The sequence below is a fragment of the Variovorax sp. Root473 genome (genome assembly GCF_001426505.1).
Lineage (GTDB): Bacteria > Pseudomonadota > Gammaproteobacteria > Burkholderiales > Burkholderiaceae_C > Variovorax.
The window spans coordinates 651,208-707,717 of record NZ_LMEV01000017.1; the positions used below are offsets into that span (position 1 = coordinate 651,208).

Annotated in this window: 50 protein-coding genes, 1 tRNA gene and 1 pseudogene (1 of these 52 running past the window's edge); 38 read left to right on the forward strand and 14 right to left on the reverse strand. The window is 67.1% G+C overall.

All coding sequences use genetic code 11. The annotated features are described in order from the left end of the window. The 5 genes and pseudogenes from cobA to nirB form a co-directional block, all read right to left on the reverse strand. A pseudogene (gene cobA, locus ASD34_RS16370) lies at positions 1–516 on the reverse strand (uroporphyrinogen-III C-methyltransferase); the annotation flags it as partial. Beyond that, positions 513–1,418 carry a DNA-binding protein YbiB gene (gene ybiB, locus ASD34_RS16375; protein ID WP_056579534.1) on the reverse strand — a complete coding sequence of 302 codons (906 nt, stop codon included), beginning with the start codon at positions 1,416–1,418 and terminating at the stop codon, positions 513–515. The pseudogene cobA and the gene ybiB, both read right to left, overlap by 4 nt. Before the next feature lie 47 nt (positions 1,419–1,465). Next, positions 1,466–4,267 (reverse strand): nitrate reductase, encoded by a 2,802-nt coding sequence (locus ASD34_RS16380; protein WP_056579536.1) that lies wholly within the window; start codon positions 4,265–4,267, stop codon positions 1,466–1,468. Positions 4,268–4,274: 7 nt separating this feature from the next. Further along, complete coding sequence (gene nirD, locus ASD34_RS16385) at positions 4,275–4,679, reverse strand: nitrite reductase small subunit NirD (protein ID WP_056579538.1); 405 nt, start codon at positions 4,677–4,679, stop codon at positions 4,275–4,277. A gap of 32 nt (positions 4,680–4,711) precedes the next feature. Continuing rightward, positions 4,712–7,144 carry a nitrite reductase large subunit NirB gene (gene nirB, locus ASD34_RS16390; RefSeq protein WP_056579540.1) on the reverse strand — a complete coding sequence of 811 codons (2,433 nt, stop codon included), beginning with the start codon at positions 7,142–7,144 and terminating at the stop codon, positions 4,712–4,714. A 64-nt stretch (positions 7,145–7,208) separates the two neighbouring features. Here nirB and ASD34_RS16395 point away from each other — a divergent pair, with 64 nt between their 5' ends. Beyond that, positions 7,209–8,927 carry a bifunctional protein-serine/threonine kinase/phosphatase gene (locus ASD34_RS16395; protein WP_056579542.1) on the forward strand — a complete coding sequence of 573 codons (1,719 nt, stop codon included), beginning with the start codon at positions 7,209–7,211 and terminating at the stop codon, positions 8,925–8,927. Between the two features lie 20 nt (positions 8,928–8,947). Here the strand turns inward: ASD34_RS16395 and ASD34_RS16400 are convergent, their stop codons facing one another. Beyond that, positions 8,948–10,213 (reverse strand): MFS transporter, encoded by a 1,266-nt coding sequence (locus tag ASD34_RS16400; protein ID WP_056582417.1) that lies wholly within the window; start codon positions 10,211–10,213, stop codon positions 8,948–8,950. A gap of 261 nt (positions 10,214–10,474) precedes the next feature. Here ASD34_RS16400 and ASD34_RS16405 point away from each other — a divergent pair, with 261 nt between their 5' ends. Further along, positions 10,475–11,758: a type IV pili methyl-accepting chemotaxis transducer N-terminal domain-containing protein gene (locus tag ASD34_RS16405; RefSeq protein ID WP_235510094.1), complete on the forward strand. Its 1,284-nt coding sequence runs from the start codon at positions 10,475–10,477 to the stop codon at positions 11,756–11,758. Positions 11,759–11,783: 25 nt separating this feature from the next. Here the strand turns inward: ASD34_RS16405 and ASD34_RS16410 are convergent, their stop codons facing one another. From ASD34_RS16410 to ASD34_RS16425, 4 genes are all read right to left on the reverse strand, one after another. Beyond that, entirely contained in the window at positions 11,784–12,593 is an 810-nt protein-coding gene (locus ASD34_RS16410; RefSeq protein ID WP_056579546.1) for an ABC transporter ATP-binding protein, read from the reverse strand. Then, positions 12,590–13,513 (reverse strand): nitrate ABC transporter permease, encoded by a 924-nt coding sequence (gene ntrB, locus ASD34_RS16415; RefSeq protein WP_056582419.1) that lies wholly within the window; start codon positions 13,511–13,513, stop codon positions 12,590–12,592. Before ntrB ends, ASD34_RS16410 begins: the two co-directional genes overlap by 4 nt. A 20-nt stretch (positions 13,514–13,533) precedes the next feature. Then, positions 13,534–14,778 (reverse strand): CmpA/NrtA family ABC transporter substrate-binding protein, encoded by a 1,245-nt coding sequence (locus tag ASD34_RS16420; RefSeq protein ID WP_056579549.1) that lies wholly within the window; start codon positions 14,776–14,778, stop codon positions 13,534–13,536. A 329-nt stretch (positions 14,779–15,107) separates the two neighbouring features. Continuing rightward, positions 15,108–16,373, reverse strand: coding sequence for a nitrate regulatory protein (locus ASD34_RS16425; protein ID WP_056579551.1), 1,266 nt, complete (start codon positions 16,371–16,373; stop codon positions 15,108–15,110). Between the two features lie 100 nt (positions 16,374–16,473). Here ASD34_RS16425 and tsaD point away from each other — a divergent pair, with 100 nt between their 5' ends. Next, positions 16,474–17,526: a tRNA (adenosine(37)-N6)-threonylcarbamoyltransferase complex transferase subunit TsaD gene (gene tsaD / locus ASD34_RS16430; protein WP_056579553.1), complete on the forward strand. Its 1,053-nt coding sequence runs from the start codon at positions 16,474–16,476 to the stop codon at positions 17,524–17,526. Here the strand turns inward: tsaD and ASD34_RS16435 are convergent. Then, positions 17,471–18,220, reverse strand: coding sequence for an alpha/beta hydrolase (locus ASD34_RS16435; protein WP_056579555.1), 750 nt, complete (start codon positions 18,218–18,220; stop codon positions 17,471–17,473). The two genes, tsaD and ASD34_RS16435, sit on opposite strands and share 56 nt — an antisense overlap. Positions 18,221–18,410: 190 nt before the next feature. Continuing rightward, positions 18,411–18,782: an Hsp20/alpha crystallin family protein gene (locus tag ASD34_RS16440; RefSeq protein WP_056579556.1), complete on the reverse strand. Its 372-nt coding sequence runs from the start codon at positions 18,780–18,782 to the stop codon at positions 18,411–18,413. Between the two features lie 127 nt (positions 18,783–18,909). Between ASD34_RS16440 and ASD34_RS16445 the strand changes: the two genes are divergently transcribed. From ASD34_RS16445 to ASD34_RS16575, 27 genes are all read left to right on the forward strand, one after another. Beyond that, entirely contained in the window at positions 18,910–20,193 is a 1,284-nt protein-coding gene (locus ASD34_RS16445) for a branched-chain amino acid ABC transporter substrate-binding protein (protein ID WP_056579558.1), read from the forward strand. A 35-nt stretch (positions 20,194–20,228) separates the two neighbouring features. Beyond that, positions 20,229–21,464 (forward strand): pyridoxal phosphate-dependent aminotransferase, encoded by a 1,236-nt coding sequence (locus ASD34_RS16450; protein WP_056579560.1) that lies wholly within the window; start codon positions 20,229–20,231, stop codon positions 21,462–21,464. An 11-nt stretch (positions 21,465–21,475) separates the two neighbouring features. Further along, positions 21,476–22,276, forward strand: coding sequence for an AraC family transcriptional regulator (locus tag ASD34_RS16455; RefSeq protein ID WP_056579562.1), 801 nt, complete (start codon positions 21,476–21,478; stop codon positions 22,274–22,276). Between the two features lie 108 nt (positions 22,277–22,384). Further along, entirely contained in the window at positions 22,385–23,395 is a 1,011-nt protein-coding gene (locus ASD34_RS16460) for a DMT family transporter (RefSeq protein WP_082548748.1), read from the forward strand. After that, a complete protein-coding gene (gene rpsO, locus ASD34_RS16465) occupies positions 23,392–23,658 on the forward strand; it encodes a 30S ribosomal protein S15 (protein WP_056579564.1) in 267 nt (88 codons plus the stop codon). The genes ASD34_RS16460 and rpsO overlap by 4 nt, the downstream gene beginning before the upstream one ends. 204 nt (positions 23,659–23,862) lie before the next feature. Next, positions 23,863–26,187, forward strand: coding sequence for a polyribonucleotide nucleotidyltransferase (gene pnp / locus ASD34_RS16470; protein ID WP_056579566.1), 2,325 nt, complete (start codon positions 23,863–23,865; stop codon positions 26,185–26,187). A gap of 90 nt (positions 26,188–26,277) precedes the next feature. Then, a complete protein-coding gene (locus tag ASD34_RS16475) occupies positions 26,278–27,276 on the forward strand; it encodes an NAD(P)H-quinone oxidoreductase (RefSeq protein ID WP_056579568.1) in 999 nt (332 codons plus the stop codon). A gap of 13 nt (positions 27,277–27,289) precedes the next feature. After that, positions 27,290–28,054 carry a triose-phosphate isomerase gene (gene tpiA / locus ASD34_RS16480; protein WP_056579570.1) on the forward strand — a complete coding sequence of 255 codons (765 nt, stop codon included), beginning with the start codon at positions 27,290–27,292 and terminating at the stop codon, positions 28,052–28,054. A 38-nt stretch (positions 28,055–28,092) separates the two neighbouring features. Next, positions 28,093–28,503 (forward strand): preprotein translocase subunit SecG, encoded by a 411-nt coding sequence (gene secG, locus ASD34_RS16485; protein ID WP_056579571.1) that lies wholly within the window; start codon positions 28,093–28,095, stop codon positions 28,501–28,503. 119 nt (positions 28,504–28,622) lie between these two features. Then, positions 28,623–28,707: transfer RNA gene (locus ASD34_RS16490), tRNA-Leu, on the forward strand. A 67-nt stretch (positions 28,708–28,774) separates the two neighbouring features. Further along, positions 28,775–29,134, forward strand: coding sequence for an NADH-quinone oxidoreductase subunit A (locus ASD34_RS16495; RefSeq protein WP_055805154.1), 360 nt, complete (start codon positions 28,775–28,777; stop codon positions 29,132–29,134). 15 nt (positions 29,135–29,149) lie between these two features. After that, positions 29,150–29,629 (forward strand): NuoB/complex I 20 kDa subunit family protein, encoded by a 480-nt coding sequence (locus ASD34_RS16500; protein WP_007837763.1) that lies wholly within the window; start codon positions 29,150–29,152, stop codon positions 29,627–29,629. A 13-nt stretch (positions 29,630–29,642) separates the two neighbouring features. Then, positions 29,643–30,254 (forward strand): NADH-quinone oxidoreductase subunit C, encoded by a 612-nt coding sequence (locus ASD34_RS16505; protein ID WP_056579573.1) that lies wholly within the window; start codon positions 29,643–29,645, stop codon positions 30,252–30,254. A gap of 5 nt (positions 30,255–30,259) precedes the next feature. Continuing rightward, positions 30,260–31,513: an NADH-quinone oxidoreductase subunit D gene (locus tag ASD34_RS16510; protein WP_056579575.1), complete on the forward strand. Its 1,254-nt coding sequence runs from the start codon at positions 30,260–30,262 to the stop codon at positions 31,511–31,513. 10 nt (positions 31,514–31,523) lie between these two features. Further along, complete coding sequence (gene nuoE, locus ASD34_RS16515) at positions 31,524–32,066, forward strand: NADH-quinone oxidoreductase subunit NuoE (RefSeq protein WP_056579577.1); 543 nt, start codon at positions 31,524–31,526, stop codon at positions 32,064–32,066. After that, positions 32,066–33,406 (forward strand): NADH-quinone oxidoreductase subunit NuoF, encoded by a 1,341-nt coding sequence (gene nuoF, locus ASD34_RS16520; protein WP_056579579.1) that lies wholly within the window; start codon positions 32,066–32,068, stop codon positions 33,404–33,406. Before nuoE ends, nuoF begins: the two co-directional genes overlap by 1 nt. A gap of 76 nt (positions 33,407–33,482) precedes the next feature. Then, a complete protein-coding gene (gene nuoG / locus ASD34_RS16525) occupies positions 33,483–35,654 on the forward strand; it encodes an NADH-quinone oxidoreductase subunit NuoG (protein WP_056579582.1) in 2,172 nt (723 codons plus the stop codon). Continuing rightward, on the forward strand, positions 35,651–36,727 hold the full coding sequence (gene nuoH / locus ASD34_RS16530; RefSeq protein ID WP_056579584.1) for an NADH-quinone oxidoreductase subunit NuoH: 1,077 nt from the start codon (positions 35,651–35,653) through the stop codon (positions 36,725–36,727). Before nuoG ends, nuoH begins: the two co-directional genes overlap by 4 nt. Positions 36,728–36,745: 18 nt before the next feature. Then, positions 36,746–37,291 (forward strand): NADH-quinone oxidoreductase subunit NuoI, encoded by a 546-nt coding sequence (nuoI, locus tag ASD34_RS16535; RefSeq protein ID WP_056579586.1) that lies wholly within the window; start codon positions 36,746–36,748, stop codon positions 37,289–37,291. Between the two features lie 37 nt (positions 37,292–37,328). Beyond that, on the forward strand, positions 37,329–37,985 hold the full coding sequence (locus tag ASD34_RS16540) for an NADH-quinone oxidoreductase subunit J (protein ID WP_056579588.1): 657 nt from the start codon (positions 37,329–37,331) through the stop codon (positions 37,983–37,985). Then, positions 37,982–38,290 (forward strand): NADH-quinone oxidoreductase subunit NuoK, encoded by a 309-nt coding sequence (gene nuoK, locus ASD34_RS16545; protein ID WP_056579591.1) that lies wholly within the window; start codon positions 37,982–37,984, stop codon positions 38,288–38,290. Before ASD34_RS16540 ends, nuoK begins: the two co-directional genes overlap by 4 nt. Before the next feature lie 7 nt (positions 38,291–38,297). Continuing rightward, positions 38,298–40,343 (forward strand): NADH-quinone oxidoreductase subunit L, encoded by a 2,046-nt coding sequence (gene nuoL / locus ASD34_RS16550; RefSeq protein ID WP_056579593.1) that lies wholly within the window; start codon positions 38,298–38,300, stop codon positions 40,341–40,343. A gap of 25 nt (positions 40,344–40,368) precedes the next feature. Further along, positions 40,369–41,847, forward strand: a complete 1,479-nt coding sequence (locus ASD34_RS16555) for an NADH-quinone oxidoreductase subunit M (protein ID WP_056579595.1) — start codon at positions 40,369–40,371, stop codon at positions 41,845–41,847. Positions 41,848–41,871: 24 nt separating this feature from the next. After that, positions 41,872–43,359 (forward strand): NADH-quinone oxidoreductase subunit NuoN, encoded by a 1,488-nt coding sequence (gene nuoN, locus ASD34_RS16560; protein WP_056579597.1) that lies wholly within the window; start codon positions 41,872–41,874, stop codon positions 43,357–43,359. A gap of 16 nt (positions 43,360–43,375) precedes the next feature. Continuing rightward, positions 43,376–43,681 (forward strand): DUF2818 family protein, encoded by a 306-nt coding sequence (locus ASD34_RS16565; RefSeq protein ID WP_056579599.1) that lies wholly within the window; start codon positions 43,376–43,378, stop codon positions 43,679–43,681. A gap of 1 nt (position 43,682) precedes the next feature. Further along, positions 43,683–44,288 (forward strand): NUDIX domain-containing protein, encoded by a 606-nt coding sequence (locus ASD34_RS16570; protein WP_056579600.1) that lies wholly within the window; start codon positions 43,683–43,685, stop codon positions 44,286–44,288. Positions 44,289–44,295: 7 nt separating this feature from the next. Beyond that, entirely contained in the window at positions 44,296–44,781 is a 486-nt protein-coding gene (locus tag ASD34_RS16575; protein WP_056579602.1) for a DUF1178 family protein, read from the forward strand. Positions 44,782–44,815: 34 nt separating this feature from the next. On the opposite strand, the gene ASD34_RS16580 is transcribed toward ASD34_RS16575, so the two are convergent. Beyond that, entirely contained in the window at positions 44,816–46,603 is a 1,788-nt protein-coding gene (locus tag ASD34_RS16580; RefSeq protein ID WP_056579604.1) for an ABC transporter transmembrane domain-containing protein, read from the reverse strand. A 78-nt stretch (positions 46,604–46,681) separates the two neighbouring features. Between ASD34_RS16580 and ASD34_RS16585 the strand changes: the two genes are divergently transcribed. The 4 genes from ASD34_RS16585 to ASD34_RS16600 are packed head-to-tail and all read left to right on the forward strand — an operon-like array spanning position 46,682 to position 51,654. After that, positions 46,682–47,218 carry a MarR family winged helix-turn-helix transcriptional regulator gene (locus ASD34_RS16585; protein ID WP_056579606.1) on the forward strand — a complete coding sequence of 179 codons (537 nt, stop codon included), beginning with the start codon at positions 46,682–46,684 and terminating at the stop codon, positions 47,216–47,218. Next, on the forward strand, positions 47,211–48,689 hold the full coding sequence (locus ASD34_RS16590) for an efflux transporter outer membrane subunit (RefSeq protein ID WP_056579608.1): 1,479 nt from the start codon (positions 47,211–47,213) through the stop codon (positions 48,687–48,689). The genes ASD34_RS16585 and ASD34_RS16590 overlap by 8 nt, the downstream gene beginning before the upstream one ends. A gap of 35 nt (positions 48,690–48,724) precedes the next feature. Further along, the gene (locus tag ASD34_RS16595; protein ID WP_056579610.1) at positions 48,725–50,053 is read left to right on the forward strand and encodes an efflux RND transporter periplasmic adaptor subunit; all 1,329 of its coding nucleotides are present in this window, start codon (positions 48,725–48,727) and stop codon (positions 50,051–50,053) included. A 38-nt stretch (positions 50,054–50,091) separates the two neighbouring features. Beyond that, positions 50,092–51,654 carry a DHA2 family efflux MFS transporter permease subunit gene (locus ASD34_RS16600; RefSeq protein WP_056579612.1) on the forward strand — a complete coding sequence of 521 codons (1,563 nt, stop codon included), beginning with the start codon at positions 50,092–50,094 and terminating at the stop codon, positions 51,652–51,654. 51 nt (positions 51,655–51,705) lie between these two features. Here the strand turns inward: ASD34_RS16600 and ASD34_RS16605 are convergent, their stop codons facing one another. Next, complete coding sequence (locus tag ASD34_RS16605; protein ID WP_056579614.1) at positions 51,706–52,905, reverse strand: AGE family epimerase/isomerase; 1,200 nt, start codon at positions 52,903–52,905, stop codon at positions 51,706–51,708. A gap of 340 nt (positions 52,906–53,245) precedes the next feature. Between ASD34_RS16605 and ASD34_RS16610 the strand changes: the two genes are divergently transcribed. The 4 genes in view from ASD34_RS16610 to ASD34_RS16625 are tightly spaced (at most 38 nt apart) and all read left to right on the forward strand, a layout consistent with a single transcriptional unit that may run on beyond the window. After that, on the forward strand, positions 53,246–54,016 hold the full coding sequence (locus tag ASD34_RS16610) for an ABC transporter ATP-binding protein (protein ID WP_056579616.1): 771 nt from the start codon (positions 53,246–53,248) through the stop codon (positions 54,014–54,016). A 1-nt stretch (position 54,017) separates the two neighbouring features. Continuing rightward, on the forward strand, positions 54,018–54,725 hold the full coding sequence (locus tag ASD34_RS16615) for an ABC transporter ATP-binding protein (RefSeq protein ID WP_056579618.1): 708 nt from the start codon (positions 54,018–54,020) through the stop codon (positions 54,723–54,725). 38 nt (positions 54,726–54,763) lie between these two features. Beyond that, positions 54,764–55,963: an ABC transporter substrate-binding protein gene (locus ASD34_RS16620; protein WP_056579620.1), complete on the forward strand. Its 1,200-nt coding sequence runs from the start codon at positions 54,764–54,766 to the stop codon at positions 55,961–55,963. A gap of 31 nt (positions 55,964–55,994) precedes the next feature. Next, positions 55,995–56,510: the 5' portion of an ABC transporter substrate-binding protein gene (locus tag ASD34_RS16625; RefSeq protein ID WP_056579622.1), read on the forward strand. 681 nt of this gene lie beyond the right edge of the window; only the first 516 of its 1,197 coding nucleotides appear in the window; the start codon lies at positions 55,995–55,997; its stop codon lies off the right edge, out of view.

A 56,510-nucleotide genomic window follows, 5' to 3' on the forward strand; every position in this document is an offset into this window, starting at 1 on the left:
GGCCAGTGCGCGCCAGTCGGTCGGGTCTTCGGCCGCGCCCGCGCCGGTCTTGGCGTGGCCGGTGACGAACACCACGCCCTGTGCGTGGTCGCGGTGCGTGAGCGGCACGCCCAGCGAGGTCACGGCGGCCAGGCCGGCGGTGATGCCGTTGACCACCGCGCATTCGATGCCGGCTTCGCGCAGGTGCTCCACCTCTTCGCCGCCGCGCCCGAAGATGAACGGGTCGCCGCCCTTCAGGCGCACCACGGTCTCGCCTTCGCGCACGGCCGTGATCATGAGCCGCTCGATGAAGGCCTGCGGCGTGCTCTTGCAGCCGCCGCGCTTGCCCACGTGCACGATGCGCGCGCCGGGCCGGGCGTAGGCCTGGAGCACGGCGTCGTTCACGAGGTCGTCGACCAGCAGCACCGTGGCGGCCTGGATCGCCTTGACGGCCTTGATGGTCAGCAGCTCGGGGTCGCCGGGGCCGGCGCCCACCAGCGTGCAGCGGCCGGTGATGAGGGTGGAGGGGGTGTTCATGCGTGGGAGGCCAGTTCGGTGATGTGCCTGACTTGGGTCGCAATGGCTTCGGGCACGGGAAGCGCGCCGGCCAGCACGCGCCGCGTGTACTCGGCCGTGGTGGCGACGTCGATTTCTTTCGGCAGGCCGGGCACGTCGGCGGCGGTGCCGGCGGCCTGGGCCTGGAGTTCGCTGCGCACGCCGCGCACGAAGCCGTCGATCTGCGCGGTGCGGCGCGGGTCGGACACCACTTCGCCTTCGAGGCCGCGCGAGAGCAGGGCGGTCATGCCCGTGAGCTCGAAGGTCTCGCCCATGGTGCGGGCGTATTCGGGGTGCGTGTAGCTGGCCACCACCACGCAGGGGCCGGTGGTCGGGCGCATGAGCTTGACCACGCTGTGGCCGGGGTTGCGCAGGCCCACCACGCGGCGCACGTCGAGCAGACGCTTGAGCGCGGGGTTCAGCAGCTCGGTCGGGGCAAAGCCCACCTGGCCGGCGGCGAGGGGCGTGAGCGTGGTCATCGGGGGCATGTCCAGGGCAGCAAGCACGTGCGATGCCAGTACCCGCGAGGTTTCGCCCGCGCTGCCGTGCACCAGCACCGCCAGGCCTTCGCGCGCCAGCAGCAGCGCCAACAGCGGCGTGAGCACCGGCAGCTTGCGCGCGCCGTTGTAGCTGGGCAGCGCGATCAGCGGGCCGCCGCGGGTCGTCACGGGGTTCAGCCGTGCGTGCGTGGCGTCGAGAAAACCGGCCATCTCCTCGGGCGTCTCGCCCTTGATGCGCATGGCCAGGCAGAAGCCGCCGATTTCCAGGTCGGTGACCGTGCCGTCGAGCACCTGGCCGAACAGGTCCGCGGCCTGTTCGCGCGTGAGCGGACGGGCGCCTCGCGCGCCGCGGCCGATTTCCTTGATGTAGTGGCTGATTCCCATGGGTAGGCGGATTGTCCCGCAACGCTTATGCCGGAATGTGAGTCGGCTTATGCCCCCACGGCCAGTGCTTCGGCCGGGGTGGCCCGCACCATGCGCTTGAGCTCCGGCACGCACGAGCCGCAGTTGGTGCCGCACTTCAGCGCCCCCTGCAGCGCCGCCAGCCGCTCGTCGGCGCTGCCGGTGCAGCGCAGCAGCTCGGCCTCGATGGCGCGGTCGGTCACGTTGAAGCAGGCGCACACCGGCTTGCCGCGCGACTGCACGGCCACCGGTGCGCGGGCGCCCGGCGACAGCAGCAGGCGGCCGTAGCTTTGCGCGGGCAGTTCCTCGCGCAGCAGGGTGGCGATCCAGGCTTCGGCGCTGGTGTCGCCGCCCAGCAAAAAGGCCTCCAGACCGGCGCTGCCATCGGCGCGGCGCACCAGCCGCGCAGCGCGGCGCTGGCCGCGGCGGTGGTCGGCGTAGCGCAGGGTGTCGGCGGTCTGCAGGCCCAGCAGGGCTTCGATTTTTTCGACCAGCGCGGCATCGGGCGCGTCGTGCGCGGCGGCGCGAAACAGGACGCCGCTGCGTTCTTCTTCGCCCTGCGCGTTGCTCGCGAACGGCACGCAGGTGGCGAAGGGGAACAGCGCCATCAGCGGCTGCAGCGCGCGCTGCGCCGTGAGCGCGTCGCCGGCGGGCAGCCAGGCCATGGCCAGCAGCGACCACGGCAGCTCGGCCTTGAGGATCTTCACGGGCGTGTGCTTGAGCTCGGGCTGCTTCGACGTCGGGCAGTAGGCCGGTGTGGTGAGCGCATTGATGCCCGCGAGCCGCGTGCCGGTCGACGAGCAGCCGCTCAGGTATTCCTCGCCCCAGTGCATGGCGACGAAGGCCTGGCTCAGGCCGATCTCGGCGCTGGCGCGCGCTGGCAGCAGGATCGAGCCGCGCTTGGACGTGAGGTGCACCAGGTCGCCCTCGGCGATCTGGCGGCGCGCCATGTCCTGCGCGTTCATCTGCACCACGGGCTCGGCCACGTGGCCGAACAGCTTGCCGACCGTGCCGGTGCGGCTCATGCCGTGCCACTGGTCGCGCAGGCGGCCGGTGTTGAGCGAGAAGGGGTAGCGCGCCTCGCGGGCCTCGGCCACCGGCTTGTAGGGCGTGTCGACAAAGTGTGCGCGGCCGTCGGGCGTGGGGAACACGCCGTCTTCGTACAGGCGTACGCGGCCGGTGCGCTCGCCTTCCTTCAGTGGCCACTGCTGCGGGCCGGCGGTCTCGAGCATCGCGTAGCTCAGGCCGGTGATGTCGAGGTCGCGCCCGCGCGTGGATTCGCGGTGCTCGTTCCAGACCGACTCGGCGCTCTCGTACGGGAACAGCGTGATGCTGCGGCCCAACTGCGCTTCGAGCCGGCGCGCGAAGGCCACGGCGATCGACCAGTCGTTGCGCGCCTCGCCGGGCGCCGGCACGGCGGGGCGCACGCGCGAGATGCGGCGCTCGCTGTTGGTCACGGTGCCTTCCTTCTCGCCCCAGGTGGTGGCGGGCAGCAGCAGGTCGGCGAAGGCGCAGGTGGCGGTGGTGGCGAAGGCTTCCTGCACCACGACGAACTCGGCGCGTTCGAGCGCGCGGCGCACCGTGGCCTGGTCGGGCATCGACTGGGCCGGGTTGGTGCAGGCGATCCACAGCGCGCGGATCTCGCCGTCGGCCGCGGCCTGGAACATCTCCACGGCCGTCTTGCCGGGCTTGCCGGGCACCGAGGGCACGCCCCACAGCGCGGCCACTTCGGCGCGGTGCTCCGGGTTCGCCAGGTCGCGGTGCGCGCTCAGCAGGTTGGCCAGGCCACCCACCTCGCGTCCGCCCATCGCATTGGGCTGGCCCGTGAGCGAGAACGGACCCGCACCGGGCTTGCCGATCTGGCCCGTGGCCAGGTGCAGGTTGATGAGCGCGGCGTTCTTCGCCGTGCCGCTGGACGACTGGTTCAGGCCCTGGCAGTACAGGCTCAACGTGGCGGGCGAGGTGGCGAACAGCCGCGCCGCCGCGAGCAGGTCGTCCTTCGGAATGCCGCAGACCTGCGCGACCGTGTCAGGCGTGCAGTCGCGCACCGTGGCCTTCAGCGCGTCGAAGCCGTTCGTGCGGGCGGCGATGTAGGCGGTGTCGGTCCAGCCTTCCCACAGCATCAGGTGCAGCATGCCGTGGAACAGCATCACGTCGGTGCCGGGCTGGATCGGCAGGAACAGGTCGGCGATCTCGACCGTGTCGGTGCGGCGCGGGTCGGCCACGACGATCTTCAGCGCCGGGTTCGCGGCCTTCGCGTCCTCGATGCGGCGGAAAAGAATGGGGTGCGCCCACGCCGTGTTGCTGCCCACGATGAACAGGCACTCGGCGTGCTTCAGGTCGTCGTAGCAGGCCGGCGGGGCGTCGGCGCCCAGCGTCTGCTTGTAGCCGGCCACCGCGCTGCTCATGCACAGGCGCGAGTTGGTGTCGATGTTGTTGGTGCCGACCAGCCCTTTGGCGAGCTTGTTGAAGACGTAGTAGTCCTCCGTCAGCAACTGGCCCGACACGTAGAAGCCGACCGCGTCGGGGCCGTGGTCGCGGACCACCTGGGCGAACTTGTCGGCGGCGTTGTCGAGCGCGGTGTTCCACGGAATCACTGCCGGCGCTTTGCCGCGCACCGCGCGCTGCATCGGCTGCAGCAGCCTCGTCTGGCGCGTGACGGCCGCGCTGGCCGTGAGGTGCAGGGTCGAACCCTTGCTGCACAGGCGGCCGAAGTTGGCGGGGTGGTCGGGGTCGCCGCGCACGCCGGTGATCTGCGCACCGTCGGATTCAATGATCACGCCGCAGCCGACGCCGCAATAGGGGCAGGTGGAGCGCGTCTCCTGGGTCATGCGGGCCTCAACCTTCTTCCGGGGACAGGACCGACACGACGGCCATGCGCTGCGGCCCGGCGACCGGGCGTTCGAGGTCGAGCGCATGCGTGGCCAGCTCACCCGCGTCGAGGTGCACCACACCGTCTTCCACCTTCACGGCGAACTTCGGCGTGCAGCCCTCGTCGGGCGCCTTGGCGCAGCCGTCGTCCAGCCCGATGGCCCAGTTGTGCAGCGGACAGGCCACGCTGGTTCCGAACACGATGCCCTGGCTCAGCGGGCCGCCCTTGTGCGGGCAGCGGTCGAGCAGCGCAAAGACCTGGTCCTCGGCATTGCGGAACACGGCCACATCCAGGCCGGCGGGCCGCCTCACGCAGCGCGCGCCGAGCACGGGAATGTCGTTGAGGCGGCAGATGGCTTTCCAGTTGCTCATGGTGGGCTCTCCTTGTTTTTCCGATGGGCGGCTCACACCGACAGCGGCGCAAACTGCCGCACATCCACCGACGCCTGCGCCGACTCGAACCACGGGTCGGGTTCGCCGTCGAGCGCGAACTGCAGCCGCTCCCACAGCGCTTTGCGGCCCTCGGCGTCTTCGAGGATCTTCTGTTTCACGTAGTCCAGCCCCACGCGGCCGATGTAGTGCACCGTGCGCTCCAGGTACCAGCCTTCCTCGCGGTACAGCTGCAGGAAGGCGCCCGAGAACTCCATGACCTCGGCGGCCGTCTTCACCTTCACGAGGAACTCCGCCACCTCGGTCTTGATGCCGCCGTTGCCGCCCACGTACAACTCCCAGCCCGAGTCGACGCCGATCACGCCGACGTCCTTGATGCCGGCCTCGGCGCAGTTGCGCGGGCAGCCCGACACGGCCAGCTTCACCTTGTGCGGCGAGTACATGGCCCACAGCGCGCGCTCCAGGTCCTTGCCCATCTGGGTCGAGTCTTGCGTGCCGAAGCGGCACCACTCGCTGCCCACGCAGGTCTTCACCGTGCGCAGCGATTTGGCATACGCAAAGCCCGAGGGCATGCCGATGTCCTTCCACACGCCTTCCAGGTCTTCCTTCTTCACGCCCAGCAGGTCGATGCGCTGGCCGCCCGTGACCTTGACCGTCGGGATCTTGTACTTGTCGGCCGCGTCGGCGATGCGGCGCAGCTCGTCGGGCGTGGTGTGGCCGCCCCACATGCGTGGAATGACGGAGTAGGTGCCGTCCTTCTGGATGTTGGCGTGGCTGCGCTCGTTGATGAAGCGGCTCTGCGGATCGTCCTTGGCCTCTTTGGGCCAGGTGCTGATGAGGTAGTAGTTGACGGCCGGGCGGCAGGTGGCGCAGCCGTTGGGCGTGCGCCAGCCCATGCCGCGGTAGACCGCGTCGTGCGTGAGCCAGTGTTCCTTGCGGATCGCGTCGCGCACATCCTGGTGGCTCATGTCGGTACAGCCGCACACTGCCTTCTTCTTCGGTGTGGCGGAGTAGTCGCCGCCCGCGGTGAACATCAGGATCTGCTCGACCAGCCCGGTGCATGAGCCGCAGCTGGCGCTGGCCTTCGTGTGCTTCTTCACCTCGTCGAGCGTGAAGAGGCCCTTGTCCTTGATGGCTTTGCAGATGGTGCCCTTGTTCACACCGTTGCAGCCGCACACCTCGGCGTCGTCGGGCATGCTCGCGGCCTTGCTGTGGCCCTCGTGGCCGGTGTCGCCGATGTTCGATTCGCCGAACATCAGCCTGTCGCGGATGTCGTGCACGCTGCGCCCGTCGCGCAGCAGCTTGAAGTACCAGCTGCCGTCCACCGTGTCGCCGTAGAGGCAGGCGCCGATGAGCTTGTCGTCCTTGAGCACCAGCTTCTTGTAGACGCCGCCGAAGGGGTCGCTCATCACGATTTCTTCGGTGCCTTCGCCGCCCATGAACTCGCCGGCGCTGAACAGGTCGATGCCCGTCACCTTGAGCTTGGTCGAGGTGAGCGACCCGAGGTAGCGGCCGATGCCGAACTGCGCCAGGTGGTTGGCCGCCACCTTGGCCTGCTCGAACAGCGGCGCGACCAGGCCGTAGGCGATGCCGCGGTGCGCTGCGCATTCGCCGACCGAATAGATGCGCGCATCGGTCACGGTCTGCATGGTGTCGGTCACGACGATGCCGCGGTTGCAGTGCAGGCGCATCTTCTCGGCCAGCTCCACGTTGGGGCGGATGCCCACGGCCATGACCACGAGATCGGCCGCGACCTCGGTGCCGTCCTTGAAGCGGATGGCCTTCACGCGGCCGTCTTCATTGCCGATCATGTCCTGCGTCTGCGCGCCCATCAGGAACTTGAGACCCCGGTCTTCGAGCGACTTCTGCAGCAGCTTGCCCGCCACGTCGTCGAGCTGGCGCTCCATGAGCCAGGGCATGACGTGCACCACCGTCACGGTCATGCCGCGCAGCATCAGGCCGTTGGCGGCTTCGAGCCCGAGCAGTCCGCCGCCGATGACCACCGCGTTCCTGTGCGTGCGCGCGGTCTCGATCATGTAGTCGGTGTCGGCGATGTCGCGGTAGGCGATCACGCCCTTGAGGTCCTTGCCGGGCACGGGCAGCATGAAGGGGGTGGAGCCGGTGCACATCAGCAGGCGGTCGTAGGGCGCTTCGGTGCCATCTTCCGCGCGCACGATGCGGTTCACGCGGTCGACCTCCACCACCTTCTTGCCGGCGTGCAGCGTGATGTGGTTGTCCGAGTACCACTCCCAGCTGTTGAGCACGATCTCGTCGACCGTCTGCTCGCCCGCGAGCACAGGCGACAGCAGGATGCGGTTGTAGTTCGGGTGCGGCTCGGCGCCGAAGACGGTGATGTCGTACAGGTCGGGCGCAATCTTCAGCAGCTCTTCGAGCGTGCGCACGCCGGCCATGCCGTTGCCGACCATCACGAGTTTCATTTTCTTCATGGGGCGGGACCTTTCAGGGAAATCAACCGAACGACGGCCCGCGGCGCGCGGTCAGAATCGCGCCATGAGCTTTGAAGTGGACATCGGCTACAGCAGCCAGCGCGGGCCGCGCGACGCGAACGAAGATTTCGCCGGCGCGGTGCATGCACCCGTGGGCGACGAAGCGCGCGGGCTCATCGCGGCCATTGCCGATGGGGTGTCCAGTGGCGGCCGTGGCCGCGAAGCGGCGCAGACCACGGTGATGGGCCTGCTGGCCGACTACTTCGCCACGCCCGCGACCTGGGAGCCGACCGCCGCGCTCGACCGTCTGATCGGCGCGCAGAACGGCTGGCTCGCAGACCACAACCGCCGGCGCCAGGGCAAGCAGGAGGGCGCCGGCACGGCGCTCACCACGCTCACCGCGCTGGTGCTGCACGGCCAGAGCTACACGCTCGCGCATGTGGGCGACACACGCGCGTGGCGCGTGCGCGCCGACGGCAAGCCCGCGCAGCTGCTCACGCAGGACCACGCCTTCGACCACCCCGACATGCGCAGCCGGCTCACGCGCGCCATCGGGCTGGACGACCAGGTGCGCGTCGACTATCTGCAGGGCGATGTGCGCGTGGGCGATTGCTTCGTGCTCAGCACCGACGGCGTGCATGGCGTGCTCAGGCCGCAGCAGGTGGCCGCGCTCGCGCTGCAGGGCGATGCCGAAGCGGCAAGCGAGGCGCTGGTGCATGCGGCGCTCGATGCCGGCACGCGCGACAACGCGACCGCGCTGGTGATCCGCGTGGTGGGACTCGACGCGCGCCAGCTCGACGACGAACTCGGCGACGGCCGCCGTCTCGCGCCGCCGCCCGTGCTCAAGGTGGGCGACGTGCTCGACGGCTACGTCATCACCGCGCCCGTGGCCGACACCGGCGTGCACCTGCTGTACCAGGCGCGCCATCCGGTCACGCGCGAACTCGTTGCGCTCAAGACCTTGCATCCCTCGCGCGCCAGCGACCCGCAGGAGCGCGCGATGCTGGCGCACGAAGCGTGGCTGGGGCAGCGCGTGGGCGAGGGCGGCGGGTTCGTGCGCGTGCACGAGCGCGCCGCAGATGCGAGTGCGCTGTACATCGTGTTCGACTGGCACGGCGGTCGCACGCTCGAGCAGATGCGCAAGGACGGCGCGCGCGGCACCGTGGCCGAGGTGGTCGCCGCCGCCATCGAGGTGAGCCGCGCGCTCGGCCGGCTGCACCGCCATGGCGTGATCCACCGCGACATCAAGCCCGGCAACCTGCACCGGGGCGACGACGGGCGCTGGCGCATCCTCGATCTCGGCGTGGCGATCTCGGGCCGCGAAGGCGCGGCGCAGCGCGAGCTGCATGCGGGCACGCCGAGCTACATCAACCCCGAACAATGGGAGGAGGGCGGCGTGGCCGATGCGGGCAGCGACCTGTTCGCGCTCGGCGCCACGCTCTACCAGTGGCTGGGCGGGCACCTCCCCTACGGCGAGATCGAGCCCTACCAGGTGGCGCGTTACCGGCGCGACCCGGTCGCGCTCTCGCGCCTGCGGCCCGACGTACCCGTGTGGCTCGACCATTTGGTGCGCAAGGCCGTGGCCCGCGATCCGCGCGAACGCTTCGAGACCGCCGAGGAGATGCTGCTCGCGCTGGAGCGCGGCGCCTCGCGCCCCGTGAATGCGCCCGCCGCCACGCCGCTGATCCGCCGCGACCCGCTCGCGCTGTACCAGCTCGCGCTCGGCGTGTCGGTGCTGTTCAACGTGCTGCTCGTCGTGTGGCTTCTCTTCCTGCCACGTTGAGCGGGGGCGGGCGGACAGGGTCATGAGCGGGCGGCCTTGCGAACGGGCGCGGGCTTGGCAACCGCAGGGGCTGGCGTGACGCGCGCGCGTCCGCCTTTTTCGGCCCAGGTGCGTGTCCAGCGGATCTGCATCACGCGCATCACGCCCAGCATCGCGAGTGAGAGCGCACCGAAGAACACGAAGCCCCAGGCATAGCTGCCCAGGTACTGCTTCGACAGGCCCATGGCGTTGGGCACCAGGCCGCCGCCGAGGGCGCCGATCTCGCCGATCATCGAGCCGGCCACCGCCGTGCTGGCGGGCCAGCGCAGCGGCACCAGCTGAAACAGCGCGCCGTTGCCCGCGCCCAGCGCGGCGAAGCACACGATCAGCACCAGCGTGGTGATGGCCAGCGAGCCCGACGAGAAGCCCACCAGCACCAGGCCCACGGCCACCACCAGCAGCACCACCGTGAGCGTGTTCACGCCGCCCCAGCGGTCGGACAACCAGCCGCCCACGATGCGCACCGCCGCGCCCATGAAGGCCGCGAGCATCGTCAGCTGGCCGGCCTGCACCTTGCTCACGCCGAACTGGTCGTAGTAGTACGAGGGCAGGAAGGTCGTGAGGCCGATGAAGCCGCCGAAGGTCACGCCGTAGATCAGGCTGAAGACCCAGCCGTCTTTCTCGAACAGGCAGGCGATGTGCGCGCGGAAGCTGCCGTGCGGGTCCACGTCCGGCGGCTCCTTGGCGAAGAACACCATCACGACCATCGGGATGAGGATGGCGACGGCGGCCACGCCGTACACCGCCTGCCAGCCGAGCCAGTTGGCCAGCGGCGGCGCCACCAGCACGGACACGGCCGTGCCCACGTTGCCCGCGCCCACCAGGCCCATGGCCAGGCCCTTGTGCTGCGGCGGGAACCAGCCCGAGCCCAGCGACAGCGCCACGCCGAAGCTCGCGCCGGCAATGCCCAGCAGCACGCCCATGGCGAGCAGGTCGTTGAAGCTCTTCACGAAGAAGAAGCCGAACAGCATCGCCACGGCAATGAGGCCCATCTCGACCAGCGTGGCCTTCTTGCGGCCGATGTATTGCGAGAGCAGGCCCAGCGGAAAGCGCATGAGCGCGCCCGCGATGATCGGCACCGACAGCATCAGGCCCTTCTGCGCGGGCGAGAGGTCGAAGGTTTCGCCGATGAAGGGCGCCATGGCGCCGTTGAGCACCCAGATGCAGCAGGAGAACGAGAAGTACAGGAAGGCCGCGAACAGGGTCGGACTGTGGCCTGACTGCAAGAAATTCCTGAAACCTGACATGGTGCTCAAACGTGCAAAAAAGCCGCGGCGCAACCCGGGGAAGGTCGTGTCGACGGACAGGGGTGGAGTCGGGAGGCCGGCGGCGAACGCCGTCGGCATGGGGGTGGCCCCGGCCTGAGGATGGCCGGGTTGGATGCAGGAACCTGCAGCCTCACCAAAGCGGTGCTTCGTTACACCGTGCCCTGTTCGATGCAAGAGGCGTGCCCGCGAATGCAGGCTGGCGTGACCTATGCTTCCGGGGCCTTGCCACACCTTGCCGTCATGTCCCTTCTCGTCGTCCTTTCCCCCGAACCCGCTGAAGACGTGCCCTTGCCGGCATCGCTGCAGCAATCGATCGATGCCGCAGGCGTTGCGGTGCTGGGACGTGCGGACTGCCACACGCTGGTGCAGCGCACGCAGGCGCTCGCACCGTCGATGGTCCTGGTGCATCTGGATGAAACAGAGCCGCAGCTCGACGCGCTGCTGGCAGTGCTGGCCGCATGGCGCGGCGCACCGCCATGCGCATTGGGCGTGATGAGCGCGCCGCTGGACGGCGCGCAGCACGCCGCGCTCGTGGCCGCGGGCGTGCATGCGTGGGCGCCCTTCGATGGCGTCGATGCGCTCGCCGCACTGATCGCCCAGGCGCAGGCCCGCTGGACGCGCGAGGCTGCGCTGCGCACCGAACTCGACGGCCTGCGCACGCGCATGGACGAGCGCAAGTGGGTCGATCGCGCCAAGGGCTTGCTCATGGCCGCGCGCGGCATCGGCGAGGACGAGGCCTTCGGCCTGCTGCGCGGCGCCGCGATGCACGCCAACCTGCGGCTGGGCGAGGTGTCGCGCTCGGTCATCGAGGCTGCGCAGTGGGCCGAGGCGATCAACCGCGCGGGCCAGCTGCGCATGCTCTCGCAGCGGCTGGTGCGCGTGGCGGCGCAGCTCGCGGCCGGCATCGACGCGCAGCGTGCGCGCGTGCTGCGCACGCAATCGACCGAGCGCGTGCAGCAGACGCTGGATCATCTGGCGGCCCTCGATCTGGGGCCGGCCGGCGTGCAGGCGCTCGGCGAGGTGCAGGCCGCGTGGACTGGCTTGGCCGCACTGCTGACGGCCAAGCCGGCGTCGCAAGGGCTTGCCGCGATCGATGCGCGCGGCGAGGCCTTGCTGTCGGCGGCCGAGTCGCTGACGGACGCGCTGGAGGCTTCGGGTGCGCGGCGCGCGCTGCGCATCGTCAACATCTGCGGACGGCAACGCATGCGCGCGCAGCGGCTGGCCAAGGACGCGCTGCTGGCCTCGACGCTCGCGGCCAGCGCCTCGCGCGAGCGGCTGCTGCCGACCATGAACGAATTCGAAGCCGCGCTGCTGGAGCTGGAGCGTGCGCCGCTCAGCTCGCCCGAGATCCGCGCCGGGCTGGTGAGCGCGCGCGACGAGTGGCTGCGCCTCGTCGGCGGCGTGCAGGCGCTCGACAGCGCCGAGGGGCGCGCCACGCTGGTGCGTTCCAGCGAGGCGCTCGTGGACACCTTCGAGCGCCTCACGGGGTGGTACGAGCACAGCCTGCAGGTCATCATGTCTTGATGCCCGTCGTGCTGCGCCTGCCGGGTCAGGCCGCGGCCTTCTCCACATGCGCCTGGCGCGTGTAGAGGAAATCGATCACCGCCTTGCGCGCATGCACGTAGGCCGGGTCTTCGGCCAGCGCCACGCGGTGGCGCGGGCGCGCGATGTCCACGGACAGCACCTCGCCGATGGTGGCGGCCGGGCCGTTGGTGAGCATCACGATGCGGTCACTCAGCAGCACGGCTTCGTCGACATCGTGCGTGACCATGACGACGGTGCTGCGTGTCTTCTGCACGATGGCGAGCAGCTCGTCCTGCAGCTTGGCGCGGGTGAGCGCGTCGAGCGCGCCGAAGGGCTCGTCCATCAGCAGCACCTTGGGCTCCATCGACAGCGCACGGGCGATGCCCACGCGCTGCTTCATGCCACCCGAGATTTCGCCGGGCCGCTTCTGTGCGGCGGGCGTGAGGCCCACGAGCGCCAGCGCCGCGTCGGTGCGCTCGCGCAGCTGCGCCTTGTTCTCGGTGGCCGCGAACACGCGCTCGACCGCGAGGTACACGTTCTCGAAGCAGGTGAGCCAGGGCAGCAGCGAGTGGTTCTGGAACACCACGGCGCGTTCGGGCCCCGGGCCCTTGATCTCCTTGTTGGCGCACAGCAGCACGCCCTGCGTGGGCGTGGTCAGCCCGGCAATGAGGTTCAGCAGCGTCGACTTGCCGCAGCCCGAGTGGCCGATGAGCGTGACGAACTCGCCCTTGGCCACGTTCAGGTTCACATCGCGCAGTGCGACGAAGCGGCCCTTCGGCGTCTTGAAGGCCTGCTCGACGTTATGAATCTCGATGTACTTCGAATCGTCATTCATGATTTCACCTCTTCGAACGTGAATGCGGTGGCGAGCTGGATGAGCGCGAACTCCAGCACCAGGCCGACGATGCCGATCACGAAGATCGCGATGATGATGTTGGCGACGTTGAGGTTGTTCCACTCGTCCCACACCCAGAAGCCGATGCCGACGCCGCCCGTGAGCATCTCGGCCGCGACGATCACCAGCCACGCGGTGCCCACCGCCAGGCGCACGCCCGTGAGCATGTAGGGCAGCACGGCGGGAAAGAGGATCTTGGTGAGGATCTTCCATTCGCTGAGGTTGAGCACCTTGGCCACGTTCATGTAGTCGCTCGGCACGCGCTGCACGCCCACGGCGGTGTTGATGACCATCGGCCAGATCGAGCAGATGAAGATGGTCCAGATGGCAGCCGGGTTGGCGCCCTTGAACACCAGCAGTCCGATGGGCAGCCAGGCCAGCGGTGACACCGGGCGCAGCAGGCTGATGAGCGGGTTGAACATGCGCGAGAGAAATTCGAAGCGCCCGATGGCAAAGCCGGCCGGAATGCCGACCGCTGCCGCGAGCCCGAAGCCCAGCGCCACGCGCTGCAGCGACGACAGCACGTTCCAGCCCACGCCCTGGTCGTTCGGCCCCTTGCTGTAGAACGGGTCGCTGAACACCGTGAGCGCCTGCTGCCAGGTGGCCCACGGCGAAGGGAAGCCGGTGGTGCTCTTCATGGCGACGATTTCCCAGACCAGCACGAGCAGGCCGAAGCCCAGGAGCGGTGGGAGCACGCGCATCCAGAAGGCGCGCAGGTCGAGGGGCGCGCGGGTGCGGGGCGCAGGTGCCGCCGCGGCAACGGCCGCAGCGGGGGCGGGCGCCAGGGGGCGGGACACCACAGGCGCGGCAACCTGCGGGGCCACCGCGTCGAGCGGGGAGTGAAAAACGGCGCTGACCATGGTGTGTTTCTCCTCGAACATCAAACGTGCAACTTGAACGAGTCGGCGTACTTCTTCGGGTCCTTGCCGTCCCAGACGGTGCCGTCGAAGAGCTTGCTGCTGCGCATCGTGTCCTTGGGCACAGGCGTCTGCGTGGCGGCGGCGGCCTGCTTGTAGATGTCGATGCGGTTGATCTCGGTGGCCACCTTCAGGTAGTCGGGGTGCTCCTTCAGCAGGCCCCAGCGCTTGTGCTGCGTGAGGAACCACATGCCGTCCGACAGGTACGGAAAGTTCACGGCGCCGCCGTTGTAGAACTTCATGTGGTTGGGGTCGTCCCAGCTCTTGCCCAGGCCGTTCACGTAGCGGCCCAGGATGCGCTGGTTGATCGCGTCCACGCTGGTGTTGACGTAGCTCTTGTCGGCGATGGTCTCGGCCATCCTGTTCTTGTTCTGCAGGCCGGTGTCGATCCACTTGCTCGCCTCGAGGATCGCAGCCGTGACGGCGCGGGCCGTGTTGGGGTACTTCTTCGTGAACTCCGCGGTGCAGCCGAGCACCTTCTCGGGGTGGTCCTTCCAGATGTCCTGCGTGGTGATGGCCGTGATGCCGATGCCGTCCATGATCGCGCGCTGGCCCCAGGGCTCGCCCACGCAGTAGCCGTCCATGTTGCCCACGCGCATGTTGGCCACCATCTGCGGCGGCGGCACGGTGATGTTCTTCACGTCCTTGAAAGGATCGATGCCGGCCGAGGCGAGCCAGTAGTACAGCCACATGGCGTGCGTGCCGGTGGGGAAGGTCTGCGCGAAGGTGTATTCGCGCTTCTCGGTGGCGATGAGCTTGGCGAGCGAGGCTGCATCGACCGCGCCCTTGTCGGACAGCTTCTTCGACAGCGTGATCGCCTGGCCGTTGTTGTTCAGGGTCATGAGCACGGCCATGTCCTTCTTCGGGCCGCTCAGGCCCAGGTGCATGCCGTAGACGAGGCCGTAGAGCACATGGGCCATGTCGAGGTCGCCGTTGGAGAGCTTGTCGCGCACGCCGGCCCAACTGGCTTCCTTGCTGGGGACGATCTTCACGCCGTACTTCTTGTCGATGCCCAGCACCGAGGCCATCACCACGCTGGCGCAGTCGGTCAGCGGGATGAAGCCGATCTTCACTTCTTCCTTCTCGGGCTTGTCCGAGCCCTGGGCCCAGACGGCGGCGCGCAGCGCGGGGTCGATGCCCACGGCGCCGATGGCGGCGGCCTGCAGCACGCGGCGTCGGCTCAGTTTGGTTTTCAGCAGATCGGACATGGGCGTGGCTCCAGAAGTGAAAAGACAAAAACGAAAAGGCGTCCGCACCGCGCAGGGGCTGCTCGTGAACGAGCCCTTGCGGGATGGGGACGCCTTTGTCCGGTTCGGTGGGCCGCACCCGCCGTTGGGTGCAACCTGCCTGAAGACCTTTCGGTCTGCGCCAAGGTCTATGCAAGCGGTGTGCCAGCCCGAAACTGCTTGCAGAAGCTTGCGGGAGCTGTGGAAAAGAGAGCTGGCAGCGCACGCTGGTGCAGCGGAAGGTTCCTGCCGGCCCGCAAAACCCAGGGGCGCACAACAGTTGTGCGCCGCACCAATTCAAGCGGCTGGCATCAGCCTCGCGGTGCAGCCTCGAGCGGCAGGTAGTCGGCCATGGCCAGCATCGACTCGGCCACGTCGACGAGGCGGCGCTTCTGGTTCATGGCGGTCTGGCGCAGCATCTTGTGCGCTTCGGCCTCGCTCAGGCGGCGGTGCGCCATCAGCAGGCCCTTGGCACGCTCGACGATCTTGCGTTCGTTGAGCGAGGCACGCACGGTGTCGAGTTCATCGCTCATGGCCTGCAGGCGCTGCGACTGCTCCTGGACCATGTCGAGCACCGAGCGCTCGAGGTGGCGCCCGAGCTGCGCCGGCGTGGCGTCCTGCGCCTGCTGGGCATCGTCGAAGAAGAGCGCACCACCCGCTTGCGGTGCAAGCGTGCCGAGCAGTTGTTGGTACGCCGCCAGTTCGCTGCGCGCTTGCGCGGTCTTGTGGTCGCACAGCGCGCGCAGGTCAGCGGACAGGCGGTTCTCGACCGTCTGCATGGCGTCGATGCGCCGGGTGCAGCAATCGAACCAGGCCTGGCTCAGGAGCGCATCGGCCGGCACCGACGTGGCGCCCTTGCGGCGCAGGCGTTCGAGTTCGGCCAGCACGGCGTCGGGCTGGCTGGCGTGCCAGAGGCCGCGCACGGCGTCGCCCGAGAAGTCGATGAACACCTGGAAGCACCGCTCCTGTGACTCGATGAGGTGCCGCCATTGCTGGCGCTGCGCCTCGTCGCCCCGGCCCAGCGCGAACGCAGCGGCGCCGAAGGCACGCTCCTGGCCCGCGAACTCCTTGCCCTGCATGAAGTTGAACATCGCCACCAGCAGGCGCGAGATCTCGGGGTCGGTGGCACCGTCGGCCGCTTCGAACACCACGGCCAGCAGGCCGGCCACGAGCTTGGCGAAGGCGGCCACGGCCTGCGCCGGCTGGAGGTCGAGCGTGTCGATGCGCTGGCGCAGCGCGGGCAGGGCGTCCAGGCCCGGCAGCACCCAGGCGATGCGGCTGAACAGGCGCGCGCCGTGGCCGGCGCCCACCACGCGGTGGTGCTCGGCCTCGAGCCGGTCGAAGCCGGCACGCACCTGCTGTTCGAGCGCGAGGCATTCGGCGATCTGTGGTCCGCGCTGGTCGGCGAAGCGCCCACCATGCGAGGCCAGGAACACGTTCGACATGCCGCGCTCGCGCTGCAGCGCATGCACGAGCCGCCCGATGGCGCTGACCAGCTCGCTGGTGCGCGCGAGCTGGTCCAGCGCGTCGATCTCGCATCGGCGCGCGGCGATCAGGAAGCTCAGGCCGGAAGTCATTCGTGGGGGCGCAGAAGGGGCGCCTTCCGCTTGTGCAACTTCCGTGCCTCGCTTGCCCCTTCGCGGGCGCCGCCGGCGGGCGGCCCCTACACTCGGCGCCATGCTCTTGTTGGGAATCGAATCATCCTGCGACGAGACTGGCGTGGCGCTGGTCGAGTCGCACGGCGACGCACTGCCGCTGCTGCGTTCGCACGCGCTGCACAGCCAGATCGCCATGCACCAGGCCTACGGCGGCGTGGTGCCCGAGCTGGCCAGCCGCGACCACATCCGCCGCGTGCTGCCGCTCACCGAAGCCGTCATGGCCGAGGCCGGGCGCTCGCTCGCCGAGATCGACGTGGTCGCCTACACGCGCGGCCCGGGCCTGGCCGGCGCGCTGCTCGTGGGCGCGGGCGTGGCCTGCGCGCTCGGCGTGGCGCTGGGCAAGCCGGTGCTGGGGGTGCATCACCTCGAAGGGCACCTGCTGTCGCCGTTCCTGAGCGCCGACCCGCCCGAATTCCCGTTCGTGGCGCTGCTGGTGTCCGGTGGCCATACGCAGCTGATGCGGGTCGACGGCGTGGGCCGCTACGAACTGCTCGGGGAAACCATCGACGACGCGGCCGGCGAGGCCTTCGACAAGAGTGCCAAGCTCATGGGCCTGCCGTATCCCGGCGGCCCCTGGCTCGCGAAACTGGCCGAAGACGGCGACGCCGCCGCTTTCAAGCTGCCGCGCCCCCTGCTGCACAGCGGCGATCTCGACTTTTCGTTCGCCGGCCTGAAGACGGCCGTGCTCACGCAGGCCAAGAAGCTCGGCGACCAGCTCGAGGCGCGCAAGGCCGACCTGGCGGCATCCACGCAGGCAGCCATCGTCGAAGTGCTGCTGAAGAAGTCGCTCGCGGCGCTGGACCAGACCGGCCAGAAGCGGCTGGTGGTGGCGGGCGGCGTGGGCGCCAACAGGAACCTGCGCGAGCAGCTGAACGCAGCGTGTGCGAAGCGCAAGGTGCGCGTGCACTACCCCGAGCTGCACCTGTGCACCGACAACGGCGCCATGATCGCGATGGCCGCCGCGATGCGGCTGCAGTCGGGCTTGTCGCAGGCCTCGGAGCGCTACGCCTTCGACGTCAAGCCGCGATGGCCGATGGCATCGCTGATGACGCCCGAGACGCCGCCCGCATAGCTGGCGCGTGTGTGCCGCGTCCCAGCGAGGGCAGCGGCAGCACGTCAAGCACGTTGCGCCAGAGCTGGCGCCACTCGGGCCACTCATGGCCGCCTTCGGTGGTGAACACGCGCCCTGGCGGCAGGGCGTCGGCCAGCAGCTTGTGGTTGCTCGCAAAGCGGTCGGCCAGGCCGAAGCCCAGATACAGCGGCGGCAGGTCCTTGGAAGGCTTCGGCGCCAGGTACTGCTGGAAGAAGGGCCAGAGCTTGCGGTCGGGTTCTTCGTCGGGCTGCGGCCCTGTGGGCGCCTGCCAGGCCCGCAGCCCGCCGGCCTTCTTGATCTCCGCGCCGAGCACGCGGCGCCCGAGGTAGGGCGCCAGCGCCACGATGCCGTCCACCGAGCCCGGCCGCGCCAGCTCGTGGATCAGCGCGCCGAAGCCGCCAATGGAAATGCCGACCAGCCAGATCGAGGTGTAGCCCCTGGCGCGCTGCGGCTCGATGACGTCGGCGTGCAATCGCTCGCTGAGGGTCTGGTCGTAGTAGTAGGAGACGTCCGCATCGACCAGCAGCGCGTCGGCGGCGAGGTGCCGCTCGCGCACGGCGCTGATGAAACCCTCGCGCTCGAACTCTTCGGGTTTGAGGTACGCCCCTGGCAGGAAGATCAGGAGCGTGTCGGACCGTTCGTTGTCATTGGCTGACTGCAGGTGCGTTTTCATGGTGCCTTGAGGCACACCCGCTGTCCGCACCGCCCGGGAACTCGATGCGTTTACGAGATGCCCACGAAGAAGAAAGTACTAATAAATCGTCACATCATGTGACGTTATCCGGCACTATTGTGAATACCGCGCTTGTTTAAAGTCAAAACAAGCTGTCACTAACATTTTCTTCGTGGGGACATCGCTCGGGCTAGTTGATCTGCAAGTGCGAAACCTGGCTTGCGGGCACCAGCTTGCCGAGCTTCAAGGTCAGCACGCCGTGCTCCAGCCTGGCTTCGCTGGCGGCCAGGTCGATGGCTTGCGGCAGCTCGTAGGCATGCTTGATCTGGCGCTTGGCGTCGGCCTTGCTTTCGATGCGGACCACGGCGCCTTCGATGGCCACCGACAGGTCGTCACGCGACAGGCCGGGCACATCGAGCGACAGCGTCCAGCTCTTGTCGTCCTGCTCGACCAGGGGCGAGCGGCGGGCGCCGGCGAAAGCCTCGTTCACGAAGCGCTCGAAAGCACGGTCGTGAGCACGGGGAGCGAAATGCGCGGTGCGCAGGGTGGGGGCGAAAAACATGGCTGAAACTCCTGGATGAATGAACACAACGGGGACATGGAATGTGTGTCCCTTACACTGCGCGGCCTTTCCATCGTGAGTGCCGCTTGACACCTCATCTAGGCGCACCGGCACGCGTTTCAAGACAATGAAATCCCCCTTTATTTGGCGTCGCCAGACCTTGAAATTCGCAGCGGCGGCGCTATGCGCGACCCCGTTCGCCGGCTTCGCGCAGGCCCCGCAACCCGCACCCATCCGGCTGGCGCTCATCGAGAGCATGAGTGGCCCCTTTGCCAACACCGGCGAGGCGGTGTTCCGCAACCTGCTGTGGGCCGTGGAGCGCGTGAACGCACGCGGCGGCGTGAAGCTGCCCGGCGGCGCACGGCCGCTGCAGCTTGACCGCTACGACAGCAAGGGCCAGAACGAAGAAGCGCTGTCGGCGCTGCGCGCGGCCATGGACGACGGCACCCGCATCGTGCTGCAGGGCAACTCGTCGGTGACGGCCGCGGCGCTGGTCGATGCCATCGACAAGAACAACGAGCGCGACCCGTCGCGGCGCGCGATCTTCCTGAACTACTCGGCCGTTGATCCGGTGCTGACCAACGAGCGCTGCAGCTTCTGGCACTTCCGCTTCGACGCCCACGCCGACATGCGCGTGGCCGCGCTGATGGATGTGATGAAAGACGACGCGGCGCTCAAGCGCGTCTACCTGATCGGCCAGGACTACAGCTTCGGCCAGGCCGTGCTGCGCGAAGCGCGCCGCCAGCTTGGCGTGCAGCGCCCCGACGTGGACATCGTCGGCGACGAACTGCACCCGATGGGCAAGGTGAAGGACTTCGCGCCCTATGCCTCCAAGATCCTCGCGAGCGGTGCACAGGCGGTGGTCACTGGCAACTGGGGGAACGACCTCACGCTGCTCGTGAAGGCCGCGCGTGAAGCCGGTTTCAACGGCAGCTTCTACACCTTCTACGGCAATGCGCTGGGCGCGCCCGCCGCCATCGGCGACGCGGGCATCGGCCGCGTGGTCGCCGTGGCCGACTGGCTGCCGAACGTGCAGACGCCGCAGTCCGAGGCCTTCTATCGGGCCTTCCGCACGCGCTTTCCGCGGCCGGCCGACGACTACGTGCACATGCGCATGCAGCTGCTGGTCGAGTCGCTCGCGCAGGCGCTGGAGCGCGCGGGCAGCACCGACGCCGTGCCGCTGGCGCGCGCGCTGGAGCAGGCCGACGTGAGCCTGTACGGCCAGCGCGGGCGCATGCGTGCGGCGGACCACCAGTTCCAGCAGCAGCTCGTGGTCGGCGTGATGGACAGGCAGGGCAAGCCCGGCGTGCAGTTCGACGTCGAGGGCTCGGGCTACGGCTTCCGCGTGATCAAGACGATCGCGCCCGAGCGCGCCGAGCAGCCCACCTCTTGCAAGATGAAGCGCCCCTGAAACAGACGACCCCGACAGCACAGGAATCCCCAGACATGCGTGAAGCCATCCACAATCTCGAAGCCTCGAAGATCCGCGAAGTCGCCAATGCCGGCATGGGCCGCGACGACGTGCTCGCCTTCTGGTTCGGCGAGAGCGACGAGGTCACTCCCGAGGTGATCCGCCAGGCGGCCATCGAGTCGCTGCAGCGCGGCGAAACCTTCTACGCGCACAACCTCGGCCTGCCCGAGCTGCGCGAAGCCATCGCGCGCTACACGAGCCGCCTGCACCCGGTGGTCGACGCCTCGCGCATCGCGGTCACCTCGGGCGGCGTGAGCGCGCTGATGCTCGCGGTGCAGGCGCTGGTCGACGCGGGCGACGACGTGGTTGCGGTCACACCCGTGTGGCCCAACCTCACGGCGCAGCCGGCAATCATGGGCGCGCAAGTGCGCACCGTGTCGCTGGTGCCGATGAACGGCCAGTGGACGCTCGACCTGCCCGCATTGCGCGCGGCGATCACGCCCAAGACGAAGCTGCTGATCGTCAACGCGCCGAACAACCCCACGGGCTGGACGATGACGCGCGACGAGCAGCAGGCCGTGCTCGACCATTGCCGCGCGACTGGCACGTGGATCCTCGCCGACGAGGTGTACGAGCGGCTGTACTTCGAGCCGACTCCGGCGCCGAGCCGCCTCAAGGCGGACTCGCCCCCTGGGGGGGAGGGCGAAGCCCTCGGGAGGGAACTTGATTCGAATGGCTGCGCGCCGAGCTTCCTCGACATCTCGACGCCCGACGACCGCCTCGTCGTCACGCACAGCTTCTCGAAGAGCTTCCTCATGACCGGCTGGCGCCTTGGCTGGCTGGTGCTGCCGCCGGCGATGGTCGACGGTATCGGCAAGCTGATCGAGTTCAACACCTCGTGCGCCAGCGTGTTCACGCAGCGCGCCGCCATCGCGGCGCTGGAGCACACGGCGGACATCACGCCGCGCGTGGTCGCGCACCTGAAGCACTGCCGCGACACGCTGGTGCCGCTGCTGGCAGCCGTTCCAGGCGTGCAGGTGGCACCGGCCAAGGGCGGCATGTACGCCTTCTTCCGGCTCGAAGGTTTTGGCGATTCGCTCGAACTCGCCAAGCGCCTCGTCGCTGAAGCGGGCCTGGGGCTCGCGCCGGGCAACGCCTTCGCGCCCGAGGCGCAAGGCTGGCTGCGCTGGTGCTTCGCGTCGAAAGACCCGCAGAGGCTGGTGCAGGGTGTCGAGCGGCTGCGTGGCTGGCTGGCCCAGCAGGCGCGCTGAGGCCTTCCGGCATGGCATCGAGGTCCGCGTCCGTCGATGCCGTGCGCATCCGCGGATCGGCGCTGCCGGGCCTGCAGGCGATCGCGGCCGAATCGAACCGCAGCTTTCCGCGCCACATGCACGACGTGTTCGGCATTGGCGTGATGGACCGCGGCGGACAGCGCTCGGCCAGCGGGCGCGGCGCGGTCGAGGCGGTGCGCGGCGACGTGATCACTGTGAATCCGGGCGAGGTGCACGACGGCATCGCGATGCGCGGCGAAGCGCGGGCCTGGCGCATGCTGCATCTGGCACCTGCGCTGCTGTCGGATGGCGTGCCGCAGGGCTTCGAGCTGACGCGGCCGGTGCTGAGCGATCCGGCGCTGCGGCTGGGCTTCGACCGGCTGTTCACGGGCGTCGTCGAAGGCGATGACGCGCTGGCGCTGGAGCAGGGCGTGCTGCAGCTGCTGCGCAATGCGCCTGGTGCGCGGGCCCTGGAATTGCCGAAAAGCGTGGCGCCGGCCGCGATGGAACGCGCCCGTGCGCGCATCGCCGACGATTGCATCCACGCGCCCACGCTCGCCGAACTGGCACGCGAGGCGGACCTGAGCCGCTACCAATTGCTGCGCGGCTTTGCGGCCGCCTTCGGCCTGCCGCCGCATGCCTGGCTGCAGCAGTGTCGGCTGTCGCGCGCCCGGCAACTGATCGCGCAGGGCAGGGCACTGGCTGATGCCGCGGCCGAGGCGGGCTTTGCCGATCAGAGCCACATGACGCGGGCGTTCGTGCGCTTCCTGGGCTTCACGCCCGGCGCGTATGCGGCGGCGCGCGGCGGCTGAATTTCTTCTCTTTCCTTCCTCTCTGCAATTTCGTTCAAGACCGCGGCCGCCCCGGCGGGAGACGCTCGCGCCTTTGTGGTTGCCAACGCAATCGAAAGGCGAACAAGCATGTCGGAACGAAGCAAGGGAATGTGGCTGTGTGCGCTCGCGATGGTCACGGTCGGCAGCACGGTGGTGGCGAGCAAGCTCATCGCGAGCGGCCTGCCGCCGTTCACGGCGACTGCATTGCGCTTTGGGCTGGCGCTGCCCGTGTTCGCGGCGTTGATGTGGTTCATGCGCGTCCGCTGGCCGCGCCCCGATCGCCATGATGCCGTGCTGCTGCTGTGCCAGGCGGCCGCGGGCAGCGTTGGCTACACGGTGCTGCTGATTCTGGGCGTGCGCTGGGCCCCGGCCGCCGATGCGGGCGTGGTGAGCGGCACGCTGCCCGCCATGGCTGCGCTGGTGGCCGTGCTGGCGTTGCGCGAGCGACCGGGGCGCTACCTGATCGGTGGAATCGTGCTCGCGAGCCTGGGTGTGCTGGCGATCACGCTGCGCCCGGGCGACGGGGCTGGCGAGCGCTCGTCGACCGCGCTGCTCGGCAACCTTCTGGTGCTGGGCGCGGTAGCGCTCGAGTCGTTGTTCATCCTGCTCAACAAGCGGTTGCGCGTGCCGCTGGCGCCGCTCGTGCAGTCGACGGCGATGGTCGCGCTGGGATTCTTGCTGTCCGTGATTCCCGCGCTGCTGGAGCGCGCCTGGCTTCACCAGGTGCCCGCCGAGGCGCTGGCCGGGGTGGCTTACTACGCGCTGGTGCCGACGGTGGCGGGCTTCCTGCTGTGGTACGCGGGCGCCGCCCGGCTGCGGGGCGCCGAGGCGGCGCTGTTCACGGCGCTGATGCCGGTGTCGGCGCTGGTCCTGGCTGCGTGGTGGCTCGGGGAGGCGGTGGGGGGGGCGCAGATCGCCGGGGCTGCCTGCGTGCTGGGGGCCGTGGGGCTGGTGTCACTCGACGGAAGGCGGCGGGAAGGAGCGGTCAAGCCGGCCGATGTATACTCCCAAAGCTTTGCATGCCGCAAGGCGCACGGTGAGGGCAGTTCCAGTGCTCACCGCAAGTCAAACATCCCGGAACAAGGAAATTCAACATGATCGCAGCCTCCATCAAGGCCGAAGTTGTCAAGGACAACGCCCGTGCAGCCAACGACACCGGCAGCCCCGAAGTGCAAGTCGCACTGCTGACCGCGCGTATCAACGAGCTGACCCCCCACTTCAAGACGCACGCCAAGGACCACCACGGTCGTCGCGGCCTGCTGCGCATGGTCAGCCGCCGTCGCAAGCTCCTCGACTACCTCAAGTCCAAGGACGCCGAGCGTTACACCGCGCTGATCGCCAAGCTGGGCCTGCGCAAGTAATTCGAATCGCATGAAAAAACGCCTGGGTTAGTCCGCTAGCTCAGGCGTTTTTTACTTCGCGATCCACTTTCGGAGTGCCCAACAGAGCGAAGCTGTGTCATTCCAATGAAGTTCACCCCGAGCTTCGCTGGAATGGCATCGTGTTCTGAGCAGCCTCCGCCCCTTGCGAATCCTGTGTGATTCGCTATCAAAATAGGAGCAACAATGAGCCTCTTCAACAAAATCACCAAGTCCTTCCAGTGGGGCGACAAGACTGTCGTCATGGAAACCGGTGAAATCGCCCGCCAGGCGACCGGCGCCGTGCTGGTCGACATTGACGGCACCGTGATCCTGGCGACCGTGGTCGCTTCCAAGACCGCCAAGCCCGGCCAGGATTTCTTCCCGCTGACCGTCGACTACATCGAGAAGACCTACGCCGCCGGCAAGATCCCTGGCAGCTTCTTCAAGCGCGAAGCCAAGCCCAGCGAGCACGAAACCCTGACCAGCCGCCTGATCGACCGCCCGATCCGCCCGCTGTTCCCCGAAGGTTTCCTGAACGAAGTGCACGTGGTGATCCACACCGTGTCGCTGAACCCTGAAGTCGACGCCGACATCGCCGCCATGATCGGCGTGAGCGCCGCGCTGTCGATCTCCGGCATCCCGTTCAGCGGCCCGATCGGCGCCGCCCGCGTGGGCTACATCAATGGCCAGTACGTACTGAATCCGGGTCCCACGGCCCGCAAGGATTCGCAGATGGACCTCGTCGTCGCCGGCACGCAAGCCGCCGTGCTGATGGTCGAGTCCGAAGCCCAGCAGCTCAGCGAAGAAATCATGCTGGGCGGTGTGGTGTTCGGTCACGAGCAAGCCAACATCGCGATCAACGCGATCCACGATCTCGTGCGCGACGCCGGCAAGCCGGAATGGCTCAAGGAAGGCACCTGGGTGCCTGAGGCCAAGGACGAAGAGTTCATCGCCAAGATCAACGGCCTGGCCGAAGAAAAGCTGCGCGCCGTCTACCAGATCCGCAGCAAGCAAGCCCGCACCCAAGCCCTGCGCGAAGCCAATGCCAGCGTCTTCGCGGCCCTGAAGGCCGAAGGCGCCGAGTTCGATGCCGGCAAGGTCAGCGACCTGCTGTTCGCGATCGAGTCGCGCATCGTGCGTGGCCAGATCCTGCAAGGCGAGCCGCGCATCGACGGTCGCGACACGCGCACCGTGCGCCCCATCGAAATCCGCAACTCCGTGCTGCCCCGCACCCACGGCTCGGCGCTGTTCACGCGCGGCGAGACGCAGGGCCTGGTCGTCACGACGCTCGGCACCGAGCGCGACGCACAGCGCATCGACGCGCTGGCCGGCGAGTACGAAGACCGCTTCCTGTTCCACTACAACATGCCTCCCTTTGCCACCGGTGAAGTGGGCCGCATGGGCTCCACCAAGCGCCGCGAAGTGGGTCACGGCCGCCTGGCCAAGCGCGCGCTCGTCGCTGTGCTGCCGACCAAGGAAGAATTCCCGTACACCATCCGCGTGGTGTCGGAAATCACCGAGTCGAACGGCTCCTCGTCGATGGCTTCGGTCTGCGGCGGCTGCCTCTCGATGATGGACGCCGGCGTGCCCATGAAGGCGCACGTGGCCGGTATCGCCATGGGCCTGATCAAGGAAGACAACCGCTTCGCCGTGCTGACCGACATCCTGGGCGATGAAGATCATCTGGGCGACATGGACTTCAAGGTGGCCGGCACGACCAACGGCATCACCGCGCTGCAGATGGACATCAAGATCCAGGGCATCACCAAGGAAATCATGCAGGTCGCACTGGCACAGGCCAAGGAAGCGCGCATGCACATCCTGGGCAAGATGCAAGAAGCGATGGGCGAGGCCAAGGCCGACGTGTCGCAGTTCGCGCCGCGCCTGACCACGCTGAAGATCAACCCCGAGAAGATCCGCGACGTGATCGGCAAGGGCGGCGCGGTCATTCGCGGCCTGCAGGAAGAAACCGGCACGACGATCAACATCGACGAAGACGGCACCATCACCATCGCCTCGACCGATCCGGAAAAGGCCGAATTCGCCAAGAAGCGCATCGAGCAGATCACTGCCGAAGTCGAAATCGGCAAGGTCTACGAAGGCCCGATCACCAAGATCCTGGACTTCGGCGCGCTGGTCAACCTGCTGCCCGGCAAGGACGGCCTGCTGCACATCAGCCAGATCGCGCATGAGCGTGTCGAGAAGGTGACCGACTACCTGAGCGAAGGCCAGATCGTGAAGGTCAAGGTTCTCGAGACCGACGAAAAGGGCCGCGTCAAGCTGTCCATGAAAGCCCTGACCGAGCGTCCGGCCGGCATGGAATACAGCGAGCGCCCGCCGCGCGAAGACCGTGGTGATCGTGGCGACCGCCGCGAGCGTTCGGACCGCGGTGACCGTGGCGACCGCGGCGGCGACCGTGGCGAGCGCGCACCGCGCTTCAACGACCAGCAGCAGCAACCCCGCGGCGAGCAGCAACAGCAGCCCGCCGGCGAGTCGCAGCCGCAAGCGCCGCGCGAACCGCAGGAGTAAGCAGTGAGGTGCGACGGCCTGGTGCCGTCGCCTCTCGTGGACAGTTGGTGATGCCCGCCTTGTGCGGGCATCCGAGCCTCGGAGACCCCCATGAAAGCCATTGAGATCACTTCGTACGGTGCCCCTGAGGTGCTGCGCGTCGCTGCGCGCCCCGACCCGGTCGCGGGCGAGGGCGAGCTTCTGATCCGCGTGGCGGCCAGTGGCGTGAATCGCCCGGACGTGCTGCAGCGGATGGGGCACTACCCCGTGCCGCCTGGCGCCTCCGACCTGCCGGGCCTCGAGGTGGCCGGCGAGATCGTGTCGGGCGACGCCAAGGCGCTGGCCGACGCGGGCTTCAAGGTCGGCGACCGCGTGTGCGCGCTGGTCGCCGGTGGCGGCTATGCCGAGCTGTGCGTGGCGCCCGTGGCGCAATGCCTGCCGGTGCCCAAGGGCTGGAGCGACATCGAGGCGGCCTCGCTGCCCGAGACCTTCTTCACCGTCTGGAGCAACGTGTTCGAGCGCGGCCGTCTGCAGAAGGGCGAGACCCTGCTGATCCAGGGCGGCTCGAGCGGCATCGGCGTCACGGCGATCCAGATCGCCAAGGCGCTCGGCGCGACCGTGATCGTCACGGCCGGCAGCGACGACAAGTGCGAGGCCTGCCTGAAACTCGGCGCCGACCACGCGATCAACTACCGCACGAGCGATTTCGTCGAAGTGGCGAAGCAGCTCACCGGCGGCAAGGGCGTGGACGTGGTGCTCGACATGGTGGCGGGCGACTACGTGGCGCGCGAGATCGAATGCCTGGCCGAGGACGGCCGGCTCGTGATCATTGCTGTGCAGGGCGGCGTGAAGAGCGAGATCAACGCGGGTCTCGTGCTGCGTCGGCGGCTCACGATCACCGGCTCGACGTTGCGGCCGCGGCCGGTGGCGTTCAAGGGCGCCATCGCCAAGGCGCTGCGCGAAAAGGTCTGGCCGTTGCTCGAAAGCGGCGCGGTCAAGCCCGTGATCCACAGCACCTATGCGGCGGCAGGTGAACCCAGTGGTGCGGCCCAGGCGCACACCCTGATGGAATCGAACCAGCACATCGGCAAGATCGTGCTGACTTGGTGAGACGAACAACGCGATGACAACCTTCAAGAAACTGATTGCCGGCAACTGGAAGATGAATGGCGGCCTGGCCGCCAACGAGGCGCTGGTGAAGGCCTTGCAGCAAGGGTTGGCTGCCAGCCCTGCGGCTTGCGGTGTCGCCCTGTGTGCGCCTGCGCCGTACTTCGCCCAGCTGCAGTCGCTGCTGGCGGACACGCCGTCGCTGGCCCTCGGTGCGCAGGACATCTCGGCGCATCCGCAAGGTGCGTTCACCGGCGAACAATCGGCGGCCATGCTGAAGGACTTCGGTGTGCGCTATGCGATCGTCGGCCATTCGGAGCGTCGCCAGTACCACGGCGAAACCGACGACGTGGTCGCGGCCAAGACGGCGGCCGCCCTGGCGAACGGCATCACGCCGATCGTCTGCGTGGGCGAGACCCTCGCACAGCGCGAGGCGGGGCAGACTGAAGAGGTTGTCAAGCGCCAACTGGCTGCGGTGATCCATCTGAACGGCCACTGCATCAGCGAGATCGTCGTGGCCTATGAGCCGGTCTGGGCCATCGGCACGGGCAAGACGGCTTCGCCGGAGCAGGCGCAAGCGGTGCATGCCGTGCTGCGTGCGCAACTGCACCATGCGGCAAGCGAACACGCCGCGGGCATCAAGATTCTGTACGGCGGCAGCATGAACGCGGCGAATGCCGCCGAACTGCTGGCCCAGGCCGACATCGACGGCGGCCTCATCGGTGGTGCCTCGCTCAAGGCGCCCGACTTTCTGCAGATCATTTCTGCCGCTGCACGCTGATCGCGGCAACGGCAGCCATCACTTAGGAGTAAGAACGAATGAACGTGGTCCTCAATCTTCTGGTCGGCGTGCAAATGCTGGCGGCACTGGCCATGATCGGCCTGATCCTGATCCAGCACGGCAAGGGTGCCGACATGGGCGCGGCCTTCGGCAGCGGCAGTGCGGGCAGCCTGTTCGGCGCCAGCGGCAGTGCCAACTTCCTCTCGCGCACCACGGCCGTGCTCGCTGCGGTGTTCTTTGCCTGCACGCTGCTGCTGGCCTACTTCAGCCACGCACGCCCTGCCGGCGGTGGCAGCCTGCTGGAGCGCGCCGCCGTGGGTGCGCCTGCTGCACCGGCCGCGCCTGCGACGGGCGCTGCGGGCGAAATCCCCGCTGCAGCGGCACCTGCCAAGGCCGCTTCGGCGCCTGCGGCGCCCGTTTCGGGCACCGGCCAGATTCCGGCCAAGTAATCAGGTTGTTTTCATGCAGCCGTTCGTGAGAAACGGCTTCATTTCAGGGTAAACTCTAAATCTGTTCAGAAAGCCAAATGCCTCAACGGCACCTCATGCCATCTGGACAGTCAAAAACCGCGGTCGTGGTGAAATTGGTAGACACGCTATCTTGAGGGGGTAGTGGCGAAAGCTGTGCGAGTTCGAGTCTCGCCGACCGCACCAAATCTCACCGGCAGAAGATCTCTCTCCAGAGGCTCTTCTGTCGGTGGCAAGCGGTGAAAATTTCTCGATGAACCTCGATTCCTACCTTCCCGTCCTTTTGTTCATTTTGGTCGGGGTCGGCGTAGGCGTCGCCCCGCAAGTCATCGGATACATCCTTGGGCCCAATCGGCCCGATGCTGCGAAGAACGCGCCCTACGAGTGCGGCTTCGAAGCCTTCGAGGATGCGCGCATGAAGTTCGACGTGCGCTATTACCTCGTTGCGATTCTCTTCATCCTCTTCGATCTCGAGATTGCCTTTCTCTTTCCGTGGGCCATTGCGCTCAAGGAAATCGGCGCTGTTGGCTTTTGGGCCATGATGATCTTTCTCGCCATCCTCGTCGTGGGCTTTGTCTACGAGTGGAAAAAAGGCGCGCTCGACTGGGAATGACAAGGAAGCTACACGATGGCCATTGAAGGCGTTCTCAAAGAAGGCTTCGTCACCACGACCTACGACTCGGTCGTGAACTGGGCGAAGACCGGATCTCTCTGGCCGATGACGTTCGGCCTCGCATGCTGTGCGGTCGAAATGATGCACGCGGGCGCTGCCCGCTACGACATCGACCGTTTTGGCATGTTGTTCCGCCCCAGCCCGCGCCAGTCCGATCTGATGATCGTGGCCGGCACGCTGTGCAACAAGATGGCGCCGGCGCTGCGCAAGGTCTACGACCAGATGCCCGAGCCGCGCTGGGTGCTCTCGATGGGCTCGTGCGCCAATGGCGGCGGTTACTACCACTACAGCTATTCAGTCGTGCGTGGCTGCGACCGCATCGTGCCGGTCGACGTCTATGTGCCGGGTTGCCCGCCCACCGCGGAAGCGCTGCTGTACGGCGTGATCCAGCTGCAGCAGAAGATTCGCCGCACCAACACCATTGCCCGCGCCTGAGAGATTGCCGACGATGACTGACTTTGCAATTTCGCCGGAGGTGCTGCGCGCCACCATCGCCGAGACGCTCGGCGCCAAGGCCAGGAGCGTGACGCTCGCGCTGGGCGAGGTGACCGTTGTGGTGAGTGCGGCTGACTACATCGACGCCGCCACGCTGCTGCGCGATGCGCCCGGCTGCCGCTTCGAGCAGCTGATCGACCTGTGCGGCATGGACTATTCCGATTACCGCGAAGGCGAGTGGCAAGGCGAGCGTTACTGTGTCGTCTCGCACCTGCTTTCCGTGAGCCTCAACCAGCGCGTGCGCCTCAAGGTGTTTGCGCCGAATGAAGACCTGCCCGTCGTCGACTCGCTCCAGCCCGTCTGGAGCGCCGCCACGTGGTTCGAGCGCGAGGCCTTCGACCTGTACGGCATCGTGTTCGACGGCCACGACGACCTGCGTCGCATCCTGACCGACTACGGCTTCATCGGCCACCCGTTCCGCAAGGACTTCCCGGTGTCGGGTCACGTCGAGATGCGCTACGACGAAGAGCAGAAGCGCGTGGTCTACCAGCCGGTCTCGATCGAGCCGCGCGAAATCACGCCGCGCGTGATCCGCGAAGACAACTACGGCGGCGGTTTGCACTGACAGATATGGCCGAAATCAAGAACTACACACTCAACTTCGGTCCCCAGCACCCCGCAGCACACGGCGTGCTGCGCCTGGTGCTCGAGCTGGACGGCGAAGTGATCCAGCGTGCCGACCCCCACATCGGCCTGCTGCACCGTGCGACCGAGAAGCTTGCCGAATCGCGCACCTTCATCCAGTCGCTGCCCTACATGGACCGCCTCGACTACGTGTCGATGATGTCCAACGAGCACGCCTATTGCCTCGCCATCGAGCGGATGATGGGCCTGGACGTGCCGATTCGCGCGCAGTACATCCGCGTGATGTTCGCCGAGATCACCCGCCTGCTGAACCACCTGCTGTGGCTCGGTGCGCACGGTCTGGACTGCGGTGCGATGAACATGCTCATCTACTGCTTCCGCGAGCGTGAAGACCTGTTCGACATGTACGAGGCCGTGTCCGGCGCGCGCATGCACGCGGCGTACTTCCGTCCCGGTGGCGTCTATCGCGACCTGCCGGACGCGATGCCGCAGTACAAGGTCAGCAAGATCAAGAATGCGAAGGCGATCGAGCGTCTCAACGAGAACCGCCAGGGCTCGCTGCTCGACTTCATCGACGATTTCTGCAAGCGCTTCCCCAAGATGGTCGACGAGTACGAAACGCTGCTCACCGACAACCGCATCTGGAAGCAACGCACGGTGGGCATCGGCGTGGTCACGCCGGAGCGCGCGTTGAACCTCGGCTTCACCGGCCCGATGCTGCGTGGCTCGGGCGTCGAATGGGACCTGCGCAAGAAGCAGCCCTACGACGTCTACGACCAGATGCAGTTCGATGTGCCCGTGGGCAAGACTGGCGACTGCTACGACCGCTACCTCGTGCGCGTGGAAGAAATGCGTCAGGCCAACAGGATCATCCAGCAGTGCTCGGCATGGCTGCGCGTGAATCCCGGTCCGGTCATCACCGACAACCACAAGGTTGCCGCGCCTGCGCGCGAATCGATGAAAGCGAACATGGAGGAGCTGATCCACCATTTCAAGCTCTTCACCGAAGGCTTCCACGTGCCCGAAGGCGAAGCGTATGCCGCCGTCGAGCACCCCAAGGGCGAGTTCGGCATCTATCTCGTGAGCGACGGCGCCAACAAGCCGTACCGCCTGAAGATCCGCGCCCCGGGCTTCCCGCACCTCGCTGCCCTCGACGAAATGTCGCGCGGCCACATGATTGCCGACGCTGTCGCGGTGATCGGCACGATGGACATCGTGTTCGGCGAAATCGACAGGTGAGAAAGAGCGAATGACGACTTCCTCAACCCATCACCATGACGCGGCGCCCTCGGCGCCGTTGAAGGCCGCCATCCTCGAGCGCTTTGCGCGCGAGGTCGCGAAGTACCCCGAAGCCGGAAAGCAGTCGGCCGTGATGGCCTGCCTGGCCATCGTCCAGCAGGACGAAGGCTTCGTGAGCGTGCAGCGCGAGCGCGAGATCGCCGCCTACCTCGGCATGGCGCCTATCGCCGTGCACGAAGTGACGACCTTCTACAACATGTACAACCAGCATCCGGTGGGCAAGTTCAAGCTCAACGTGTGTACCAACCTGCCGTGCCAGCTGCGCGACGGCGTGACCGCGCTGGTCCATCTCGAGAAGAAGCTCGGCATCAAGATGGGCGAGACCACGTCCGATGGCCTGTTCACCCTGCAGCAGAGCGAATGCCTCGGCGCCTGCGCCGATTCACCCGTGATGCTGGTCAACGACCGCACCATGTGCAGCTTCATGAGCAACGACAAGCTCGACCAGCTCATCGACGGTTTGCGCAGTGCCACGCCAGGGGAGGCTTCGTGATGACGCCCGAACAGGTTCTCTCGCAATTCCAGGCCACCGGTGTCCAGACCTGCTTCCATGACCGCCACATCGGCGCTCAGATATATGCAGGCCTGGACGGCACCAACTGGCACCTGGCCGACTACGAAGCGCGCGGCGGCTACCAGGCGCTGCGCAAGATCCTCACCGAGGGCCTCACGCCCGACCAGGTGATTGCCGAAGTGAAGGCCTCTGGTCTGCGCGGCCGCGGCGGCGCCGGCTTCCCGACCGGTCTGAAGTGGAGCTTCATGCCCCGCCAGTTCCCGGGCCGGAAGTACCTCGTCTGCAATTCGGACGAAGGCGAGCCCGGCACGTGCAAGGACCGCGACATCCTGCAGTTCAACCCGCACATCGTGATCGAAGGCATGGCCATCGCCGCGTATGCGATGGGCATCAGCGTGGGCTACAACTACATCCACGGCGAGATCTTCCAGAGCTACGACCGCTTCGAGGCCGCCCTCGAAGAGGCGCGCGCTGCCGGCTATCTCGGCGACAAGATCATGGGCAGCACGTACAACTTCCAGTTGCACGCGGCCCACGGCTTCGGTGCCTACATCTGCGGCGAAGAAACCGCGCTGCTCGAATCGCTCGAAGGCAAGAAGGGCCAGCCGCGCTTCAAGCCGCCGTTCCCGGCCAGCTTCGGCCTGTACGGCAAGCCGACCACCATCAACAACACCGAGACCTTCGCGGCGGTGCCCTGGATCATCCGCAACGGCGGCCAGGCCTACCTCGAGTGCGGCAAGCCGAACAACGGCGGCACCAAGATCTACTCGGTGAGCGGTGACGTCGAGCTGCCCGGCAACTACGAAGTGCCGATGGGGACGCCGTTCTCCAAGCTGCTCGAACTGGCCGGCGGCGTGCGCAAGGGTCGCACGCTCAAGGCCGTGATTCCCGGCGGCTCGTCGTCGCCGGTGCTGCCGGCCGACATCATGATGGCCTGCACCATGGACTACGACTCCATCGCCAAGGCCGGCTCCATGCTGGGTTCGGGCGCCGTGATCGTCATGGACGACACGCGGTCGATGGTCGAGTCGCTCAAGCGCCTCTCGTACTTCTACATGCACGAGTCCTGCGGCCAGTGCACCCCCTGCCGCGAAGGCACGGGCTGGCTCTACCGCGTGGTGGACCGCATCCACAACGGTCAGGGCAAGCCCAGCGACATGCAGCTGCTGGACTCTGTGGCCGGCGACATCATGGGCCGCACCATCTGTGCGCTCGGCGATGCGGCAGCCATGCCCGTGCGCGCCATGATCAAGCACTTCCGCCATGAGTTCGAGGCCCTGATCCCGGGTCACGTCCCGACGGAGCCCGTCAAGGCATGAACCGCCGGGCCGCTCCCAAGGTGAATACCGCAGCCGAAGGCGGAGGCTGCCTGTTGGCGCGAGAAGAAACACAGACATGATCGAAATCGAACTCGACGGCAAGAAGGTCGAAGTGACCGAAGGCAGCATGGTGATGCATGCGGCCGAAAAGGCGGGCACCTACATTCCGCACTTCTGCTATCACAAGAAACTCAGCATCGCGGCCAACTGCCGCATGTGCCTGGTCGACGTGGAAAAGGCGCCCAAGCCGATGCCGGCCTGCGCCACGCCCGTCACGCAGGGCATGATCGTTCGCACCAAGAGCGACAAGGCCATCAAGGCCCAGCAGTCCGTCATGGAGTTCCTGCTGATCAACCACCCGCTGGATTGCCCCATCTGCGACCAGGGCGGCGAATGCCAGCTGCAAGACCTGGCCGTCGGCTACGGCGGTTCTTCTTCGCGCTACGAAGAAGAAAAGCGCGTCGTGTTCCACAAGGACGTCGGCCCGCTGATCAGCATGGAAGAAATGAGCCGCTGCATCCACTGCACGCGCTGCGTCCGGTTCGGCCAGGAAGTGGCCGGCGTGATGGAGCTGGGCATGTCGCACCGCGGCGAGCACTCCGAAATCGAAACTTTCCTCGGCGACTCGGTCGACTCCGAGCTGTCGGGCAACATGATCGACATCTGCCCGGTCGGCGCGCTCACGAGCAAGCCGTTCCGCTACAGCGCCCGCACCTGGGAACTGTCGCGCCGCAAGTCGGTGAGCCCGCACGATTCCACCGGTGCCAACCTGATCGTCCAGGTCAAGAACAACCGCGTGATGCGCGTGGTGCCGCTCGAGAACGAAGACGTCAACGAATGCTGGATCGCCGACCGCGACCGTTTCTCGTACGAAGCGCTCAACGGCACGGAACGCCTGACGCAGCCCATGCTGAAGCAGGGCGGTCAATGGCAGCAGGTCGACTGGCAGACGGCGCTCGAGTACGTCGCCAACGGCCTCAAGCAGATCAAGACGGACCACGGTGCGCAGAGCATCGGCACGCTGGTCAGCCCGCACAGCACGCTCGAAGAGCTGCAGCTCGCCGCCATGCTCACGCGTGAACTCGGCAGCGACAACATCGACTACCGCCTGCGCAACGCCGAGTTCTCTGCCTTCGAAGGCGTGCGCTGGCTCGGCACGTCGATCGCATCGCTCACGCAAGTGCAGCGCGCGCTGGTCGTCGGCTCCAACCTGCGCAAGGAACATCCGCTGTTCGCGCAACGCATCCGCCAGGCCGTGCGCAAGGGCGCCGCGCTGTCGGTGATCACCTCCTCCAGCCTCATGGCCGACCGCGTTGCCTGGGCCATCGACGTGGCGCAAGCATCGATCGTCGAAGCCGACCAGTGGGTCGAGACGCTGGCCGCCGTGGCCGCGGCCATCGGCCAGACCAACGGCGCGGCCGCGCCGCTGGCACCGAAGAACGCCCCCGACGCCGCCGCACAAGCCATCGCAGCCTCGCTGCTGAGCGGCGAACGCAAGGCGGTCCTGCTCGGCAACGCCGCCGCGCACCACGCGCAAGCCAGCAGCCTGCTGGCCCTCGCGAACTGGATCGGCGCACAGACCGGCGCCACCGTCGGCTACCTGACCGAAGCCGCCAACACCGTGGGCGCGCAGCTCGTGGGCGCCTTCCCGCAGAACGGCGGCCTCGATGCCGGCCGCATGCTCGCCGCCGGCTCCGGCCTGAAGGCCGTGCTGCTGCTGAACACCGAACCGGTGTTCGACTCGGCCGCTGGTGCTGCCGCCGCCGATGTCATCGGCAATGCGCAGATGGTGGTCACGCTGAGTCCCTTCAAGGCCAACCTCGAATTCAGCGACGTGTTGCTGCCCATCGCTCCGTTCACCGAAACGCCGGGTACCTTCGTCAATGCCGAGGGCCGCCTGCAGGGTTTCCATGCCGTCGTGAAGCCGCAAGGCGAAACGCGTCCGGCATGGAAGGTGCTGCGCGTGCTGGCCAACCTGCTCGGCCTGCCGGGCTTCGCCTTCGAATCGACCGCTGAGGTGCTGGCCACCGTCGGTGACAAGGGCACCGTGCCGGCGAACGCGCTGAGCAACGCCACGTCCGCCAAGGCCGTGGCTGCCAGCGGTGCAGTGGCTGCGCCCGTGGTCGCGAGCATCTACCAGCTCGACTCGATCGTGCGCCGCGCGCCGTCGCTGCAGCTGACTGCCGACGCGCGCAACGCATCGATCGCACCGGCTGCGCCGGCTCAGGCCGAGGAGGCACTGGCATGATCGACTCCATTCATGGCTTCGGCCTGGGACTGGTTGCTGCAGGCTGGTGGACCGCCGTGGTCTGGCCCGTGATCTGGACGCTGATCAAGATCATCGTCGTCGTGATCCCGCTGATGGGCGCCGTGGCGTACCTCACACTGTGGGAGCGCAAGGCCATCGGTTTCACGCAGATCCGCGTGGGCCCGAACCGCATCGGGCCGCTGGGCCTGCTGCAGCCGATCGCCGACGCGCTCAAGCTGATGACCAAGGAAATCATCCTTCCGGCGGTCGCCAACAAGGGCTTGTTCCTGCTCGGCCCCATCATGACCATCATGCCGGCGCTGGCCGCATGGGCCGTGATTCCCTTCGGCCCCGACGTGGCGCTGGCCAACATCAACGCCGGCCTGCTGTTCGTGATGGCCATCACCTCGCTCGAGGTGTACGGCGTGATCATCGCCGGCTGGGCCTCGAACTCGAAGTACGCCTTCCTGGGCGCGCTGCGCGCGTCGGCACAAATGGTGAGCTACGAAATCGCGATGGGCTTCTGCTTCGTCGTGGTGTTGATGGTCACGGGCAGCCTGAACATGTCCGACATCGTGACGGTGCAGGGCAAGGGCATGTTCCATGACTTGGGGCTGGGTTTTCTGTCGTGGAACTGGCTGCCGCTGCTGCCGATCTTCGTCGTCTACTTCATCTCCGGCCTGGCTGAAACCAACCGCCATCCGTTCGACGTGGTGGAAGGCGAGTCCGAAATCGTGGCCGGCCACATGATCGAGTACTCGGGCATGAGCTTCGCGATGTTCTTCCTGGCCGAGTACGCCAACATGTGGCTGGTCTCGATCCTGACCGTCATCCTGTTCCTCGGCGGATGGCTGCCCCCGTTCGAGCTCCTGAGCTTCATCCCGGGCTGGATCTGGCTGGGCCTGAAGACCTTCTGCGTGGTCACCATGTTCCTGTGGGTGCGCTCGACGTTCCCGCGCTTCCGCTACGACCAGATCATGCGTCTGGGCTGGAAGATCTTCATTCCCGTCACTCTGGTGTGGCTGGTCGTGGTCGGTGGCTGGATGCAGACGCCGTTCAATATCTGGAAATAAGCAGGAAGCGACGACATCATGACTGCTTCACACACCGCCGGAGGGCTCTCACGCCCCTCCAAGCTGGCCTCCGCGCCGTTCTCGCTCAAGGACTTCCTGGGCAGCTTCATGCTGTTCGAACTGTTCAAGGGCCTGGCCATCACGGGCAAGTACGCCTTCTCGCGCAAGATCACCGTGCAGTTCCCCGAAGAGAAGACGCCACTGTCGCCGCGCTTCCGTGGCTTGCACGCACTGCGTCGCTACGAGAACGGCGAAGAGCGCTGCATCGCGTGCAAGCTGTGCGAGGCCGTGTGCCCCGCGCTGGCCATCACCATCGAATCCGACGTGCGTGACGACGGCTCGCGCCGCACCACGCGCTACGACATCGACCTGACCAAGTGCATCTTCTGCGGCTTCTGCGAAGAAAGCTGCCCGGTCGACTCGATCGTCGAGACGCACATCTTCGAATACCACGGCGAAAAGCGCGGCGACCTGTACTTCACCAAGGACATGCTGCTGGCCGTGGGCGACCGCTACGAAAAAGAAATCGCGGCGAACAAGGCGGCCGACGCCAAGTACCGCTGAGCCGGCTCCGCTCGAAACCCGTACCAATCGAATTCCAATGGACGTCAAGACCGGTCTGTTCTATCTGTTTGCCGCGGTGCTGCTGTTTGCAGCCTTCCGCGTCATCACCTCCCGCAATCCCGTGTACGCCGCGCTGTACCTGGTGCTGGCTTTTTTCCAGGCCTCGGCCATCTGGCTGCTGCTGCGCGCCGAGTTCCTCGCGATCTCGCTCGTGCTGGTGTACGTCGGGGCCGTGATGGTGCTGTTCCTGTTCGTCGTGATGATGCTGGACATCGACGTCGACGGTCTGCGCGAGGGCTTCTGGAAGCACTTCCCGCTGGCCGCAGGCATCGGTGCGCTCATCGCGCTCGAAATGGCGGCCGTGCTCATGGGCGGCTTCCGCCTGGGCGAAGGCCCGCGCGCCATGGCGACGACCTCGCCCAACAGCTCGAACACGCTCGAACTGGGCAAGCTGCTGTATTCCGAATACCTGTACCCGCTGGAAATCGCCGCGGTCATCCTGCTGGTGGCCATCATTGCCGCCATTGCACTGACGCTGCGCACCCGCAAGGACAGCAAGTACGTCAACCCGTCGGACCAGGTGCGCGTGAAGGCGCGCGACCGCGTGCGCATCGTGCAGATGCCCGTCACGCGTGCAGCCGAGCCGGTGGTTGAGGCCCCGGCAGCGGATGCTGCAAAGGAAAACAAGGCATGACGCTCACGCTCGGACACTTTCTCTCGCTCGGCGCGATGCTCTTCGCGCTGTCGGTGATCGGCATCTTCCTGAACCGCAAGAACCTGATCGTGCTGCTCATGGCCATCGAGCTGATGCTGCTGGCGGTCAACATGAACTTCGTGGCCTTCTCGCACTACCTGGGCGACATGCACGGCCAGATCTTCGTGTTCTTCATCCTGACGGTGGCGGCGGCCGAATCGGCCATCGGCCTCGCGTTGCTGGTCCTGTTGTTCCGCAACAAGTCGAGCATCAACGTCGACGAACTCAACTCGCTCAAGGGTTGACAGCAGTATGAGCGCAACCCTTTCCGCATCCACCTTGCTGGCCGTGCCGCTGGCACCCCTGGTCGGCGCCGCACTTGCCGGCCTGTTCGGCACGAAGTTCGGCGGTAATCACATCGGCCGCAAGGTCACGCATTCGCTGACCATCCTGGGCGTGTTCGTCGCCTTTGTGATCTCGGCGCTGACGCTGAAATCGGTCATCGTCGACGGCGCCCGCTTCAACCAGACGCTCTACGAGTGGATGATCGTCGGCGGCCTGAAGATGGAAGTCGGCTTCCTGGTCGACGGCCTCACGGCCATGATGATGTGCGTCGTGACCTTCGTGTCGCTGATGGTTCACATCTATACCATCGGCTACATGGAAGAAGACGACGGCTACAACCGCTTCTTCTCGTACATCTCGCTGTTCACCTTCTCGATGCTGATGCTCGTCATGAGCAACAACATGCTCCAGCTGTTCTTCGGCTGGGAAGCGGTGGGCCTGGTGTCGTACCTGCTGATCGGCTTCTGGTTCAACAAGCCCACGGCCATCTTCGCGAACATGAAGGCCTTCCTGGTCAATCGCGTGGGTGACTTCGGCTTCATCCTGGGCATCGGCCTGATCGCCGCCTACGCCGGCACGCTGAACTACAGTGAAGCCTTCGCCAAGGCGCACACGCTGGCCGGCATCACCTTCCCGGGCACCGAGTGGATGCTCATCACGGTGATCTGCATCTGCCTGTTCATTGGCGCAATGGGCAAGAGCGCCCAGTTCCCGCTGCACGTGTGGCTGCCCGACTCGATGGAAGGCCCGACGCCCATCTCCGCGCTGATCCACGCGGCCACGATGGTGACCGCCGGCATCTTCATGGTGGCGCGCATGTCGCCGCTGTTCGAGCTGAGCGACACGGCCCTGAGCTTCATCCTCGTGATCGGCGCCATCACCGCACTGTTCATGGGCTTCCTGGGCATCATCCAGAACGACATCAAGCGCGTGGTCGCGTACTCGACGCTGTCGCAGCTGGGTTACATGACGGTGGCGCTCGGTGCCTCGGCCTACTCGGTCGCGGTGTTCCACCTGATGACGCACGCGTTCTTCAAGGCGCTGCTGTTCCTCGGCGCGGGCTCGGTGATCATCGGCATGCACCACAACCAGGACATCCGCTGGATGGGCGGCGTGCGCAAGTACATGCCCATCACCTGGATCACCTCGCTGCTGGGTTCGCTGGCGCTGATCGGCACGCCGTTCTTCTCGGGCTTCTACTCGAAGGACAGCATCATCGAGGCCGTGCACGAAAGCCACCTGTGGGGCGCGCAGTTCGCTTACTACGCGGTGCTGGCAGGCGTGTTCGTGACGGCGTTCTACTCGTTCCGCATGTACTTCCTGGTCTTCCACGGCAAGGAACGCTACGACCAGAACCCCGACGCACACCACGACGACCATGCGCACGACGCGCACGGACACGACGACCATGGCCATGGCCACGACGCCCACAAGCCGCACGAATCGCCGATGGTGGTCTGGCTGCCGCTGGTGCTGCTGGCGATCCCCTCCGTGGTGATCGGCTTCATGACCATCGACCCGATGCTGTTCGGCAGCTTCTTCAAGGACGCGATCTTCGTGGACGGTGCCAAGCACCACGCGATGGGCGAGCTGAAGGAAGCCTTCCACGGCCCGGTCGCCATGGCGATCCACGGCCTGCAGACCGCACCGTTCTGGCTGGCGCTGGCCGGCGTGGCGCTGTCGTACTACATGTACATGATGAACCCGGCACTGCCGGCCGCCATCAAGCGCGCCTTTGGCCCGGTGTACCGCCTGCTCGAGAACAAGTACTACCTCGACTGGATCAACGAGAACATCCTCGCCCGCGGTGCGCGCCTGCTCGGCACGGGCCTGTGGAAGGGCGGCGACCAGGCGTTGATCGACGGCGCGCTCGTCAACGGTTCCTGGAAGGTGGTGGGGCGTGTGGCTGGCGTCGTGCGCTGGCTGCAGTCGGGCTTCATCTATCACTACGCCTTCGCGATGCTGCTGGGCATCTTCATCCTGATGACGTACTTCGTCTGGTTCAAACGTTGAGCCCGAACGCTGGAGAAAAAGAAAAATGGGTTTGTTGAGCCTTGCCATCTGGGTGCCGATCGCATTCGGTGCCGTGCTGCTGGCGTTTGGCCGCGACGAGCACGCCAAGGGCGTGCGCTGGGTCGCGCTCGTCGGTGCCATCGTGAGCTTCCTGGTCACGGTGCCGCTGTTCACGCGCTTCCAGAACGGAACTGCCGCGATGCAGTTCGTCGAGAAGACGAGCTGGATCTCGCGTTTCAACGTCAACTACCACCTGGGCATCGACGGCATGTCGCTGTGGCTGGTGCTGTTGACCTCGTTCATCACGGTCGTGGTCGTGATCTCGGCGTGGGAAGTGATCACCGAGCGCGTGAACCAGTACATGGGCGCGTTCCTGATCCTGTCGGGTTTCATGATCGGCGTGTTCTCGGCGCTCGACGGCATCCTGTTCTACGTGTTCTTCGAAGCCACGCTGATCCCGATGTACCTGATCATCGGCATCTGGGGCGGCCCGAACAAGATCTACGCGGCCTTCAAGTTCTTCCTGTACACGTTGCTCGGCTCGCTGCTGATGCTGGTCGCGCTGATCTTCCTGTACAACAAATCGGGCGGCAGCTTCGACATCCTGGCCTGGCACAAGCTGCCGCTGGGTTCGACCGCACAGACCTTCCTGTTCTTTGCCTTCTTCGCGGCCTTCGCCGTCAAGGTGCCGATGTGGCCGGTCCACACGTGGTTGCCCGACGTGCACGTCGAGGCTCCCACGGGCGGTTCGGCCGTGCTGGCCGCGATCATGCTGAAGCTGGGTGCCTACGGTTTCCTGCGCTTCTCGATGCCCATCGCGCCTGACGCTTCGCACGAATGGGCGTGGCTGATGATCGCGCTGTCGCTGATCGCCGTGATCTACGTGGGCCTCGTCGCGCTGGTGCAGCAGGACATGAAGAAGCTGGTGGCGTACTCGTCGGTCGCCCACATGGGCTTCGTGACGCTGGGCTTCTTCATCTTCAACGAGCTCGGTGTGTCTGGCGGCATCGTGCAGATGATTGCCCACGGCTTCGTCTCGGGCGCCATGTTCCTGGGCATCGGCGTGCTGTACGACCGCGTGCACTCGCGCCAGATCGCCGACTACGGCGGCGTGGTCAACACCATGCCCAAGTTCGCCGCGTTCGCGCTGCTGTTCGCCATGGCCAACTGCGGCCTGCCGGGCACTGCCGGTTTCGTGGGCGAATGGATGGTCATTTTGGGCGCCGTGAAGGCCAATTTCTGGATTGGCCTGGGCGCCGCCACCGCACTGATCTTCGGCGCCGCCTACACCCTGTGGATGTACAAGCGCGTGTACCTGGGCCCCGTCGGCAACGACCACGTCAAGGACCTGAAGGACATCAACGCCCGCGAATTCCTGATGCTCTCGCTGCTGGCCATCGCCGTGCTGTGGATGGGCCTGTATCCGAAGCCTTTCACCGACGCGATGGATGCCTCCGTCGTCGAGCTTCTGCGCCACATGGCGATGTCGAAGCTGCCCGTCTGATGCCACGCTGAAGAAGAGAACGAGATGATTGACAAACTCAGCTGGGTGACGATCTACCCCGAAATCGTGTTGCTGGTCATGGCCTGCATCATTGCGCTGGTCGACCTGTCGGACACGAGCCCGCGCCGCACCCGCACCTACATCCTGACACTGCTCACGCTGGCGGCAGTGGCCGTGCTCACGGGCCTGGCCGCTGTCGGCGGCAAAACCTCCTATGGCTTCGGCGGCATGGTGGTGAGCGACTCGATGGGCAACTGGCTCAAGTGCTTCGCTTCGCTCGCGCTGATGGTGACGCTGGTCTACGGCCGTCCCTACGCGGCCGACCGTGAGATGCTGCGCGGCGGCGAGATGTTCACGATCAGCATGCTGGCGCTGCTGGGCATGTTCGTGATGATCGGCGGCAGCAATTTCCTGCTGATCTACCTCGGCCTCGAGCTGCTCACGTTGTCGAGCTATGCGCTCGTGGCCCTGCGCCGCGACCACGCGGTGGCCAGCGAAGCCGCCATGAAGTACTTCGTGCTCGGCGCCATGGCCAGCGGGTTCCTGCTGTACGGCCTGTCGATGATGTACGGCGCCACCGGGTCGCTCGACCTGAACGAAGTGTTCAAGGCGATCTCGACCGGCAAGGTGAACCACCAGGTGCTGGTGTTCGGCCTGGTCTTCATCGTGGCGGGCCTGGCCTTCAAGGTCGGCGCTGCACCGTTCCACATGTGGGTGCCCGACGTCTACCAGGGCGCACCGACGGCGATCACGCTGCTGATCGGCGCCGCGCCCGAGCTGGCGGCCTTCGGCATCATCATCCGCCTCCTGGTCGACGGCCTGCAGCCCCTGGCCATCGACTGGCAGCAGATGCTCGCCGTGCTGGCGATCGCCTCGCTGGTGATCGGCAACCTGGCCGCCATTGCACAGAGCAACCTCAAGCGCATGCTGGCCTACTCGACCATCGCGCAGATGGGCTTCATGCTGCTGGGCCTGGTGGCGGGTTCCGACCAGCAGGGCACGCAGAACGCACAGGCGGCCTACAGCGCCTCGATGTTCTACGTCATCACCTATGTGCTGACCACGCTGGCGAGCTTCGGCATCATTCTGTTGCTGGCGCGCGAAGGCTTCGAAAGCGAAGAGATCACCGACCTGGCCGGCCTGAACCAGCGCAGCCCGCTGTATGCCGGCGTGATGGCGATCGCGATGTTCTCGCTGGCCGGGCTGCCGCCTCTGGTGGGCTTCTACGCGAAGCTCGCCGTGCTGCAGGCGCTGATCGCGTCGGGCGCCGCCATCTACATCGGCCTGGCCGTGTTCGCCGTGGTCATGTCGCTGATCGGCGCGTTCTACTACCTGCGCGTGGTCAAGGTCATGTACTTCGACGCCCCCGTCACGGCGACCACCGTGTCGGCCTCGTTCGATGTGCGCACCGTGCTCACGATCAACGGCGCGCTGATCCTGATTCTTGGCGTGCTGCCCGGCGGTCTCATGACGCTGTGCTACGACGCCATCGCGGCCACGCTGGCCCACTGACGCGGCCCGCAACACGGTGTCGCAAACCGCGTCGGTCTGGGTGGTGCTGTTGGTGGCCCTGGTGGCCGCCAACCTGCCGTTCCTCAACGAGCGCCTGTTCGGGGCGGTGCCGCTGCCGGCCACGCACAAGTCGCTGGCGATCCGTTTCGGCGAGCTGTTGGTGCTGTACTTCATCGCTGGCGGCATCGGCTTACTGTTCGAACGCAGGGCAGGGCAGATCGCCCCCCAGGGCTGGGAGTTCTACGCGGTGACGGCCTCGCTGTTCGTCGTGCTGGCCTTCCCGGGATTCACCTGGCGCTACCTGATGAAGCACAGGCACTGACATGACTTCTCCGATCGCCGACTCGCATTTGAAAGAAGAGCTCGTCAGCAGCGAAGAGCTCTTCAAGGGCAAGTTCCTGCACGCCAAGCGCGACACCATCCGCCTGCCCGACGGCCACAGCGCCACGCGCGAGTACGTGGTGCATCCCGGCGCGGTGGTGGTCATTCCGCTGCTCGACGATGGCCGCGTGGTGCTGGAGCGCCAGTTCCGCTATCCGGTGGAGCGTGTGATCGTCGAGTTTCCCGCGGGCAAGCTCGACGCCGGCGAAGATCCGCTGCTGTGCGGCCAGCGCGAGCTGCTCGAGGAAACCGGCTACACCGCGCGCGAATGGGCGCATGCCGGCGCCACGCATCTCGCGGTGGCGTACTCGACCGAAATCATCCACATCTACTTCGCACGCGGCCTCTCGCTGGGCGAGCGCCAGCTGGACCACGGCGAGTTCCTCGACGTGTTCACCGCCACGCCGCAGGAGCTCATCGGCTGGTGCCGCGACGGCACCGTGACCGACGCGAAGACGCTCACCTGCGCCCTGTGGCTGCAGAACGTCCTCTCAGGCGCATGGGCACTGGATTGGCAGGCCGCAGCCTCGCAAGGCGGCGCGGGATAATCCGCGCATGAAGGTCCTCGATCTCCGCTGCACACACGGCCACGGCTTCGAGGGCTGGTTCGCGTCCAACGAGGCGTTCGACAGCCAGCTCGCAAGCGGCCTGGTCGAGTGCCCGGTCTGTGGCGACACCGCGATCGTCAAGCTGCTGAGCGCGCCCCGCCTGAACCTGAGCAACGCCAAGGCGCCGAAGGAAGAAGGGCGCGGCGACGCGGCCCATGCGCCGGCGGCGCCCGCATCGCCTTCCACGCAGGTATCGGCATCCTCGACTTCACCCGAAGCCCGCTGGATGCGTGCCGTGCGCGAGGTGCTGGCCAAGACCGAAGACGTCGGCGACCGCTTTGCCGACGAGGCGCGCAAGATGCACTACGGCGAAACCGCCGAGCGCGGCATCCGCGGCCAGGCCACGCCCGAGCAGACCGAGGCGCTGCTCGACGAAGGCATTCCGGTGATGGCGCTGCCGATTCCGGCGGCGCTGAAAGAAACCCTGCAGTAACTGGCTGGCTCGACGAGCCCGTCCGGCCGCCCCCTCAGGCCGTGAACTGCAGCGCAGCCAGCCGCGCGTACACGCCGCCTTGCGCCACCAGCGCCGCGTGCGTTCCCTGTTCGACGATGCCGCCGTGGTCCAGCACGATGATGCGGTCGGCCTTCTGCACGGTCGCCAGGCGGTGGGCGATCACGAGCGTGGTGCGGTTTTCCATCGCCGATTCCAGCGCGGCCTGCACCATGCGTTCGCTCTCGGCGTCGAGCGCGCTGGTGGCTTCGTCGAGCAGCAGCAGCGGCGGATTCTTCAAGATGGCCCGCGCGATGGCGATGCGCTGGCGTTGGCCGCCCGACAGCCGCACACCGCGTTCACCCAGGAAGGTGTCGTAGCCCTCGGGCAGGGCCTGCAGGAAGTCGTGCGCAAAGGCCGCACGCGCCGCGGCGTGCACCTCGTCGGCGCTGGCGTCGGGCCGGCCGTAGCGGATGTTCTCGAAGGCGCTGGCCGAGAAGATCACCGCGTCCTGCGGCACGAGGCCGATGCGGGTGCGCAGATCGTGCAACGCGAGCGCGTCCAGCGGTGCGCCGTCGAGCACGATGCGGCCCGACTGCGGGTCGTAGTAGCGCAGCAGCAGTTGGAACACCGTGCTCTTGCCCGCGCCGCTCGAGCCCACCAGCGCCACGGTCTCGCCCGGTGCGATGTCCAGGCTGAAGTCGCGCAGCGCCGGCGTGCCCGGCCGCGAGGGGTAGTGGAAAGTGATCGCGTCGAAGCGGATGGCGCTGCCCGCCGCGGGAACGGGCGCGACCGCCGGCCGCGCGGGTGAGGCGATGGCCGTCGGCGCGTGCAGCAGTTCCATCAGGCGTTCGGTGGCGCCGGCTGCGCGCAGCAGGTCGCCGTACACCTCGCCGAGCACGGCCGTGGCGCTCGCCAGGATCACCACGTAGACCACGGTCTGACCCAGGTGGCCGGCCGTGATGTCGCCGCGCAGCACGGCCTGCGTGCCTTCGTACAGGCCCCAGAGCAGGGCGGCCGAGGTGGCGATGATGATGAAGGCCACCAGCACCGAGCGCGCGCGCGTGCGGCGCACGGCGGTCTGGAAGGCGTTCTCGGTCGAGCTGCTGAAGCGGTCGGCCTCGCGGCCTTCGGCCGTGTAGCTCTGCACCACCGGAATCGCGTTCAGCACCTCGGCCGCGATGGCGCTGGAGTCGGCCACGCGGTCCTGGCTGGCGCGCGACAGCTTGCGCACGCGGCGGCCGAACCACATGCTCGGCAGCACCACCAGCACCAGGATGCCCAGCACCTGCACCATCACATAGGGATTGGTCCACACCAGCACCGCCAGCGCGCCCACGCCCATGACGGCGTTGCGCAGGCCCATGCTCAGCGACGAGCCGACGACCGTCTGCACGAGCGTGGTGTCGGCCGTGAGGCGCGACAGCACCTCGCCGGTCTGCGTGGTCTCGAAGAAGACGGGGCTCTGCTGCAGCACATGGCCGTAGACCGCGTTGCGCAGGTCGGCCGTCACGCGCTCGCCGAGCCAGCTCACCGTGTAGAAGCGCGCGGCCGAAAACAGCCCCAGCGCCACCGCCACCGCGAAGAGGGCCCCGAAGTGCTCGCGCAGCGCCATGGTCTGCGCGCCCTTGTCGGCGCTGACCAGGCCGCCATCAATCAGGCTTCGCAGGGCGATAGGAAAAACCAGCGTCGTGACCGCCGCCATCACCAGGAAAACCCCCGCCAGCACGATCTGCACGCGGTAGGGGCGAAGGAAGGGGCGCAGCCCCGACAGCGAGCGGGGCGAGCCCTTGCCTGCGGAGGACGACGGAGGGGAAGAAGCCATGGGCGCGAATTCTACCGAGCCCTTGCCCCCACAAAGGTCGCCTTGACAGTAATTGCCATGGCAACTAATATTTCAGGCATGAGCGATGCCCCCATTTCCCCGGTCCCTCCGACGCCCGACGAGGCCGCGCGCCCGCCGGCCGCCTTCTATCGCGCCGAGGACTACCGCGCCGAAGAGAGCATCGGCTACCTGATGCGCCGCATCGTCACGTCTGTCGGCCAGACGGTGGGCACGCGCATGTGCGAGCCCGGCAGCCCCACCTACCCGCAGTGGGTGCCGCTGTACAAGCTGCACGTCGGCGCTGCCACCACCGTGGCCGAACTCGCCCGCGCCTGCGAACTCGATACCGGCGCCATGACGCGCCTGCTCGACCGCCTCGAGGCCAAGGGCCTGTGCCGGCGCGTGCGCTCGCTCGAAGACCGCCGCGTGGTCAATATCGAGCTCACCGACGAAGGCCGTGCGGCCGCGAAGGAAGTGCCCTATGTGCTGAGCCGGGTGCAGAACGAGTACCTGGCCGGCTTCACCACCGAAGAATGGAAGCAGCTCAAGGACTACTTGCGCCGCATCCTCGACAACGCACAGGGCCTCGCGGCCCGTGGAGAGAAGAATGAATGAGTCTTTCGCCGTGCGCGCGCTGCGTCGCACGCCTGTCGTGGCCGCCGCGCTGGCGGTGGTCGCGCTCGCCGGTTGCGCCGACATGGCCGGCATCGCCTCGCACGCGACGTTGCGCGATGCGACCACGCTCGGCATCGCGGCCGACCCTGCGCACGCCACCGTACCCGCCCTCGACAGCCAGTGGTGGCAGGCCTTCGGCGACAGCCAGCTCAATGCGCTGATCGACCAGGCCGTGGCCGGCAACCCGAACCTGCAGGTCGCGCGTGCGCGCCTCGTGCGTGCCCAGGCCTTCGCGGACATCGCCGGCGCGGCGCTGCTGCCCAAGGTCGGCGCCGACCTCAACCTGAACCGCCAGAAGTTCAACAGCAACTACATCTACCCGGCGCCGCTGGGTGGCTCGACGCAGAACATCGGCCTGCTGCAGCTGGGCGCGAGCTGGGAGCTCGACTTCTTCGGCAAGAACCGCAGCGCACTCGACACCGCCTTGGGCGCAGCCAACGCGGCCGCCGCCGACGCCGATGCCGCGCGCGTGCTGCTCGCAAGCAACGTGGCGCGCAGCTACTTCCAGTGGGCACGCCTGAACGAACAGGTCGAAGTGGCCAAGCGCACGCTGGCCCAGCGCGACGAAACCTTCAAGCTGGTGCGCGACCGCGTCTCGGCGGGCCTGGACACCCGCCTCGAACTGCGCCAGAGCGAAGGCGGCCTGCCTGAAGCACGCCAGCAGATCGAAGCGCTCAACGAACAGATTGCGCTGCAGCAGCACGCGCTCGATGCGCTCGTGGGCCAGCCCAACGTGTCAGCGTCGCTCAAGCCGCCGGTGCTCGCCGGCGTGAAGCCGATGGCGCTGCAGGCGAACATTCCGGCCGACCTGCTGGGCCGCCGCGCCGACATCGCCGCCGCGCGCTGGCGCGTCGAAGCCGCCACCAGCGACGTGGCCAACGCCAAGACCCAGTTCTATCCCAACGTGAACCTCACGGCCTTTGCCGGCTTCCAGAGCCTGGGCTTCGGCAAGCTGCTCAAGTCGGGCAGCGAGCAGTGGGGTGTGGGCCCGGCCATCCACCTGCCGATCTTCGAAGGCGGGCGCCTGCGCGCCAACCTGCGCGGCAAGTCGGCCGACCTCGACGTGGCCATCGAGAGCTACAACGCCACCGTGCTCGACGCCGTGCGCGACGCGGCCGACCAGGTCTCGAGCGCGCAGTCGATCGTGCGCCAGCAGGCCGAGCAGCGCGCCGCGCAGACGGCCGCCGAAGGTGCCTACGACATTGCCGTGCAGCGCTACCGCGCGGGCCTGGGCAACTACCTCAACGTGCTGACCGCTGAAACCGCCGTGCTGGCCCAGCGCCGCCTCGCGGTCGACCTGGCGGCCCGCGCCCTCGACACGCAGGTGGGCCTGGCGCGCGCCCTCGGCGGCGGCTGGCAGCCGCCGGCCACCGCGACGGCTGCGGCCCCGGCGGCCGCCACCCAGAACTGATTTGCTGATCCGCCTTCTTCGGAAAGAACTCCATCATGAGCGATAACAACACGCCGACATCCGCTTCCCCCGTGTCCACCACCGCAGCGCCCGAGGCGCCTGCGGGCAACGGCAAGCGCCGCCGCGCACTCACCGTTCTCACCGCCGTGGTGCTGGTCGCCGGTGGCGGCTGGGGCCTGTACGAATGGCTGGTCGCCAGCCACTACGAGAACACCGACAACGCCTACGTGCAGGGCAACGTCATCCAGATCACGCCGCAGATCGGCGGCACCGTCATGGCCATCGGCGCCGACGACACCGACTTCGTGAAAGCCGGCCAGCCGCTGGTGCAGCTCGACCCGGCCGATGCCAAGGTGGCGCTCGAGCAGGCCGAGGCCGCGCTCGCGCAGGCCGTGCGCCAGGTGCGCACGCTGTACGCCAACAACGGTTCGCTGGCCGCGCAGGTCACGCTGCGCCAGAGCGACATCGCCAAGGCCCAGAGCGACATCGCCAAGGCGCAGGACGACCTGCAGCGCCGCCGCGCGCTGTCGGGCAACGGTGCCGTGTCCAAGGAAGAACTCAACCACGCCGAGACGCAACTGGCCAACGCCAAGAGTGCGCTCGCTGCCGCACAGGCCGGCGTGGTCGCCGCGCGCGAGGCGCTGGCCAGCAACCAGTCGCTGACCGAAGGCACCAGCGTGGCCCAGCATCCCAGCGTGCTGGCCGCCGCCGCCAAGGTGCGCGAGGCCTACCTCGCCACGCAGCGCGTGGCCATGCCCGCGCCGGTCGACGGCTACGTCGCCAAGCGCACCGTGCAACTGGGCCAGCGCGTGGCCGCCGGCACGCCGATGATGTCGATCGTGCCGCTGCACCAGCTGTGGGTCGACGCCAACTTCAAGGAAGTGCAGCTGCGCAACATCCGCATCGACCAGCCCGTGAAGCTCACGGCCGACGTGTACGGCAAGAAGGTCGAGTACACCGGCAAGGTCGCCGGCCTGGGCGTGGGCACGGGCGCCGCCTTTGCGCTGCTGCCGGCGCAGAACGCCACCGGCAACTGGATCAAGGTGGTGCAGCGCGTGCCCGTGCGCATCGCGCTCGACCCCGAGCAGCTCAAGGCCAACCCGCTGCGCATCGGCCTGTCGATGGACGCCGAGATCGACATCACGCAGAAGACCGGCAAGATGCTGGCCGACGCGCCGCGCAGCACCGCCTTCGCGCAGACGCAGGTCTACAGCCAGCTCGACCGCGGCGCCGACGCCGAGGTGGAACGCATCGTGGCCGCCAACCTCGGCCGCGGCGCGCCGGCAGCGGCGGCCAGCCGCCCGGCTGCAGCAGCCACAGCGGCGCCGGCCGCGCACGTCGCCACGCAGGGCCAGCCGGGCTGATCGCAGCGCGTACTCGCTGAACCCTCACAGCCCGCGCCATGGCCACTGCTGCTCCCGCCTACATCGCGCACCCCCCGCTCGAGGGCTCCGCCCGCGTGTGGGGCACGGTCGCGCTGTCCGCCGCCACCTTCATGAACGTGCTCGACTCGTCGATCGCGAACGTGTCGCTGCCGGCCATCTCGGGCGACCTTGGCGTGAGCACCACGCAAGGCACCTGGGTCATCACCAGCTTCGCGGTGGCCAACGCCATCGCGGTGCCGCTCACGGGTTTCATGACCCAGCGCTTCGGACAGGTGCGCCTGTTCATGGCCAGTGTGATCCTGTTCATGATCGCGTCGCTGCTGTGCGGTCTGGCGCCGAACATGACCACGCTGATCGCCTTTCGCGCGCTGCAGGGCTTCGTCGCGGGCCCGATGATTCCGCTGTCGCAGACGCTGCTGCTGTCGAGCTACCCGCGCGCCAAGGCCGGCCTGGCCATGGCGATGTGGTCGATGACCACGCTGGTCGCGCCGGTGATGGGGCCGCTGCTCGGCGGCTGGATCACCGACAACATCTCGTGGCCGTGGATCTTCTACATCAACATCCCGGTCGGCATCGTGGCGGCGGCCATCACCTGGGCGCTGTACCGCAAGCGCGAGAGCAACACGCACAAGGTGCCGATCGACGCCATCGGCCTGGCGCTGCTGGTGCTGTGGGTCGGCTCGCTGCAGCTCATGCTCGACAAGGGCAAGGAGCTCGACTGGTTCCACTCGGCCGAGATCGTCACCATGGCCGTGGTGGCCGCCGTCGGCTTCGCGTTCTTCCTGGTCTGGGAGCTGACCGACAAGCACCCGGTGGTCGACCTGTCGCTGTTCAAGCGCCGCAACTTCTGGTCGGGCGCGGTGGCAACCGCCATCGCCTACGGCCTGTTCTTCGGCAACGTGGTGCTGCTGCCGCTGTGGTTGCAGCAGTGGATGGGCTACACCGCCACGCAGGCCGGGATGATCATGGCGCCCGTGGGGCTGCTGGCGATCTTCTTCTCGCCGGTGGTGGGCCTCACGGTGTCCAAGATCGACCCGCGCCGCTACGCGACCTTCTCGTTCCTCGTGTTCGCGCTGGTGCTGTGGATGCGCTCGAACTTCAACACGCAGGCCGACTTCGTGACGATCATCATCCCGACGATCATCCAGGGCATCGCGATGGCGTTCTTCTTCATTCCGCTCGTGACCATCACGCTGTCGGGCCTCACGCCCGACCGCATCCCGGCCGCGTCGGGGCTGTCGAACTTCCTGCGGATCACGGCGGGCGCCATGGGCACGTCGATCGCCACCACGCTGTGGGACAGCCGCGCGGCGCTGCACCATGCGCAACTCGTGGAATCGGTGAACCCGGGCAACAGCGCGGCCACCAGCGCCATCTCGGGACTGACGGGCAGCGGCTTCAGCACCGAGCAGGTGCTGGGGCAGATCAACCGCCTCGTCGACCAGCAGGCGTTCATGCTCGCGACGAACGACATCTTCTATGCGTCGGCTGTGCTGTTCCTGCTGCTGATCCCGCTGGTGTGGCTGGCGCGCCCGCAAAAGGGCGGCGCGGGCGGCGACGCGGCGGCCGGCGCGCACTGACAACAACACGCCTCCTCCTCACCCCAGGCTCCTTCGGGACCCTGGGGTTTTTCATGCGCCGAGCACTTTCAGCACGTCATGGCACGCGCCCATCGTGTGGTAGTCGGTCTTGCCGGCCGGGCTCTTCTCGTCGCTGATCCTCGCGTTCTGCGGCGTGAGGATGCGGTACCACGCACCGTGCGCCTGGTCGACGAAATGGTCCCAGCTGTGGGCCCAGATCCGGTCGTACCAGTCCCAGTAGCCGGCATCACCCGTGCGCACCGCGAGCAGGGCGGCAGCGGCGAAGCTTTCGGCCTGCACCCAGAAGTACTTGTCGCCATCGCACACCGCACCGTCGGGACCGAAGCCGTAGACCAGGCCGCCGTGGGCCGCGTCCCAGCCGCGCTGCATCGCGGTGTCGAAGAAGTGGCGTGCGCGCGGCACGATCCATTCGGTGCCCGGCGCACCGGGGCCCAGGTGGCTCTCGAGCTGCAGCAGCAGCTTGGCCCATTCGGTGAGGTGGCCAGTCTGGAAGCCCCAGGGCCGGAAGATGTTGGTCTTGTCGCCGCGGTTGTAGTCCCAGTCGACCGACCAGTCCTCGCGGTAGTGCTCCCACACCAGCCCGTCGGCGAGCGCAGCCTGCCGGCCCGTGATGCTTTCGGCGAGCGTGCGCGCACGCTCTAGGTAGAAGGGCTCGCGCGTGGCGTCGTAGGCCGCGAGCATCGCCTCGCAGGCGTGCATGTTGGCGTTCTGGCCGCGGTACGGGCCGACCTGCCAGCTTGGCGTGGCCTCGTCGGCGTACAGCTGGTGCGTGGGCTCCCAGAAATGCTGTTCCATCAGGTCGCGGGTGTGCGCGAGGCCGGCGCGTGCTTCCTCGACGCCGGCCATCAGCGCATGCGCGTGCGCCAGCAGCACGAAGGCCAGGCCGTAGCAGTGCTGCGTGCCGTCCTGCACGGTGGCCTGATGGCCATCCCAGTCGATCTGCCATGCATGGCCACCATTCGGCTGCGCATGCGCGGTCTGCAGAAATGCCAGGCCGTGCCGCACCGCCGCGAGGTCGTCGGGCCGGCCGAAGCGGCGCCATGCCATCGCGTGGTTGAACACGAAGCGCGTGCTGCTCACGAGGTGGCGCGTGCGGCGGTCGTACACCGTGCCGTCGTCCTTGAAGAAATGGAAGAAGCCGCCCGAGGCGTCGCGGCTGCGCGGCGCATAGAACGCCAGCGTGTGTTCGATGTGGCCGGTGAGGAATTCGGGCGAGCGGAAGTTCGGCATGGCGGTGATGGATTCAATCCGGGTGAAAGCGCATCGTGGCAGCGCAGCGGGCACGCCAGTTTTTCACGAAGCGTGCATGCGTGCCCGACATCTTCATGACGTAGCGCGTGCATGCATCGCGCGTTCGCACCTGTGCGTGCTGCAGTGCGCAATGTCGTCGGGACGACAGTCGCTCGCACAGAGGGGGCGCACGCTGTGGATGGTTGCAGTGCAGCATAGGCATTTGCCCCAGTATGCAATTGCATAGCAGCCACCAACAATCGGTCCGCGCTCGATGGTGGCGCATTGAGATGGACCGCATGACCGATTTCTTTTTTCCGCACACGGACGACGCCGCGAGATGAGCGACGTCATTCTTGAAACACGCCAGCTCACCAAGGAATTCAAGGGATTCACCGCGGTCAGCAAGGTTGACCTCTCGGTGAAGCGCGGCTCGATCCACGCGCTCATCGGTCCCAACGGTGCCGGCAAGACAACCTGCTTCAACCTGCTCACGAAGTTCCTCGAGCCCACGGCCGGCACGATCCTGTTCAATGGGCACGACATCACGGGCGAGCGCCCGGCGCAGATTGCGCGGCGCGGCGTGATCCGCTCGTTCCAGATCTCCGCCGTGTTCCCGCACCTCACGCTGCTGGAGAACGTGCGCCTGGGCCTGCAGCGCAAGCTCGGCACTTCGTACCACTTCTGGAAGAGCGAGAAGTCGCTCAAGCCGCTCGATGCGCGCGCCCGCGAACTGCTCGCCGAGGTGGGCCTCGAAGAGCTGGCCGACGAACAGACGGTGAACCTGCCCTACGGCCGCAAGCGCGCGCTCGAGATCGCCACCACGCTGGCCATGGAACCCGAACTGATGCTGCTGGACGAACCCACGCAGGGCATGGGTCACGAAGACGTGCACCGCGTGGCCGAGCTCATCAAGCGCGTGTCGGCCGGACGCACCATCCTGATGGTCGAGCACAACATGAGCGTGGTCTCGACCATTGCCGACACCATCACGGTGCTGCAGCGCGGCGCCGTGCTGGCCGAAGGGCCGTACGCCGAAGTCTCGAAGAACCCGCAGGTGATGGAGGCCTACATGGGCACCACCGACGGCCAGATGCAAGGCGCGCACTGACATGACCGCTGCACTCGAAATCAAGGGCCTGCAGGCCTGGTACGGCGAATCGCATGTGCTGCACGGCGTCGACATGGTGGTGCAGCCGGGCGAGGTCGTCACGCTGCTGGGGCGCAATGGCGCGGGCCGCACGACGACCATGCGCGCCGTGATGGGACTCACCGGCGCCCGCAAGGGCAGCATCAAGGTCAACGGCGTCGAGACCGTCTCGATGGCGACGCACCGCATCGCGCACCTGGGCATCGGCTATTGCCCCGAAGAGCGCGGCATCTTCGCCAGCCTCTCCTGCGAAGAAAACCTGATGCTGCCGCCCGAGCTCAAGGGCGCGGGGCAGGGCATGTCGGTCGACGAGATCTACGCCATGTTCCCCAACCTCGCGGAGCGCCGCCACAGCCAGGGCACACGCCTGTCGGGTGGCGAGCAGCAGATGCTCGCGGTGGCGCGCATCCTGCGCACCGGCGCCAAGCTGCTGCTGCTCGACGAGATTTCCGAAGGCCTCGCGCCCGTCATCGTGCAGGCACTGGCCCGCATGATCACTACGCTGCGTGCCAAGGGCTACACCATCGTCATGGTGGAGCAGAACTTCCGCTTCGCCGCGCCGCTGGCCGACCGTTTCTATGTGATGGAGCACGGCCGCATTGTCGAGAGGTTCGGTGCCTCCGAACTCGAAGCCAAGATGCCTGTGCTGACCGAGCTGCTCGGCGTCTGAGTTCTTTTTTTCACCCGTTGCTACTGCTGGAGACACACATGACAAATCGGCTCACCGCTTTCGCCCTGGCTTTCGGTGCACTGGCGCTCGCTGCGTCGGCCCAGGCGCAAGGCCAGGACAAGATCAAGATCGGCTTCATCACCGACATGTCGAGCCTTTACGCCGACCTCGAAGGCAAGAACGGCGCGCTGGCGATCCAGATGGCCATCGACGACTTCGGCGGCAAGGCGGCCGGCAAGCCTGTCGAGCTGCTCACCGTCGACCACCAGAACAAGCCCGACATCGCCGCTTCGAAGGCGCGCGAGTGGATCGACACGCAAGGCCTGAGCATGGTCTTCGGCGGCACCAACTCCGGCGTCGGCTTGGCGCTGGCCAAGGTCGCGGCCGAGAAGAAGCGCGTGTACTTCAACAACGGCGCGGCCTCGTCGGCGCTCACCAACGAACAGTGCTCGCCCTACACCGTGCACTACGCCTATGACACCGTCGCGCTCGCCAAGGGCACCGGCGCTGCGGTGGTCGACGGCGGCGGCAAGAGCTGGTTCTTCCTGACGGCCGACTACGCCTTCGGCCACGCGCTCGAAGCCGACACCTCCACCGTCGTGAAGGCCAAGGGCGGCACGATCGTCGGCGCGGTGCGCCACCCGCTCAACGCGTCCGACTTCTCGTCGTTCCTGCTGCAGGCGCAGAACTCCAAGGCACAGATCCTGGGCCTGGCCAATGCGGGCGGCGACACCGTCAACAGCATCAAGGCGGCCAAGGAATTCGGCATCGGCAAGACCATGAAGCTGGCCGGCCTGCTGATCTTTCTGAGCGACGTGCACAGCCTGGGCCTGAAGAACACCGAAGGCCTGCAGTTCACCACCAGCTGGTACTGGGACCTGAACGACGAGACCCGCAAGTTCTCCAAGCGCTTCTTCGACAAGACCAAGCGCATGCCCACCGAAATCCAGGCCGCCGACTACTCGGCCACCATGACCTACCTCAAGGCCGTGGACGCGGCCAAGACCGATGATTCGGACAAGGTCATGGCCGAGCTTAAGAAGATGAAGCTCAACGACTTCTTCGGCTCCGGCCAGATCCGCCCCGACGGCCGCTACGTGCACGACATGTACCTGATGCAGGTCAAGTCGCCCGCCGAATCGAAGACGCCGTGGGACTACTACAAGCTCGTGAAGAAGCTGCCCGGCGACACCGTGTTCACCACCAAGGCCGAGTCCAAGTGCACGCTCTGGAAGTGACACCACCGAACACCCTACAGGAACACCATTCATGAAGACCACCACATTCGCTCTTTCCGCCGTTTTCGCCGCCGCCGCACTGGCCGCCGGTGCCGCCCAGGCGCAGGACAAGGTCAAGATCGGCTTCATCACCGACATGTCGAGCCTGTATGCCGACGTCGAAGGCAAGAACGGCGCGCTGGCCATCCAGATGGCCATCGACGACTTCGGCGGCAAGGTCAATGGCATGCCCATCGAGCTGCTCACGGCCGATCACCAGAACAAGGCCGACATCGCCGCCTCCAAGGCGCGCGAGTGGATCGACACGCAGGGCCTGACCATGCTGTTCGGCGGCACCAGCTCGGGCACCGGCCTGGCGATGGCCAAGGTGGCCCAGGAGAAGAAGCGCGTCTTCATCGTGAACGGCGCAGGCAGCTCGGCACTCACCAACGAACAGTGCTCGCCCTACACCGTGCACTATGCCTACGACACCGTGGCGCTCGCCAAGGGCACCGGCTCGGCCGTCATTGGCCGCGGTGACAAGAGCTGGTACTTCCTGACCGCCGAT

Excerpts from the sequence above, each read along its gene's own strand:
- ASD34_RS16575 (WP_056579602.1), top strand. The coding sequence starts at position 44,296 with ATGAAGGTCCTCGATCTCCGCTGCACACACGGCCACGGCTTCGAGGGC.
- ASD34_RS16610 (WP_056579616.1), top strand. The coding sequence starts at position 53,246 with ATGAGCGACGTCATTCTTGAAACACGCCAGCTCACCAAGGAATTCAAG.
- ybiB (WP_056579534.1), bottom strand. The coding sequence starts at position 1,418 with ATGGGAATCAGCCACTACATCAAGGAAATCGGCCGCGGCGCGCGAGGC.
- ASD34_RS16615 (WP_056579618.1), top strand. The coding sequence starts at position 54,018 with ATGACCGCTGCACTCGAAATCAAGGGCCTGCAGGCCTGGTACGGCGAA.
- ASD34_RS16495 (WP_055805154.1), top strand. The coding sequence starts at position 28,775 with ATGAACCTCGATTCCTACCTTCCCGTCCTTTTGTTCATTTTGGTCGGG.
- ASD34_RS16585 (WP_056579606.1), top strand. The coding sequence starts at position 46,682 with ATGAGCGATGCCCCCATTTCCCCGGTCCCTCCGACGCCCGACGAGGCC.
- ASD34_RS16620 (WP_056579620.1), top strand. The coding sequence starts at position 54,764 with ATGACAAATCGGCTCACCGCTTTCGCCCTGGCTTTCGGTGCACTGGCG.
- ASD34_RS16450 (WP_056579560.1), top strand. The coding sequence starts at position 20,229 with ATGCGTGAAGCCATCCACAATCTCGAAGCCTCGAAGATCCGCGAAGTC.
- ASD34_RS16435 (WP_056579555.1), bottom strand. The coding sequence starts at position 18,220 with ATGAAAACGCACCTGCAGTCAGCCAATGACAACGAACGGTCCGACACG.
- ASD34_RS16460 (WP_082548748.1), top strand. The coding sequence starts at position 22,385 with ATGTCGGAACGAAGCAAGGGAATGTGGCTGTGTGCGCTCGCGATGGTC.
- nuoE (WP_056579577.1), top strand. The coding sequence starts at position 31,524 with ATGACGACTTCCTCAACCCATCACCATGACGCGGCGCCCTCGGCGCCG.
- ASD34_RS16595 (WP_056579610.1), top strand. The coding sequence starts at position 48,725 with ATGAGCGATAACAACACGCCGACATCCGCTTCCCCCGTGTCCACCACC.
- nuoI (WP_056579586.1), top strand. The coding sequence starts at position 36,746 with ATGACTGCTTCACACACCGCCGGAGGGCTCTCACGCCCCTCCAAGCTG.
- tpiA (WP_056579570.1), top strand. The coding sequence starts at position 27,290 with ATGACAACCTTCAAGAAACTGATTGCCGGCAACTGGAAGATGAATGGC.
- ASD34_RS16395 (WP_056579542.1), top strand. The coding sequence starts at position 7,209 with ATGAGCTTTGAAGTGGACATCGGCTACAGCAGCCAGCGCGGGCCGCGC.
- ntrB (WP_056582419.1), bottom strand. The coding sequence starts at position 13,513 with ATGGTCAGCGCCGTTTTTCACTCCCCGCTCGACGCGGTGGCCCCGCAG.
- ASD34_RS16540 (WP_056579588.1), top strand. The coding sequence starts at position 37,329 with ATGGACGTCAAGACCGGTCTGTTCTATCTGTTTGCCGCGGTGCTGCTG.
- ASD34_RS16555 (WP_056579595.1), top strand. The coding sequence starts at position 40,369 with ATGGGTTTGTTGAGCCTTGCCATCTGGGTGCCGATCGCATTCGGTGCC.
- ASD34_RS16425 (WP_056579551.1), bottom strand. The coding sequence starts at position 16,373 with ATGACTTCCGGCCTGAGCTTCCTGATCGCCGCGCGCCGATGCGAGATC.
- nuoG (WP_056579582.1), top strand. The coding sequence starts at position 33,483 with ATGATCGAAATCGAACTCGACGGCAAGAAGGTCGAAGTGACCGAAGGC.
- rpsO (WP_056579564.1), top strand. The coding sequence starts at position 23,392 with ATGATCGCAGCCTCCATCAAGGCCGAAGTTGTCAAGGACAACGCCCGT.
- ASD34_RS16440 (WP_056579556.1), bottom strand. The coding sequence starts at position 18,782 with ATGTTTTTCGCCCCCACCCTGCGCACCGCGCATTTCGCTCCCCGTGCT.
- ASD34_RS16605 (WP_056579614.1), bottom strand. The coding sequence starts at position 52,905 with ATGCCGAACTTCCGCTCGCCCGAATTCCTCACCGGCCACATCGAACAC.
- ASD34_RS16510 (WP_056579575.1), top strand. The coding sequence starts at position 30,260 with ATGGCCGAAATCAAGAACTACACACTCAACTTCGGTCCCCAGCACCCC.
- nuoN (WP_056579597.1), top strand. The coding sequence starts at position 41,872 with ATGATTGACAAACTCAGCTGGGTGACGATCTACCCCGAAATCGTGTTG.
- ASD34_RS16405 (WP_235510094.1), top strand. The coding sequence starts at position 10,475 with ATGTCCCTTCTCGTCGTCCTTTCCCCCGAACCCGCTGAAGACGTGCCC.
- ASD34_RS16455 (WP_056579562.1), top strand. The coding sequence starts at position 21,476 with ATGGCATCGAGGTCCGCGTCCGTCGATGCCGTGCGCATCCGCGGATCG.
- ASD34_RS16500 (WP_007837763.1), top strand. The coding sequence starts at position 29,150 with ATGGCCATTGAAGGCGTTCTCAAAGAAGGCTTCGTCACCACGACCTAC.
- ASD34_RS16420 (WP_056579549.1), bottom strand. The coding sequence starts at position 14,778 with ATGTCCGATCTGCTGAAAACCAAACTGAGCCGACGCCGCGTGCTGCAG.
- secG (WP_056579571.1), top strand. The coding sequence starts at position 28,093 with ATGAACGTGGTCCTCAATCTTCTGGTCGGCGTGCAAATGCTGGCGGCA.
- nirD (WP_056579538.1), bottom strand. The coding sequence starts at position 4,679 with ATGAGCAACTGGAAAGCCATCTGCCGCCTCAACGACATTCCCGTGCTC.
- nuoK (WP_056579591.1), top strand. The coding sequence starts at position 37,982 with ATGACGCTCACGCTCGGACACTTTCTCTCGCTCGGCGCGATGCTCTTC.
- ASD34_RS16580 (WP_056579604.1), bottom strand. The coding sequence starts at position 46,603 with ATGGCTTCTTCCCCTCCGTCGTCCTCCGCAGGCAAGGGCTCGCCCCGC.
- ASD34_RS16445 (WP_056579558.1), top strand. The coding sequence starts at position 18,910 with ATGAAATCCCCCTTTATTTGGCGTCGCCAGACCTTGAAATTCGCAGCG.
- tsaD (WP_056579553.1), top strand. The coding sequence starts at position 16,474 with ATGCTCTTGTTGGGAATCGAATCATCCTGCGACGAGACTGGCGTGGCG.
- pnp (WP_056579566.1), top strand. The coding sequence starts at position 23,863 with ATGAGCCTCTTCAACAAAATCACCAAGTCCTTCCAGTGGGGCGACAAG.
- ASD34_RS16475 (WP_056579568.1), top strand. The coding sequence starts at position 26,278 with ATGAAAGCCATTGAGATCACTTCGTACGGTGCCCCTGAGGTGCTGCGC.
- nuoH (WP_056579584.1), top strand. The coding sequence starts at position 35,651 with ATGATCGACTCCATTCATGGCTTCGGCCTGGGACTGGTTGCTGCAGGC.
- ASD34_RS16400 (WP_056582417.1), bottom strand. The coding sequence starts at position 10,213 with ATGTCAGGTTTCAGGAATTTCTTGCAGTCAGGCCACAGTCCGACCCTG.
- ASD34_RS16505 (WP_056579573.1), top strand. The coding sequence starts at position 29,643 with ATGACTGACTTTGCAATTTCGCCGGAGGTGCTGCGCGCCACCATCGCC.
- ASD34_RS16380 (WP_056579536.1), bottom strand. The coding sequence starts at position 4,267 with ATGACCCAGGAGACGCGCTCCACCTGCCCCTATTGCGGCGTCGGCTGC.
- ASD34_RS16590 (WP_056579608.1), top strand. The coding sequence starts at position 47,211 with ATGAATGAGTCTTTCGCCGTGCGCGCGCTGCGTCGCACGCCTGTCGTG.
- ASD34_RS16600 (WP_056579612.1), top strand. The coding sequence starts at position 50,092 with ATGGCCACTGCTGCTCCCGCCTACATCGCGCACCCCCCGCTCGAGGGC.
- nuoF (WP_056579579.1), top strand. The coding sequence starts at position 32,066 with ATGACGCCCGAACAGGTTCTCTCGCAATTCCAGGCCACCGGTGTCCAG.
- ASD34_RS16570 (WP_056579600.1), top strand. The coding sequence starts at position 43,683 with ATGACTTCTCCGATCGCCGACTCGCATTTGAAAGAAGAGCTCGTCAGC.
- nuoL (WP_056579593.1), top strand. The coding sequence starts at position 38,298 with ATGAGCGCAACCCTTTCCGCATCCACCTTGCTGGCCGTGCCGCTGGCA.
- ASD34_RS16410 (WP_056579546.1), bottom strand. The coding sequence starts at position 12,593 with ATGAATGACGATTCGAAGTACATCGAGATTCATAACGTCGAGCAGGCC.
- nirB (WP_056579540.1), bottom strand. The coding sequence starts at position 7,144 with ATGAAGAAAATGAAACTCGTGATGGTCGGCAACGGCATGGCCGGCGTG.